This is a genomic window from Novosphingobium kalidii, assembly GCF_040534015.1.
GTDB lineage: Bacteria > Pseudomonadota > Alphaproteobacteria > Sphingomonadales > Sphingomonadaceae > Novosphingobium > Novosphingobium kalidii.
On record NZ_JBEWLY010000027.1, the window covers coordinates 1 to 56,123 of the forward strand.

The 56,123-nt window shown below is 63.1% G+C and carries 52 protein-coding genes and 1 tRNA gene (1 of these 53 running past the window's edge); 25 read left to right on the forward strand and 28 right to left on the reverse strand.

Translation table 11 applies throughout. The features are described 5' to 3' along the window. Positions 1-108 precede the first annotated feature (108 nt). Positions 109-444, reverse strand: a complete 336-nt coding sequence (locus tag ABVV53_RS16290) for a GNAT family N-acetyltransferase (protein ID WP_353984604.1) — start codon at positions 442-444, stop codon at positions 109-111. A gap of 96 nt (positions 445-540) precedes the next feature. Next, the gene (locus tag ABVV53_RS16295) at positions 541-1,371 is read right to left on the reverse strand and encodes a PhzF family phenazine biosynthesis protein (RefSeq protein ID WP_353984605.1); all 831 of its coding nucleotides are present in this window, start codon (positions 1,369-1,371) and stop codon (positions 541-543) included. 181 nt (positions 1,372-1,552) lie between these two features. On the opposite strand from ABVV53_RS16295, the gene ABVV53_RS16300 reads away from it, so the two are divergent. Beyond that, positions 1,553-2,380 (forward strand): NAD(P)-dependent oxidoreductase, encoded by an 828-nt coding sequence (locus ABVV53_RS16300; protein ID WP_353984606.1) that lies wholly within the window; start codon positions 1,553-1,555, stop codon positions 2,378-2,380. A 97-nt stretch (positions 2,381-2,477) separates the two neighbouring features. On the opposite strand, the gene ABVV53_RS16305 is transcribed toward ABVV53_RS16300, so the two are convergent. Next, the gene (locus ABVV53_RS16305; RefSeq protein ID WP_353985491.1) at positions 2,478-3,908 is read right to left on the reverse strand and encodes an IS1182 family transposase; all 1,431 of its coding nucleotides are present in this window, start codon (positions 3,906-3,908) and stop codon (positions 2,478-2,480) included. Positions 3,909-4,105: 197 nt separating this feature from the next. Continuing rightward, positions 4,106-4,219: a CPCC family cysteine-rich protein gene (locus ABVV53_RS16310; protein WP_353985667.1), complete on the reverse strand. Its 114-nt coding sequence runs from the start codon at positions 4,217-4,219 to the stop codon at positions 4,106-4,108. A gap of 102 nt (positions 4,220-4,321) precedes the next feature. Between ABVV53_RS16310 and ABVV53_RS16315 the strand changes: the two genes are divergently transcribed. The 4 genes from ABVV53_RS16315 (at position 4,322) to ABVV53_RS16330 (ending at position 8,412) form a co-directional block, all read left to right on the forward strand. Next, complete coding sequence (locus tag ABVV53_RS16315; RefSeq protein WP_353985492.1) at positions 4,322-4,924, forward strand: hypothetical protein; 603 nt, start codon at positions 4,322-4,324, stop codon at positions 4,922-4,924. Further along, positions 4,921-5,958, forward strand: a complete 1,038-nt coding sequence (locus ABVV53_RS16320; protein ID WP_353985493.1) for an OmpA family protein — start codon at positions 4,921-4,923, stop codon at positions 5,956-5,958. The genes ABVV53_RS16315 and ABVV53_RS16320 overlap by 4 nt, the downstream gene beginning before the upstream one ends. 1,196 nt (positions 5,959-7,154) lie before the next feature. Continuing rightward, a complete protein-coding gene (locus ABVV53_RS16325) occupies positions 7,155-7,385 on the forward strand; it encodes a hypothetical protein (protein ID WP_353985494.1) in 231 nt (76 codons plus the stop codon). Beyond that, positions 7,378-8,412 carry a GGDEF domain-containing protein gene (locus tag ABVV53_RS16330; RefSeq protein ID WP_353985495.1) on the forward strand — a complete coding sequence of 345 codons (1,035 nt, stop codon included), beginning with the start codon at positions 7,378-7,380 and terminating at the stop codon, positions 8,410-8,412. The genes ABVV53_RS16325 and ABVV53_RS16330 overlap by 8 nt, the downstream gene beginning before the upstream one ends. A gap of 107 nt (positions 8,413-8,519) precedes the next feature. Here ABVV53_RS16330 and ABVV53_RS16335 read toward each other — a convergent pair whose 3' ends face one another. From ABVV53_RS16335 to ABVV53_RS16360, 6 genes are all read right to left on the reverse strand, one after another. Further along, positions 8,520-9,305 (reverse strand): sulfite exporter TauE/SafE family protein, encoded by a 786-nt coding sequence (locus ABVV53_RS16335; protein WP_353985496.1) that lies wholly within the window; start codon positions 9,303-9,305, stop codon positions 8,520-8,522. 625 nt (positions 9,306-9,930) lie between these two features. Then, positions 9,931-10,986 (reverse strand): DUF2889 domain-containing protein, encoded by a 1,056-nt coding sequence (locus ABVV53_RS16340; RefSeq protein ID WP_353985497.1) that lies wholly within the window; start codon positions 10,984-10,986, stop codon positions 9,931-9,933. Positions 10,987-11,018: 32 nt separating this feature from the next. Beyond that, positions 11,019-12,044 (reverse strand): NADP-dependent oxidoreductase, encoded by a 1,026-nt coding sequence (locus tag ABVV53_RS16345; RefSeq protein WP_353985498.1) that lies wholly within the window; start codon positions 12,042-12,044, stop codon positions 11,019-11,021. Between the two features lie 8 nt (positions 12,045-12,052). Continuing rightward, a complete protein-coding gene (locus tag ABVV53_RS16350) occupies positions 12,053-13,363 on the reverse strand; it encodes a cytochrome P450 (protein WP_353985499.1) in 1,311 nt (436 codons plus the stop codon). Between the two features lie 19 nt (positions 13,364-13,382). Next, positions 13,383-14,159, reverse strand: coding sequence for an SDR family NAD(P)-dependent oxidoreductase (locus tag ABVV53_RS16355; RefSeq protein ID WP_353985500.1), 777 nt, complete (start codon positions 14,157-14,159; stop codon positions 13,383-13,385). Between the two features lie 50 nt (positions 14,160-14,209). After that, the gene (locus ABVV53_RS16360; protein ID WP_353985501.1) at positions 14,210-15,634 is read right to left on the reverse strand and encodes an aldehyde dehydrogenase family protein; all 1,425 of its coding nucleotides are present in this window, start codon (positions 15,632-15,634) and stop codon (positions 14,210-14,212) included. 226 nt (positions 15,635-15,860) lie between these two features. Here ABVV53_RS16360 and ABVV53_RS16365 point away from each other — a divergent pair, with 226 nt between their 5' ends. Beyond that, positions 15,861-17,372 (forward strand): NAD-dependent succinate-semialdehyde dehydrogenase, encoded by a 1,512-nt coding sequence (locus ABVV53_RS16365; RefSeq protein ID WP_353985502.1) that lies wholly within the window; start codon positions 15,861-15,863, stop codon positions 17,370-17,372. A 16-nt stretch (positions 17,373-17,388) separates the two neighbouring features. After that, on the forward strand, positions 17,389-17,904 hold the full coding sequence (locus ABVV53_RS16370) for a GNAT family N-acetyltransferase (RefSeq protein ID WP_353985503.1): 516 nt from the start codon (positions 17,389-17,391) through the stop codon (positions 17,902-17,904). A gap of 22 nt (positions 17,905-17,926) precedes the next feature. Here ABVV53_RS16370 and ABVV53_RS16375 read toward each other — a convergent pair whose 3' ends face one another. Next, positions 17,927-18,946, reverse strand: coding sequence for a zinc transporter ZntB (locus ABVV53_RS16375; RefSeq protein WP_353985504.1), 1,020 nt, complete (start codon positions 18,944-18,946; stop codon positions 17,927-17,929). A gap of 112 nt (positions 18,947-19,058) precedes the next feature. Between ABVV53_RS16375 and ispG the strand changes: the two genes are divergently transcribed. Then, positions 19,059-20,195, forward strand: coding sequence for a flavodoxin-dependent (E)-4-hydroxy-3-methylbut-2-enyl-diphosphate synthase (ispG, locus tag ABVV53_RS16380; protein WP_353985668.1), 1,137 nt, complete (start codon positions 19,059-19,061; stop codon positions 20,193-20,195). 19 nt (positions 20,196-20,214) lie between these two features. Continuing rightward, positions 20,215-21,351 (forward strand): glycosyltransferase, encoded by a 1,137-nt coding sequence (locus tag ABVV53_RS16385; RefSeq protein WP_353985505.1) that lies wholly within the window; start codon positions 20,215-20,217, stop codon positions 21,349-21,351. 171 nt (positions 21,352-21,522) lie between these two features. Here the strand turns inward: ABVV53_RS16385 and rpoC are convergent, their stop codons facing one another. Together rpoC and rpoB are read right to left on the reverse strand one after the other, a co-directional pair. Then, positions 21,523-25,809 carry a DNA-directed RNA polymerase subunit beta' gene (gene rpoC / locus ABVV53_RS16390; protein ID WP_353985506.1) on the reverse strand — a complete coding sequence of 1,429 codons (4,287 nt, stop codon included), beginning with the start codon at positions 25,807-25,809 and terminating at the stop codon, positions 21,523-21,525. Between the two features lie 73 nt (positions 25,810-25,882). Beyond that, positions 25,883-30,076 carry a DNA-directed RNA polymerase subunit beta gene (gene rpoB, locus ABVV53_RS16395; RefSeq protein ID WP_353985507.1) on the reverse strand — a complete coding sequence of 1,398 codons (4,194 nt, stop codon included), beginning with the start codon at positions 30,074-30,076 and terminating at the stop codon, positions 25,883-25,885. A gap of 698 nt (positions 30,077-30,774) precedes the next feature. Between rpoB and ABVV53_RS16400 the strand changes: the two genes are divergently transcribed. From ABVV53_RS16400 to rplL, 6 genes are all read left to right on the forward strand, one after another. After that, positions 30,775-31,605, forward strand: coding sequence for a hypothetical protein (locus ABVV53_RS16400; protein ID WP_353985508.1), 831 nt, complete (start codon positions 30,775-30,777; stop codon positions 31,603-31,605). Between the two features lie 338 nt (positions 31,606-31,943). Beyond that, positions 31,944-32,495, forward strand: coding sequence for a DUF2975 domain-containing protein (locus tag ABVV53_RS16405; RefSeq protein ID WP_353985509.1), 552 nt, complete (start codon positions 31,944-31,946; stop codon positions 32,493-32,495). A 20-nt stretch (positions 32,496-32,515) separates the two neighbouring features. Further along, a complete protein-coding gene (locus ABVV53_RS16410; protein WP_353985510.1) occupies positions 32,516-32,761 on the forward strand; it encodes a helix-turn-helix domain-containing protein in 246 nt (81 codons plus the stop codon). A gap of 105 nt (positions 32,762-32,866) precedes the next feature. Then, positions 32,867-33,433 carry a DUF1993 domain-containing protein gene (locus ABVV53_RS16415; RefSeq protein WP_353985511.1) on the forward strand — a complete coding sequence of 189 codons (567 nt, stop codon included), beginning with the start codon at positions 32,867-32,869 and terminating at the stop codon, positions 33,431-33,433. 297 nt (positions 33,434-33,730) lie between these two features. Next, positions 33,731-34,246 (forward strand): 50S ribosomal protein L10, encoded by a 516-nt coding sequence (rplJ, locus tag ABVV53_RS16420; protein WP_353985512.1) that lies wholly within the window; start codon positions 33,731-33,733, stop codon positions 34,244-34,246. Positions 34,247-34,327: 81 nt separating this feature from the next. Next, positions 34,328-34,705 (forward strand): 50S ribosomal protein L7/L12, encoded by a 378-nt coding sequence (gene rplL, locus ABVV53_RS16425; RefSeq protein ID WP_353985513.1) that lies wholly within the window; start codon positions 34,328-34,330, stop codon positions 34,703-34,705. 176 nt (positions 34,706-34,881) lie between these two features. On the opposite strand, the gene ABVV53_RS16430 is transcribed toward rplL, so the two are convergent. Together ABVV53_RS16430 and ABVV53_RS16435 are read right to left on the reverse strand one after the other, a co-directional pair. After that, entirely contained in the window at positions 34,882-35,322 is a 441-nt protein-coding gene (locus ABVV53_RS16430) for a nuclear transport factor 2 family protein (protein WP_353985514.1), read from the reverse strand. Continuing rightward, on the reverse strand, positions 35,319-35,789 hold the full coding sequence (locus ABVV53_RS16435; RefSeq protein WP_353985515.1) for a c-type cytochrome: 471 nt from the start codon (positions 35,787-35,789) through the stop codon (positions 35,319-35,321). Before ABVV53_RS16435 ends, ABVV53_RS16430 begins: the two co-directional genes overlap by 4 nt. Positions 35,790-35,972: 183 nt before the next feature. Here ABVV53_RS16435 and ABVV53_RS16440 point away from each other — a divergent pair, with 183 nt between their 5' ends. From ABVV53_RS16440 to ABVV53_RS16465, 6 genes are all read left to right on the forward strand, one after another. Next, on the forward strand, positions 35,973-37,379 hold the full coding sequence (locus ABVV53_RS16440) for an MATE family efflux transporter (RefSeq protein ID WP_353985516.1): 1,407 nt from the start codon (positions 35,973-35,975) through the stop codon (positions 37,377-37,379). 140 nt (positions 37,380-37,519) lie between these two features. Then, positions 37,520-37,807, forward strand: a complete 288-nt coding sequence (gene groES, locus ABVV53_RS16445; RefSeq protein ID WP_353985517.1) for a co-chaperone GroES — start codon at positions 37,520-37,522, stop codon at positions 37,805-37,807. A 44-nt stretch (positions 37,808-37,851) separates the two neighbouring features. After that, a complete protein-coding gene (gene groL / locus ABVV53_RS16450) occupies positions 37,852-39,498 on the forward strand; it encodes a chaperonin GroEL (protein ID WP_353985518.1) in 1,647 nt (548 codons plus the stop codon). A 251-nt stretch (positions 39,499-39,749) separates the two neighbouring features. After that, complete coding sequence (locus ABVV53_RS16455) at positions 39,750-40,754, forward strand: serine hydrolase (protein ID WP_353985519.1); 1,005 nt, start codon at positions 39,750-39,752, stop codon at positions 40,752-40,754. A 75-nt stretch (positions 40,755-40,829) separates the two neighbouring features. Beyond that, positions 40,830-40,903: transfer RNA gene (locus tag ABVV53_RS16460), tRNA-Cys, on the forward strand. A gap of 225 nt (positions 40,904-41,128) precedes the next feature. Continuing rightward, complete coding sequence (locus tag ABVV53_RS16465; RefSeq protein ID WP_353985520.1) at positions 41,129-41,830, forward strand: hypothetical protein; 702 nt, start codon at positions 41,129-41,131, stop codon at positions 41,828-41,830. 37 nt (positions 41,831-41,867) lie between these two features. On the opposite strand, the gene ABVV53_RS16470 is transcribed toward ABVV53_RS16465, so the two are convergent. Genes ABVV53_RS16470 through ABVV53_RS16485 form a run of 4 tightly spaced genes read right to left on the reverse strand, consistent with a single transcriptional unit; the run spans position 41,868 to position 45,746 of the window. After that, complete coding sequence (locus tag ABVV53_RS16470; protein ID WP_353985521.1) at positions 41,868-42,182, reverse strand: cytochrome o ubiquinol oxidase subunit IV; 315 nt, start codon at positions 42,180-42,182, stop codon at positions 41,868-41,870. After that, a complete protein-coding gene (locus ABVV53_RS16475; protein ID WP_353985522.1) occupies positions 42,179-42,805 on the reverse strand; it encodes a cytochrome c oxidase subunit 3 in 627 nt (208 codons plus the stop codon). Before ABVV53_RS16475 ends, ABVV53_RS16470 begins: the two co-directional genes overlap by 4 nt. After that, positions 42,802-44,886 (reverse strand): cbb3-type cytochrome c oxidase subunit I, encoded by a 2,085-nt coding sequence (locus ABVV53_RS16480; RefSeq protein ID WP_353985523.1) that lies wholly within the window; start codon positions 44,884-44,886, stop codon positions 42,802-42,804. The genes ABVV53_RS16475 and ABVV53_RS16480 overlap by 4 nt, the downstream gene beginning before the upstream one ends. Next, positions 44,883-45,746, reverse strand: coding sequence for a cytochrome ubiquinol oxidase subunit II family protein (locus ABVV53_RS16485; protein WP_353985524.1), 864 nt, complete (start codon positions 45,744-45,746; stop codon positions 44,883-44,885). Before ABVV53_RS16485 ends, ABVV53_RS16480 begins: the two co-directional genes overlap by 4 nt. A 520-nt stretch (positions 45,747-46,266) precedes the next feature. On the opposite strand from ABVV53_RS16485, the gene ABVV53_RS16490 reads away from it, so the two are divergent. After that, positions 46,267-47,673 carry a DUF2254 domain-containing protein gene (locus ABVV53_RS16490; RefSeq protein WP_353985525.1) on the forward strand — a complete coding sequence of 469 codons (1,407 nt, stop codon included), beginning with the start codon at positions 46,267-46,269 and terminating at the stop codon, positions 47,671-47,673. A 70-nt stretch (positions 47,674-47,743) separates the two neighbouring features. On the opposite strand, the gene ABVV53_RS16495 is transcribed toward ABVV53_RS16490, so the two are convergent. The 4 genes from ABVV53_RS16495 to ABVV53_RS16510 all read right to left on the reverse strand — a co-directional run bounded on the left by ABVV53_RS16495 (position 47,744) and on the right by ABVV53_RS16510 (position 50,116). Continuing rightward, positions 47,744-48,220, reverse strand: a complete 477-nt coding sequence (locus tag ABVV53_RS16495; protein WP_353985526.1) for a nuclear transport factor 2 family protein — start codon at positions 48,218-48,220, stop codon at positions 47,744-47,746. Next, a complete protein-coding gene (locus ABVV53_RS16500) occupies positions 48,217-49,008 on the reverse strand; it encodes an SDR family NAD(P)-dependent oxidoreductase (RefSeq protein WP_353985527.1) in 792 nt (263 codons plus the stop codon). The genes ABVV53_RS16495 and ABVV53_RS16500 overlap by 4 nt, the downstream gene beginning before the upstream one ends. Beyond that, positions 49,005-49,508 carry a nuclear transport factor 2 family protein gene (locus ABVV53_RS16505; RefSeq protein ID WP_353985528.1) on the reverse strand — a complete coding sequence of 168 codons (504 nt, stop codon included), beginning with the start codon at positions 49,506-49,508 and terminating at the stop codon, positions 49,005-49,007. The genes ABVV53_RS16500 and ABVV53_RS16505 overlap by 4 nt, the downstream gene beginning before the upstream one ends. 173 nt (positions 49,509-49,681) lie before the next feature. Continuing rightward, positions 49,682-50,116: an RrF2 family transcriptional regulator gene (locus ABVV53_RS16510; protein ID WP_353985529.1), complete on the reverse strand. Its 435-nt coding sequence runs from the start codon at positions 50,114-50,116 to the stop codon at positions 49,682-49,684. A 74-nt stretch (positions 50,117-50,190) separates the two neighbouring features. Between ABVV53_RS16510 and ABVV53_RS16515 the strand changes: the two genes are divergently transcribed. Beyond that, on the forward strand, positions 50,191-50,637 hold the full coding sequence (locus ABVV53_RS16515) for a globin domain-containing protein (RefSeq protein ID WP_353985530.1): 447 nt from the start codon (positions 50,191-50,193) through the stop codon (positions 50,635-50,637). A 44-nt stretch (positions 50,638-50,681) separates the two neighbouring features. Here ABVV53_RS16515 and dcd read toward each other — a convergent pair whose 3' ends face one another. After that, positions 50,682-51,236: a dCTP deaminase gene (gene dcd, locus ABVV53_RS16520; protein ID WP_353985531.1), complete on the reverse strand. Its 555-nt coding sequence runs from the start codon at positions 51,234-51,236 to the stop codon at positions 50,682-50,684. A gap of 154 nt (positions 51,237-51,390) precedes the next feature. Between dcd and wecB the strand changes: the two genes are divergently transcribed. Further along, positions 51,391-52,524 (forward strand): non-hydrolyzing UDP-N-acetylglucosamine 2-epimerase, encoded by a 1,134-nt coding sequence (gene wecB, locus ABVV53_RS16525; protein ID WP_353985532.1) that lies wholly within the window; start codon positions 51,391-51,393, stop codon positions 52,522-52,524. Continuing rightward, positions 52,508-53,809, forward strand: coding sequence for a UDP-N-acetyl-D-mannosamine dehydrogenase (wecC, locus tag ABVV53_RS16530; RefSeq protein WP_353985533.1), 1,302 nt, complete (start codon positions 52,508-52,510; stop codon positions 53,807-53,809). The genes wecB and wecC overlap by 17 nt, the downstream gene beginning before the upstream one ends. Positions 53,810-53,816: 7 nt before the next feature. Here wecC and ABVV53_RS16535 read toward each other — a convergent pair whose 3' ends face one another. The 4 genes in view from ABVV53_RS16535 to ABVV53_RS16550 are tightly spaced (at most 8 nt apart) and all read right to left on the reverse strand, a layout consistent with a single transcriptional unit that may run on beyond the window. After that, a complete protein-coding gene (locus ABVV53_RS16535) occupies positions 53,817-54,578 on the reverse strand; it encodes a molybdopterin-dependent oxidoreductase (RefSeq protein ID WP_353985534.1) in 762 nt (253 codons plus the stop codon). After that, on the reverse strand, positions 54,575-55,423 hold the full coding sequence (locus ABVV53_RS16540; protein ID WP_353985535.1) for a cytochrome b/b6 domain-containing protein: 849 nt from the start codon (positions 55,421-55,423) through the stop codon (positions 54,575-54,577). Before ABVV53_RS16540 ends, ABVV53_RS16535 begins: the two co-directional genes overlap by 4 nt. Then, on the reverse strand, positions 55,420-56,031 hold the full coding sequence (locus ABVV53_RS16545) for a carboxymuconolactone decarboxylase family protein (RefSeq protein ID WP_353985536.1): 612 nt from the start codon (positions 56,029-56,031) through the stop codon (positions 55,420-55,422). Before ABVV53_RS16545 ends, ABVV53_RS16540 begins: the two co-directional genes overlap by 4 nt. 8 nt (positions 56,032-56,039) lie before the next feature. Continuing rightward, positions 56,040-56,123 carry the final stretch of a secondary thiamine-phosphate synthase enzyme YjbQ gene (locus ABVV53_RS16550; RefSeq protein ID WP_353985537.1) on the reverse strand. It continues 333 nt past the right edge of the window, so 84 of the gene's 417 nt are visible here — the last part of the coding sequence; its start codon lies off the right edge, out of view; the stop codon is at positions 56,040-56,042.

Sequence of the window (56,123 nt, forward strand, 5' to 3'; positions counted from 1 at the left end):
CACCTTCACCATGTGGATAGCGACGCCTCCATTGAGAGCTTCTTCTCGCTCGATCTTATATCCGAGCGAGGCGTAGAGGCGTAAGTTCTCTTCAAACTTCTGGTTCGTCTAGAGGCGAACCGTGGTCAGGCCGGCCTCACGCGCCAGTTGCTCGGCATATGCGACCATCTTTCGACCGTAGCCGCGTTTTTGAAAGTTCGGACCGACGGCCACGTTCTCTATCAGCACGTCCTCGTCGCGTTCGGTGGTTTCGACAAGCGCGGCCAGGTCTTTTCCAACAAACAGGAGGTCTGCGCGATGATCCCGGATATGGGCGGCATGATCCGCCCTCATCGGTAGCGGTTCGCGACCGATGAGCGGAATCAATTTGGAATAGGCCGACCTGGTGAGGGCAGTAACAGTCGCAGCATCATCGGGGGTGGCTAACCGGATTGTCTCGCTCATACGCAGCCTATGATGGGTTGCGGCCAGGATCGGAAGGGCAACGGCTTTCCCGATTGGGAAGGTGTTTTGGGAACGCCTGGTAACGAAGGCTTATGCCTACCCCTCGATGCGCCGCACCGTTCCTTGAACGCGGGCACCGCCTCCCGGGATTGTCGGCGCGGCTGCGTGTAGCAGACAGGGCACGCCCATATCTTCGCCTTGCACGATCTCGAGGTCCCCGGCTTCGATGCCGAGAGCCTGTAGGTAGCCCGCCAATGCTGCGGCAGCGGCTCCGGTCGCCGGGTCTTCGTACACACCACCGGCAGCGAAAGGGTTGCGTGCATGGAAGCGGCCAAGGGTTTCTGCATGGACAAGGCTGATTGTCGCTAAGCTCCACTCTCGCATGAGCTCGGCGCCGGCCTGCATATCATACCGCATGGCCGCTAGTGCAGCCCGGTTGTTCATCGCCAACAAGAGATGACGCGCTCCCGCGTCAATGATTGCCGGCGGAATCCGAGGATCAAGGTCGGCGTCGGTCAGGCCGAACAGCGCTAAGGCGGTTTCCAGCAGGTGTGAAGGTGCTGGACAGTTCCGCGTGGGCGGCGATACGAGCGCCGCGCTAAGACCATCCACGCCGCATCGGCCTTCGACGGTGACCTCGCCTTCATTTAATTTGAGCTTGAAAGCACCATCGCCTTCTCGGGTCGCGAGCGCCGCTCCCAACGCTATCGTTGCATGGCCGCAAAAAGGAATCTCGGCTTCTGGGGCGAAGTACCGCACCCGGTAGCCTTCGGGTGTGCGTGCGGCAAAGACGGTTTCGGAATAGCCCACTTCCGCCGCAACGGCCTGCATACGGGTAGGATCGGGGAGCGCATCGCAGAGGACAACGCCGGCCGGATTACCGCCACGATTATCATAGGTAAAAGCCGCCAGTCGCTGAACGTCCATCCAAACCCTCCCTAGTCTCGTTCATGCTTTAGACGGTTGGGAAAATTCCCAAAAGAGAACGACGTTTGGGAATGCGCAGGGCTTCTCAAACTCGTTGCACGGGCGGAGATGGAAAGCGATAGGCATGATCGCGGATGAGAAAGTCGGACCAGAGAGTCGCCGTATTAGGGCTGGAGATCGGATGAATGATCATCGGCCGCAGCGACTATCGCTCGGAGGAGGAGAGACAATGCGGGTGGCGTGGATCGGTCTTGGCTCAATGGGGGCGCCCATGGCGCTCAGCATAGTGCAGGCAGGACATACGTTGACCGGCTACGCGCGTCGTCCGGCGGAACATGATGCCATTCGCGCGGCAGGCGGCACCGTGATTGACGACGTTTCGCAGGCGGTGCGCGGTGCGGAGGTTGTCTGCGTCAACCTGTTCTCGGCCGAGCAGATTTGCGAGGTTCTGGTCGAGCGGCAGGGTCTGGCGGCGATGTCTGCAGGGGCGATCCTGGTCGTCCACAGCACGGTGAGCGCCGCCTTCGTGCGTGAACTCGCCACGATGCGTCCCGATATTGACGTGGTCGACGCAGGCTTCAGTGGAGGGCCGCAGGAAGCGGCGGAGGGCCGACTTACCTTGCTGGTGGGCGGCACCGAAGAGCAGGTCGCACGGGTCCGGCCCGTGTTTGACGCTCATTCTGCGTACATCGCGCATGTCGGCCCGCTGGGCAGTGGCATGACGCTTAAGGTCATCAACAATCTTACCTTTGGGGCGCATGTCGCCATCGCACGTGATGCGCTGCGTCTCGTTGAGGAGGAGGGGCTCGATGCCGGGACCGCAGCCGAGGCGCTGCTGCGCGGCAGCGCGGCTAGCTTCGCGCTGACGGTTCTCAGCCGCAACGGGGATGCTGAGGCTTCGGTCGCGCGGATCCGGCCTTATCTGGACAAGGACGTCGCGATCGCACGCGCAGGCGCGACTGGAATGGAGCTGGGAACGCTCGACGCTGCGACCCGCGACTTCGGGTGAGTATCGAGCTGCGCTGGAGAATGGCCGAAGGTGGTGGAGGCTGTGTGAAAACGCGTTGTCTGTTTTGAGGTAACAGGCGCACGTTGGCTCCTTCGGCTCAGCCTTGGATTGCGGCGATCATCTTCGAGGCGCCGAGCATGTTGATCGCGCGCTTCATATTGTAGGCGAGGACGTGGAGGCTCATTTCGGTGCCGACCTTCTCCAGGGTGCGGGTCTTGAAGTGACTTCTTCCCATCCAGTCCTTGATCGTGCCGAACACGTGTTCGACGGTTCGTCGTCGGACGCGCATGGCATCGGGCATGCGCTCAAGCCTTGCCTGCGTGGTCTCGATTACGTGCTCGTGCTCCCACCGCTTGATCCGCCGCTCCTTACCGGTCGTGCATTGCTGCTTGATGGAGCAAGCGCCGCAATGGCTGGACCAGTAGGCGTGGAGCCGCAGGCCCTGTTCGACCGTGGTAAAGCGGCGGGGGAGCGTCTCACCTGCAGGGCAGCGATAGCTGTCTGCGACCTGCTCGTAGCGGAAGTCCTGCTTGCCGAACCGTCCGTCCGCCTTGGCTCCGGAGGTAAGTGGCTTAGGACAGATCGCGGTAATGCCTTCTTCCTCGCAGGCCAGCACCTCGACGCCTGAGAAGTAGCCGCGATCGGCGAGCACGGTCAGCGCGTTCAATCCGATCGCCTCGCGTGCCTTGCGGCTCATGTTCGCCAGTTGCGAGCGGTCATGACCGACATTTGTCACCTCGTGCGCCACGATTATGTGACTGTCGGCATCGACCGCTGCCTGGAGGTTGTAGCCGACCAGCCCCGTTCCCTTCCCGGCACTTGCCATCGCTCGTGCATCCGGGTCGGTCAGCGAGATCTGCCGGTCAGGTGCGTCCGCCACAACGCGCTCCATCTCCTGGAGCTCGCGCATTTGGCGGCGTAGCGCCTCGAGCCGTTCGCCAAGTCGCTTGGTGCGGACCTGCGCCACCACCTCCTCCTGCCGGTCAGCAGTGTCGAGCAGGCCCAGATAACGCGCGATGCTCGCCTCGATCTGCTCCATCCGCCGTCGGATTGCTCCAGGCGTGAAGTTCCTGTCGCGCGTGTTCACCGCCTTGAACCGGCTACCGTCCACCGCCACGGTGCCTCCAGCGATTAGCCCCAGCTCGCGGCACAACACCACAAACTGGTGGCAACTCGCCCGGATCGCCTCACCGCTATCGCGCCGGAAGTCGGCAATCGTCTTGAAGTCGGGCGCCAGTTTGCCTGTCAGCCACATCAGCTCCAGATTGCGTCCGGCCTCCCGTTCAAGCCGGCGGCTCGACTGCACTTGGTTGAGATAGCCATAGAGGTAGAGCTTGAGCATCGTTGCTGGATGGTACCCCGGACGGCCTGTCACCGCCGCATCGCCGAAGCCTAGCGCTGACAAATCCAGCTCATCGACGAACACGTCGATCACCCGAACCTGGCTGTCCTCGGCAACGTAATCGTCAATGCAGTCCGGCAGAAGCTGAACCTCCCGCCGATCACAACCCTCGATGAAACGCCCCATCTCACGCCTCCCAAGCAGGCCTAAAACATAGCAGATCACCGCGTTTTCACACAGCCTCGGTGGAGAGCTGACAACGCATACGCTCACCAATCTTCGCCTGTCGCCGGTCGAACGTGCGGCAGATCGACGGGATCAGCTGCTCCAAGCGCTAAGTAATTCCGGCGAGCGATTTCGAGTGAAAGGGCGCCGTCTGGTCCTCAACGAACGACCTCCGCATCGTGGTCGTCTTGACCATCATCCTCCCAAGAGCAAACCGGGCATATCTCAAACATGCCGCGGCCCTTCAGCGTGAGGTAGCTACAACACGACACCGACAGCTTGCGACTGCCATGTAGTCCTTGACGATGCTGTGCCAAGCCATTCGGACCCTCGTCTGCGAATATGAGAGCATAGCAGAAGTGCCGACGGCTGCTATGGACCGTTATGAGCGCCTGAGCAGGCTGATCGACGCTGCCGCAAGCACGAGGATGATGATGAACGTATTCGCCAAAGCTGTTGTTATCACTGCCATGGGACTGTGCGGCTGCACGCAGCCTTCCGGAGAGGCGCCGCAGGGTCAGGGCGAGCAGACCGCCGCACCGCAATCAGCACCATCACCATCGGCCAAGCAGTGGAACAACGGCGCGGTTAAGCCGCTCGACATACAGGTCGCTCATCCCAACGGGGCGGTATTGCAGCTGACTTCCCTCCAGTCCCGGCCGACCGACACGGTAGTGGGGCTGCGGGTCATCAACGGTCGAACTCGCGACGTCGAACTGAACCGTTCTCCTTCTAACCGCACCAGCTATCTGCTGCTGGAAACAGGTGAGCGGTTGTACCTCTCTCCGCCACCCAGCAATCCGCGCCTGTCGATCCCCACCGGGCAGACCTTTGAAGGCCAGCTAGTGTTCCTGGGCCGGCTGGAGCCGGTGAATGCCGCCGTGTTGGTGCTGAACGAAAATCATCAGACCGATAATGAGCATACCACCACGCCTGGCTTCCGCATCGACCTGCCGGTCGCCGGCGGTGGGCAGTGACCGCCGGGCGTGCAGGCGCAACCGCCATCGCAGCGCTGATGCTGGTGGTGGCCGGCTGCGATGGCGGGATCGGCGGTGGTGGTGGTGGCGCCATGGTGGATACGCAGGCCGTGCACCCGAATGGCGCGGTGTTGCAGGTATTGTCAGTTCAGTCTACCGGGGAGCGGACACTGGTATCCGTGCGCGTCATCAACGGACGTGACCGGGAGATACGCCTCGATGCCGGGCGCGAGAACAGCTATATCCTGACCGACAGTGGCGAGAAGCTGCTGCTGGTGCCATCCCCCACGAACGCCAATCTGGCGGTGCCGCCGAGCAAGATGATGGACGGTGCGCTGCTCTTCGCCGGAACGCTGCCGTCATCCGGCTCCGCCACGCTGATGCTCAACGGCAATGACAGCCGGAACAACCGCTACAGCAGTTCCCCCCGGTTCGAGGTCGCGCTGCCGCTGGCGGGGTCGCACGGCGGTTCGGTGCCGGAAGTGTCGGCCCTGTCCAACATGCAGAACCTGCCCGCCTCCACCCTGGGTTCGGCGACAGGGGGCGGCTCCAATTTCGGCCAAGCGGGGCGTTCGACCAGCAATCTGACTGCGGTGGACAAATTGAAGTCCGAGCTGGGTGCGGTCGATTCCGAGCGCGGCACTGTGGTCTCACTGCCGGGCGACGTTACCTTCGATTTCGACAAGGCCACCATCCAGGCCGGCGCTCGCACTACGCTGGACCGGTTGGCGGAGCTGATCCAGGCGGGGCAGGCCGGGCAGATCACCATCGAAGGGCACACCGATGCTAAGGGCGACGATGCCTACAACAAGCGCCTGTCCGAACAGCGGGCCGCGGCGGTCAAGACCTACCTGATCGACAAGGGCGTGGCAGCCGACAGGCTGCAGACCATCGGCCTGGGCGAACTGCGCCCGGTGGCGCCGAATGCCAATGCCGATGGAAGTGATGACGAGGCTGGGCGCCGGCGCAACCGCCGGGTTGAGGTCATCCTACCACAGGCCGGCAGCACCGGCACCGGCAACGGCGGCACCTAGCCCCGGCGCGTCGGCGGCGTTGCTAGTCGACGCTGACCGAAAAAGATCAGGCCGCTCCGGTAGCGGGCTGCTCGTAAGCGTGCCTCCGCCACCGGCCAGCGGGACGTCCCATCAAGTGACCGAGCTTGGGTCGCTTAGAGCCTGCCTAGTGGCGATGTGTGGGTGAGGAGCAGACCCTTATTTGATGCGGGTGATCGGCGAGCAGTATACTTCGAAACACAGGTTGTGGAGGTCCAATGCCGCAATGTCGGGCCCAAACGCGTAGCCTTCTAAAAGCTCCAGCCTGCCCCCATTCATAAACAGAACACATCCTTGGACCATGTTCCACACCCGCCACATGGGCATGTATCGAATGTCCGTGGACATTCGGCGCCGCAACAGGGGATCACAGCACGAAAGTGCGGTTTACGTACGCTACACGCGAACGAATAGCGAACGGCAGCAAGTGGGTCGGAAGTGTGACTGTGTAACCGACGTCCGCACCAGGGGGCGCTTGCGGACGGCAGCTTCCGGCGGCGGCTTTGCCTGCGGCTTCCGTCTCGAAGTGGTGGAGAGCAGTCAATGGCCGATGGCGGCCGCTATGGCCGCGAACGGGGATGTGACCCAGAGGTCGTCCTCGACGTATAGCTTTGTCTCACAGATCCGTTTTGCACCGACCCAAGTGCTTCGTGAGGTCATTCGAGCAAAAGCAGCGGCGCGAGCTGCCTCATCGGGCCACAGGGCTATAGCAATGAAATCGCCGCTTTCGTCTCGGGTCAGGCAAGAGCCTAATGAGCCAAGAGCGCGTCCCTCGTTTGTGACTTGGCGCCATGACGCCCGGAATGCATCCTCGAAAGCTTGCTCAACTTGCCAGCGGTAGATGACAATAAACGGGCGGAGAGAGCTCTCGGAGTTCGCGGTCATGGCTTCACCATGTAGCTGGTGAGTCTTGTGTCAATGTCGGAGATTGGGCGCGTGCCGCCGAACCGGTACCGACGCAAAGCGGTGGTAAGTGGATAGGCAGCTTCGCCGCCGCTGTGTGCGCAAGCCGACGAGGTTTGAAAGTGACCATTACCTCGGTAGGGCTGCATCAGCTCGCCCTAGGGGTACAATCAACGCGCATCGCTCTTGGTTACACTATCTTCGAAAGCTCAGTCGATCCCTACCGGCGAATCCTATAAAGGGTTATGGCACACGTACGAATCACGACCGGAGAGATGTCCTTGGCTTCCGCATCACCTGATGGGGAGCAGGCGGCGATTCCGCCCGAGCTGATAGAGAGCGTTCAAAGGCATCAGCGACATCTAGCCGCTCTTGTCGACAGCCTGCGTGCTGCCGGCGTCGGCGAAGACGTGATTGAGGACAGCGTCGGTCAACTTCTGGACAGCTATCGGGCCGAGCTCACAATTGCCATGCGCGCTATGGTATCGGAAAAAGCTCGTGATTGATCCAAAGCTGATGGACGACGAAGCTCGCCTGTCTGCGCTTGGCCGGATGGAGATCCTCGAGACGGCGCCGGAAGAACCGTTCGAAAAGATCGTGAACCTGGTTCGTACCGTTCTCGCGGTGCCGATCTCCACCGTTTCCCTCGTCGATAGAGATCGCCAATGGTTCAAGGCATATCGTGGGTTGGACGTTCAGGAAACGCCGCGCTCGATCTCGTTCTGCACCTATGCCATTCAACAGGCTGAGCCACTGATCGTCGAGGACTCACTCCTAGATGAACGGTTCGTCCGAAACCCGTTGGTGCTGGGTGGGCCGAGGATCCGGAGCTATGCCGGTGTTCAGGTTCGGTCTCCAGATGGGTACAATGTAGGCTCGCTTTGCGCGATGGATACGCAGCCCCGCAGGTTCAGCCCAGCGGACATCGCCATCCTCAGCAACTTTGCGAATATCGTAAGCGACGAATTAGAGTTGCGGCTGATCGCAAGTACGGATCACCTCACGGGCGCACTGAGCCGCCGTGGCTTCGAAGAGCAAGTGAGCCGTGAGGTTGCGCGCCACGCACGCTACCATCGGCCGAGTTCAATGATTTCGTTCGACATCGATCATTTCAAAAAAATCAACGACAGTTTCGGTCATCCCGCCGGCGACGAGGTGCTTCGTCACGTGGGTCGATTGGCGATGCAAACCCTTCGTCCGACGGACTGCTTTGGGCGAATGGGTGGAGAGGAGTTCGCTGTCCTCCTGCCCGAGACCAGTGCGGCTGACGCCTTCATCGCAGCAGAGCGCTTGCGGCTTGAAATCCAGAACCACGCATTTGTGCTCGCCCGAGACCACGTCAAGGTCACGGCCAGCTTCGGCGTTTCCGTAGTCGAGAACTTCGCCGACGTAGGTGAATGGTTCGCGAGTGCCGACAAGATGTTGTACGAAGCTAAGGCGCGCGGTCGAAATTGCACCCGCATGGCCGGCTTGGACGCCGCCGAATGCGCGAGGGCAGCGCCAGCCACGTCCGAGACCTTGCCGCTGAGATGAACAGTTAGCCGCTCTCAGAGAGCGGAAAATAGTTCTGAACGGCCACTTGTGGGCGGCTCCTGCCGGGCAGCTTTTGTCTCAATGTGGTGGGAAACGGACATCGGTAATTAACCGAGAACGCCGGTAGCCATTGCAGCACCTATGATCAACATCAGTGCGGCCACGCTGTAGCGCACGGCTCCAAGTGTGATCTTGTCGAGGTGACGGGTGGCGAAGTAGGCACCTGCGAATGCCGAGACGGTGCCGACAAGGACAAGTATGCCTTCGCGACCCACTGGATTGAGACCCGTCGTCGCGAATGACGCCGCGTACGTCGTAAGCCGGGATAAGTCGACGAGGATTGCAATCATCACACCTGTCGCAATGAAACGCTCGGCAGGCAAGCCGGACCTCAACAGGAAAATGGAACGAAATGCCCCCTGCTGCCCGGTGAGGCCGCCGAAGAAACCGGTGATCAGTCCTCCAACGGGCATTAGCCGAGGCGGTGCCTTCAGCGTGTGGAACCACTTTTGAAGCTCTAGCGTAGCGAAGAGCATCATCAACAAGCCAATCGTGAGACCTGCTCCGGTCGGGCCGAAGGTGCGGTTGAGGGCGGACCACTCGAAAAAGCGCGGAGTATCACCCAGCACAGCGAGCAGCCACGCTCCCGCTATCGCCGCAGGAATAGCTGGCAGCCCGAACTTCAGGACGGTGGGCCAGTCGGCGCGCTTCCGAAGCAACGTGCCCTTGAAAAGATTATTGAGAAGATGAACGACGCCAGTCGCCGCCACGGCCACGGGAGCGGGAAAAAACAAGGCGAAGGCGGGGAGCAGGATAGTCCCCAAGCCAAAACCCGAATAGAGCGTCAGCGCAGAAGCGAACGCCGCCACGATGGCGATAATGATTATGTCCATTGGGTCCCTATGACGACCCTTCCCGAGTGACCGCAAGTGGGGCGTCACCGGCCGTTACAGAAAGCCCGGATGGATTTTGCCCTGATTTGGTATATGACTGTTACCCGCGTACTACAGAACCTATGACATGCGCGCCAATGTCCGCCAATGCGTGTACGGAAAAGCGGCTTTCGCATTGCCACCTACAAAGCGGACTTGAATGCCTACAGCAGGAGTGGTCCTCGCGCTTCTTGGCGCGCAGGACACGGCTGATCGCCCGCTGGCGAGTGCGGGATAACGCCGGGGGGAGAGAACGACGGCGGACGGGCGGCCGGCGCGGCCTGGCGCGACAGGCTTGGCTCACGTTCCATCTTGCGAACGGCTGACAGGGGAAGCGCGAAAGCGGACCGCCAACTCGACCTCTGTTGTGCGAAGCGCCGGCGGGAGAGGCTCGCAATTGGCGCCGGCCCGATCCGGCAAGCCAAGGAGAATGCCGGTAGGACAAGAATGGCTTCGCATCGGGTGCAGGCGCCCGTCTGGAGCGCCGGCCGAATGGTGCGGGATCGTTGAACGAGGCCTTCGCTCACCCGCACCCGCCGTGTGCCGGAGTTCCCTCCGACGGCTGCGGCATATAACCTATATGGTTCTATATGTCAAGCTTTCGCGATGTTCCGGCTGAAGCCGGCACCTTCAGGCTCTCCGCCAGCTTCGGCACATCCGCAAGGGCACGCAGCGCGTCGTTGAGGTGGGTGCATCCTTCGGGACCGCGCAAAAGCGCCAGCACTTCGTCGCGAATGGCGTCCAGCCGCTTGCCGACAAGGCGCTGGGCCGTGCCGATGGCGCCGGGGCATTCGGAGAACGGCAGGATCAGCGGCTCCGCTTCCAGGGCGAGGATCTCCAGTGTTCCGGCATCGCATGTGGCGCGCAAGGCGTATTCGTGGATCGCCACGCGCCCGCCTTCCCTTTGCCTGGCACTGTCCTGAAACGCCGAATCGATCCGCAAAGTGCCGGCGATCGGATCACGGACCACGTCGATCCGGCGCGCGCGGCGAAAGCCGGGGCCTTCCTGGTCATAGAGCGCGTGCCAGCCTTGCGGGTCGGACGGATTCACCAGATCGCCCGCATCGGCATCCGCCACGTTGTGCGGGGGGCCTTCCGGGCGCAGACCGCTGTTGCCTTCCTTCAGGCCCCAGCACACGTTCGTGCGCTGCTGCATCATGCCGGCCATCTGCTCCTCGCCCAGCCGCTCGCGCAGCTTTTCGGCCCAATCGGGATACCACTGCGACCACGCGAAAGCGGAGACCAGCGCCGTGCCCGAGATGTCGTCAAGAACAAGGTAAAGCGGATCGCCTTGCGCGATCAGTTCGGGCAGGCGTTCGCGCAAGGCCATGCGCAAGTGATTGCCGCCGCGTTCGCCTACCAGCGCATCGACGCCGGGGTGCGGCGGTTCGGCGCTGATCGCGGTGATCGTCTTGTCCTCTGCCATCCGGAGGCGGAAACCACCCTCGGCCAGCAGGTGCCCCTCGCCACCGTCAGCTGGCGTGAGCATGTCGCGGGCGCGACCGACCATCACCCTTGGCGCTTCCGGCCCATCCGGCCACGCGACGTCGATGCTGGAGGTGCGCCGGACCGAGTTCGACGGGCGCGGCGGTGCCGGATTGGCAGTGCTGCGTGGAGGCGGAGGAAGCGTCTGGGTTGCCATGCGATCCACAGTGTATCGCCCGCCCCTTCCGATCAACCCTCCGCTGCGACGCGGACCAGCAACTTGCCGAGGTGGCTGTGCCCGGAAAACACGCTGGCGAAGGCCTCCGGCGCGGCTTCGATGCCATCGACAAACGATTCCGCGAAGGTGATCTTGCCCTCTTTCATCCACCCGGCGATGTCGTCGAGGCCCTTCTGCCCTGCGAAGATGCCGGCAAAGCCTTTGATCTCCAGCCCCTTGGCCATGATCTGGCGGTAGAAGCCGGGTAGATGGTCCGGGCCCGGCCCTTCCATGCCGACGCCGTAGTACGCGATGAAGCCGCACATCGGCATGCGGGCGCCACGCTTCAGCAGCGGCAGGACTTGCAGCGTGACCTCACCGCCTACGTTCTCGAAATAGACTTCCGCGCCTTCAGGCAGGGCCGCCTTGAGCTGGTCGGCGAAGTCAGGCGCCTTGTAATCGGCCACCGCATCGAAGCCGAGGTCGAGCAGGCCCTGGCACTTTGCCGCGCCTCCCGCGATACCGACGGCGCGAGCTCCAAGCTCCTTGGCGATCTGCCCCGCCATCGAGCCGACGGCGCCGGCAGCGGCGGAGATCACGATGGTCTCGCCCGCCTTAAGCCGCCCGACGTTGACCACGCCTTCGTAGGCTGTCTGGCCCGGACCGCCGAGCGCGCCCAGTGCCGTCGAGACCGGCGCCAGCGCCGGATCGAGCTTGCGCGGCGGCCCGCGATAGTCGCTCTTGTCGGGCGCGACGACGGTGTACTCGGCCCAGCCGGTGCGCCCCTCGACGAAGTCTCCCGCCGCGTATCCGGCGTGGTTGGAAGCGACGACCTGCGACACCGTGGGGCCGATCAACGGCGCGCCCAGCTCCATCCGCGCGGTGCCGGAAAGCACCGTCTCGTCGAGCGAAAAGCGGATCAGCGGATCGACAGCGATGTAGATCGTCTTCAGCAGCAGCTCGCCCTCGCCCACTACCGGCACCGGCACATCCTCGATGCGGAAGTCGGACGCCTTCGGGTGGCCCTTGGCATAGCTGGCAAGGACAACCTGCTTCATCGTTGCGCTCATTTCAGTTTGACCGGCACCGCCGTCATGCCGCGATGCTCAAGGCCGCGATATTCGGGCTTCGGCTTGGTCGCATCGAGCTTCATCTTCGGGAAGCGGTCGAGCAGCCCGTTGATGGCCACGATCATCTCCTGGCGCGCCACTTCGATGCCAAGGCACCGATGCGGGCCGAAGCCAAAGCCCATGTTCGCCTGCTTCTTGCGGAAGATGTCGTATTCCAGCGGACGCTCGAACACGGAGGGGTCGTGGTTGGCCGCGCCGAAACAGAGGTAGACGCGGGTGCCTTCTGGCACGTGCACCCCTTCGACTTCGGCATCGGCCGTGCTGAGGCGCGGCATCATCGGATCGGTACAGCGCCAGCGCAGCGATTCCTCCACCGCCTGGTCGATCAGCGAACGATCATCGCGGCAGGCTTCCCAGAAATGATAGTGGTTCATCAGCGCGTCGATGGTGATGCCCAGTTGCCGCCAGGTGGTGCCGCCGCCCGCGAAGATGGCGAGCTTGCAATAGCCGAAGATCTCGTCCTCGGTCAGCTTGCGCTTGAAGCCGTCCTCCTCGTCGACGATCTCGGCGTTGAGCAGTCCGGTGATAAGGTTGTCGCCGGGATCGCGCGTGTTCTCCGCGATCAGGTTGCGCAGCGTCGTGTCGATCCAGGCACGCGAAGCCGCGGACTCTTCGGGGGGCAGGCTGGCGGCGCCGAACGTGGCGCGGTTGAGCTGGTAGCGGAACTCGATCACGTCCTCACCCTCGAGCCCGATCGCGCGGGTGACGGTCGCCATCGGCAGGCGGGCGCAGAGCTGGGAGTTGAGGTCGGTCGCCTCTTCGTCGAGCAGGCGGTCGAGCAGGGCGTCCACCGTCTCTTCGATCCAGCGCTTGTTCCACCAGTCGATGACCTTGGGCCGCTTGAATAACGGCTGCGCGGCCGAACGCAGGCGCTTGTGCGGCTTGCCCACCATCGACAGGATGGTGGTTCCGATCGTGCGCACGCCCGCGCTTTCGTTATAGCCCTCGGACGAGAACAGCAGATTCTCGCGGAAGCCGATCTCGCAGGCGCGGTACGAGAAGAAGGTCATCTCATTGCGCGGCGGGCCCATCATGTGCGACATCTCGGGCACGCCGAGCAGGCCGCGCAGGGAGCCCTGGTGCACCGGCGCCTGCTCGCGCAGGGCGTTCATATCATCGGTATAGTCGCGGTTGTTGTCGACGCCCGCGTTTGCGCTTTCCTTGTTCACGTCGAACATTTCGGCGTAGCGCGGATTATCGGACATCAGCGAGGCGAGAGCGGCGGAATTGCCGCCCCGTCCTGTCATGGGGCACGTCGCCATAGCATCAGGCTCCTGTCTTGCGGCCGGCATAAAGCCCACCGTCGACCGGCAAGTTCACGCCGGTAATGTTCGATGCGAGATCCGAGCAGAGGAACAGCGCTGCTGAGGCAGTGTCGCGCGGGTCGATCGCGCGGCCCAGCGGATGCGCCTTGCCCATGCTGTCAAGGATGCGGTCCTTGTGCTCGCTGTCTGGGTTCATGCCAGCGTAGTTTGTCAGCATGCCCGCCGGGCAGACTGCATTCACGCGAATGCCCTTCTCCGCCACCTCGATCGCCAGCGCGCGGGTGAACTGGACCACCGCGCCCTTGGTGGTGCCGTAGAGCACGCCGCCGTAGCCCATCAGCCCCGCGACGGATGCGGTGGAGACGATGCATCCGCCCGTCCCCTGTTTCTCGAACTGACGGATCGCCGCCTGCGAGCCATAGATGACGCCGTTGATGTTCACGTCCTCGACGCGCTTCATCTCTTCGGGTTCGCAGTCGACAAGGCTCTTGAGGCCCTTGCCCGGCACCGGGTTCACGGTGATGCCGGCGTTGTTGTAGATGATATCGAGCCTGCCGAACGCCTCGACCGCCTTTGCCACCGCCGCGTCGACGGAGGCAGGATCGGCCACGTCGCAGCCGACCGCCACGGCCTCACCGCCCGCTTCCTTGACGAGCCGCACCGTCTCCTCGGCATTGCCTGAGTTGATGTCGGCCGCGACCACCTTGGCGCCGTGTTCGACGAAAAGCAGCACCGCCGCGCGCCCCACGCCGGAACCGGCGCCGGTGATCAGCGCCACCTTGCCTTGTACCAGTCCGTCCATAGCATCCTCTCCCGTGTTCTTTTTGTTCAGCCCCCGATGTTGAGGGTCGTCATCATCTGGAATTCGCGCAGGCCTTCGATGCCGCGCTCGCGGCCAAGGCCGCTCATCTTGATGCCGCCGCCGCTGGCGTAGCTCGACATGACAGCGCCGTTGATGTTCACTGCGCCGCTGCGGATTCTCAGGCCGACTTCCAATGCCTTGACCTTGTCGGCACCGTGCACCCAGCCGGACAGGCCGAACTTGGAATCGTTCGCCATCTCGACGGCGTGGTCGAGATCGCGGTAGCCGATGACGCCAATCACGGGCCCGAAGATCTCGTCCTGAGCAGCGGGGTTCTTGTTGTCGGGCAAGTCGAGCACGGTCGGCTCGAAATAGAAGCCCTTGTCGAGCGCTTCCGGTCGCTTGCCGCCGGTGACGACCCTGCCGCCTGCCGCCACCGCGGCTTCAGTGAAATGCTCGCACCGGGCGCGCTGGCCAGCGCTGATGACGGGGCCGAGCGTCGTCTCGGGATCGCTGGCCGATCCGATCTTCACGTTCTCGAGGGCCTTGGCCATGCCTTCGAGAACCTGGCCCTTGCTCTCCTGCGGCACGAAGACGCGGGTGCCGAGCACGCAGCCTTGCCCGGCGTGCGAAAGGCACACGCTTGAGGCCGCCGAGGCCGCACGGCCGACCGCATCGGGCAAGTAGATCTGCGCCGATTTTCCGCCGAGCTCCAGCACGAGACGCTTGAGCGTGGGCGCGGCCTGCTCGGCCACTTTGGCGCCCACCGTGCACGATCCGGTGAACGAGACCATGTCGACGTCGGGGTGCGTGGTCATGGCATAGCCGCCTTCCAGGCCCTGCTCCATGATGACATTCATCACGCCCTTGGGCAGCCCCGCCTCATCCGCCGCCTCAGCGAACACCATGGCGGACAGCGGCGTCAGCGGATTGGGCCGCAAGATTACCGTGTCCCCCGCCATCAGCGCGGGCACGACTTTCCAGAACGCGGTGTAGAACGGCACGTTGTAGGCGGATATCGCCGAGACCACGCCCAGCGGCGTCCAGCGCTTGAGGCTCTGCACCACGAAGTAGGGGTTCACCCGCTCATGCAGGGGAAGCGGGTTCTCCTCATGCTCGGGCAAGCGGAGGAACAGGTCGATGATCTCGTCCGTCATGCGCAGCGGCGCGTGGACCTGCGCGCCCATCACGTTCGACGACACCGGGCAGCCCGCTTCCAGTATTGCGCATTCCCTGAGCCTGTCGGCGCGCTTGCGCAGCGCAGCGCCGTAGCGCGTCATGTACGCGGCGCGCTCCTTCATCGTCAGCCCCGACCAGCCGCCATCGTCGAAGGCACGGCGCGCTGCAGCAATCGCTGCGAGCGCCTGTGCCTCAGACGCGCCGGTGACCGTATCCACGACGGTCTCATCAGAAGGGTTCTCAACGTCGAAGATCGTCCCCTCGCCTCTCACGAACGCGCCGTCGATGTAGCCTGCGTAGTCCAGAGCGCCTCTCCGTTATTCGTTATATCGAATTATTGTTCGGTTTTGAGACTAGCTTACACGCGCGGACGCGTCAATCTGTCTCACCCGTTGCATCGTGCTGGAGCCATGCCTATTCCACATTCCGCCTGCCTGACGGCTGCGGTCCCTGCCGCGAACCGCCTCGGCCCCGACAATGACGCGAAGGATGCCCGCGATGGCCTACACCGACTTCCTCAAGCAGCAGTGCTACATCGACGGCGAGTGGTGCGATGCCGATTCGGGCGCGACCTTCGAAGTGACCGATCCCGGCTCGGGCAAAGTGCTGGGCACCGCGCCGAAGATGGGCGCAGCCGAAACGGCGCGCGCGATCGATGCCGCCGAAGCCGCTCTGCCGGGCTGGCGCGCCAAGACAGCGGGTGAGCGCACCAAGCTGATGCGCAAGCTGTTCGACTTGATGATGGAGCATCAGGACGATCTGGGCGAACTGCTCAGCCGCGAGCAAGGCAAGCCGTTTGCCGAAGGCAAGGGCGAGATCGGCTATGGTGCCGGGTTCATCGAGTGGTTCGCCGAAGAGGGCAAGCGCGCCTATGGCGACGTGATCCCCGGCCATGCCGCGGACCGCCGGCTCGTCGTCCTCAAGCAGGGCATCGGCGTCGTCGGCGCGATCACTCCCTGGAATTTCCCGAACGCGATGATCACCCGCAAGCTCGGTCCAGCGCTCGCAGCAGGCTGCACCATGGTGATCAAGCCGGCTTCCGCGACGCCGTACTCGGCGCTGGCGATCGCGCGGCTGTGCGAGATGGCGGGCATTCCCAAGGGCGTGGTGAACGTCGTCACCGGCAGCGCCGGCCAGATCGGCTCGGAACTGACGCGCAATCCCAAGGTCGCCAAGATCACCTTCACCGGCTCGACCGAAATCGGCCGCCAGTTGCTCAAGGAATCAGCGGACACGATCAAGAAGTGCTCGATGGAGCTAGGCGGCAACGCGCCGTTCCTGGTGTTCGACGATGCCGATGTCGACGCCGCCATCGAAGGCGCGATGATCTCCAAGTTCCGCAACGGCGGCCAGACCTGCGTGTGCACCAACCGCTTCTATGTGCAGGACGGCGTCTACGACGAGTTCGTCAGCAAGCTGGCGGACCGCGTCAAGGCGATGAAGATCGGCTACGCCATGGACGAAGGCACCCAAGTCGGCCCGCTGATCGACGAGAAGGCGGTCGAAAAGGTCGAGGAGCACCTGCAGGATGCTCTGGCCGGGGGCGCCAAGGTCCTGGCAGGCGGCAAGCGCAGTTCGCTTGGCCACAGCTACTTCGAGCCGACCGTGATCGCAGGCGTGAAGGCCGACATGAAGCTGGCCAGGGAAGAGACCTTCGGCCCTCTCGCCGGCGTCATCCGCTTCACCGAGGAAGCCGATGCCATCCGCATGGCGAACGATACCGAGTTCGGCCTCGCCAGCTACTTCTACTCGCGTGACATCAGCCGCGTCTGGCGAGTCGCCGAGGCACTGGAAGCAGGCATGGTGGGCATCAACACCGGCCTCATCTCCACCGAAGTCGCGCCGTTCGGCGGCGTCAAGCAGTCCGGCCTTGGTCGCGAAGGCTCCAAGTACGGGCTCGAGGACTTTATGGAGCTGAAGTACTTGTGCATGGGTATCGAAACGAGTGCGCCTCCCGCCAAGAAGCAGGGCCAGCCGCAGCCGGGCTCGCAGGATGGCGGCGGCGAGTAAGGCGCTCCGCCGCCCCATGATCCTGCGCGACGCCACGCCTGCTGACGCGCCTGCCGCAGCGGCGCTCGGCAGCGAGGCGTTCTGCGCTGCCTTTGCCTATCTCTACCGTCCCGAGGACCTGAACACCTTCCTCGCGGCCAACCACTCGCCGGAGAAAGCGGCGGCCGAGATCGCTGATCCCGCGATGCGGGTACATCTGGCGGTGGACGAGGCGGGCAAGTTGCTTGGCTTCTGCAAGCTCGTCCTCTCCTGCGGCTGGCCCGAGCATGCACGGGCGGATAGGGTGATCGAACTCAAACAGCTCTATACCGATCCCGCCGCGACCGGGCGCGGCATTGGCGCCACGTTGATGGACTGGGCGTTAGCTGAAGCGGCTGTGCGAGGCGCCGGCGAAATGCAGCTGTCGGTCTGGAGCGGCAATGACGGCGCACAGCGATTCTACGCCCGCTACGGCTTTGCCAAGATGGCGGACATCCACTTCATCGTCGGTGAGCAGCGGGACGAGGAATTCCTTTACGCCAAGCTGTTTTAACCGCGCTGATGGCCTAGCTCTTTCAGAACCACTTCAGGCGGCGGAAGAGCAGAACCTGGGCCACGATGATGGCGCCGCAAATGGCAACGACCGTCCAGAAAGCCTGCGGGTCTTCCGCATCGGGGATGCCCGCGACGTTGATCCCGAGCAGCCCTGTCAGGAACGTCAGCGGCAGGAAGATCGAGGCGACGATCGTAAGCCGGTACTGCGTGCGCGCATTGCGCTCGAGCAGCCGCGCGCGAGCGTCGTCCTGTAGCACCAGCGCGCTTTCCTTGCTGATATCGAGATCATCCAGATAGCGCCGCAGCCGGTCGATCGATTCAGCGATTTCGCGCCGGTCGTGCTTTTCGAACCAGGACGGTGCGTTCTCGGACATGTTTTGCAGCGCCTCGTGTTCGGGCGACATATAGCGCTTCAGGGCAAGGCAATTGCGCCGGATCGTCGAGATCTTGGTCAGCATCTCCTGATTTGCGCAGCCCGCCTCCTGTTCCTCCAGCTCGTCGATGGCGGCGTTCATGTCGAGGATGGAGTGGCTCATGCGGTCGATCATGTGCTCGACGATCGAAGTGATCAGCGCGCCTGCATCAGTAGGGCCCCTCCCTCGGTCGAGTTCGGCGCGCGTGTCATTGGGGGTCTGCAACGGCACGCGTCGTAGGGTGACGAGGCGCGCCCCGTCGCACCAGAGCTGGAGCGACACCATATCCTCCGGCTCCGCGCCCGGATTGAAGTTGATGCCGCGCAGTGTCGCGACGAGCGCCTCGCCCTCGCGGAAGGCTCGAGGCCGGGTGGCATCGCTGGTCAGCAGTTCGGCCGTGGGCTCGGGGATGCCCAGGTCGTCCATCAGCCACTCGTAAACGCCCTCGACTGTGCGGCACAGATGTATCCAGAGCACCTCGCCAGGGGCTGACGGGCGCCATCCTTGCACCTGCCCCCACCCGATTTCGCGCGCGCCGCCCTGCCCGTTGAGCACACGGCCGAAAAGGAGCGGCCCATCCAGGCACTGGTCACCACCGGGGTCATCGTTGATCGTGGGGTCGTGCATGGGTTGCTCTTGGAAACACAGAAGATGGACAATGGTGCGCGGAGTAGATCATTTGGACACCTTGCGCGCTGCCGCCTTTAACCTGTCGCAGGATGTGCCTATAAGGCACTCCATGTCCTCCATCCGTCCATGGCGCAATATCGAGCGCCGCAAGAGCCGCCAGATCATGGTCGGCAAGGTCCCCGTCGGCGGCGATGCGCCCATCACCGTGCAGACGATGACCAACACCCCCACTTCGGACGCGAAGGCCACGATCGACCAGATCCGTCGCTGCGAAGATGCCGGCGCCGACCTCATCCGCGTTTCCTGCCCGGATGTGGAGAGCACTGCCGCCTTCCGCGAGATCGCCCGCGCCGCCACGGTGCCCCTGATCGCGGACATCCACTTCCACTACAAGCGCGCCCTCGAAGCCGCCGACGCGGGCGCCGCCTGCCTGCGCATCAACCCCGGCAACATCGGCTCTGACGATCGCGTGGCCGAAGTGGTGCGCGCCGCTAAAGCCAACGGCTGCGCCATCCGCATCGGCGTCAACGCCGGCAGCCTGGAGCGGGACTTGCTCGAGAAGTACGGCGAGCCCTGCCCCGAGGCACTGGTGGAAAGCGCGCTCGACCACATCAAGCTGCTGCAGGACCACGATTTCCACGAGTACAAGGTGGCGGTGAAGGCCTCCGACGTGTTCCTCGCCGTCGCCGCCTATCAGGGGCTGGCAGACGCGGTGGACTGTCCGCTGCACCTCGGCATCACCGAAGCGGGCGGGCTCATCGGCGGCACCGTCAAGTCCGCACTCGGCATCGGCAACATGCTGTGGGCCGGGATCGGCGACACCCTGCGCGTCTCGCTTTCGGCTGAGCCGGAAGAGGAAGTACGCGTCGGATTCGAGATTCTGAAGGCGCTCGGCCTGCGCACGCGCGGTGTGCGCGTCGTCTCCTGCCCCTCCTGCGCCCGGCAGGGCTTTGACGTGATCCGCACCGTGGAAGCCCTGGAGAAGCGGCTTCAGCACATCAAGACACCGATCTCGCTCTCGGTCCTGGGCTGCGTCGTAAATGGCCCCGGTGAAGCGCGCGAGACCGACATCGGCCTGACCGGTGGCGGCAACGGTAAGCACATGGTCTATCTCTCCGGAGTGACAGACCACCACGTCCAGTCCGATCAGATGCTGGACCACATCGTCTCGCTGGTCGAAGCCAAGGCTTCCGAGATCGAGTCGCAGATGACCGATGCCAGCCCGCTGACCCAAGCGGCGGAGTGACCCAGGCAGCCTGACTACAATGCGTGACCGGGACTCGACGCCGGACGTTGCCATACTGCTCGATCACTTCGGTGCGGGCGGTGTGGAACGCGTCGCCTGTCTCCTTGCCAATGGACTTCAACAGCGCGGCTTTCGCGTGGAGATGGTCGTAGTGCGCGACGCCGGCCCCGTTCGCCATCTGCTCGATCCCGGCGTTTCCATTCACGTGCTGAAGAGCGTCCGAAGGCTGGGAAGAGGCGGGCGGCTTCTGGCGGCGGCCCCTGACTTGGCAGGTTATCTGCGCCGTCGCAGCCCGGCCCTGCTGCACTCGCCCGGTAACCACACGCACAAGGCCGCCGGCCTCGCCGTGCGCATCGCCGGTTTTGACGGGGCGTTCGTGCCGAAGATCACCAACCCCATCGTGAAAAGCGGAATGAGCCCGCTCAAACGGTGGTTGCGCACCACTACATTCAGGATGGCACTGGCTCGTGCGGCGAAGATCGTGGTCCTCTCGCCTTGCGGAGTGGAGAGATTGAGCGGCATCTGCCCGGACCCGCACTCCAGAGCAGTTGTCCTTCCCAACCCCTATGTCAGCGATGCGATGGCAACGCGCCACCCCACGCGCCGCACAGGCGAAACGCCGCTGATCCTGGCTGTCGGCCGCTTGTCTAAGCAAAAGGATTTCGCGACGTTGCTGCGTGCTGTCGCGCGTCTTGAGCAGCGGGACTGGCGCCTGCGGATCTGCGGCACCGGCCCGGAGGCGGATGCGCTGCAGGCACTGGCAGCCGAACTCGGCATCTCCGATCGCGTGGACATGCCGGGCTTCGTCAACGATGTCGCCGCGCTCTATTCCGAAGCGGATGTGATGGTGCTCTCGTCCCGGTGGGAGGATCTTCCGGCCGCCCTCGTCGAAGCCATAGCCTGTGGTTGCCCGGTGGTAGCTACCGCCTGCTCCACAGCCGTCGTCGAACTGCTCGAAACCGTCGGCGCCGCTTCGCCCGTTCCCGTCCGCGATGTTGCCGCGTTGAGTGCGGCGATCGCCCGGGCTCTGGATGGCAATCTTCCCACGGTAGCTCCGCATGCCGTGGCCGCGTATGGAATCGACGCCGCGTGTGATGCCCATGCCGCGCTGTTTTCGCACTTGCTCGCTCGGTCAGATTGTAGACTTTCAGCCTAGTACTGCCGCGTTGTTGCCCAGGCGTCGGCGCGTGGTCCCGGTCAGCAGAGCGAATTCTGCCTCCCCTGCTCCCGCTTTTGCACTACCTCCAGCGAGGCGACGCCAACAAGAAACCCCGCTGGATCGCTCCAGCGGGGTTTCTTGTTGGCTCAAAGTTCAGAACGAGTGAGCTTACGCCTGATCGTCATCACCTTTGATGAGGTAGTCGCCGGCATCGGCATCCGTGCCGTGGGCTTCGCCTTCCATCGCGGCCAGCGGATCGTTGCCGAGATCATCGGCGGGATCACGCTGCAATTCGGCGGCGTGCTCCTCCGCAGCTGTACGAGGCGCGACCAGCGACTCCTGCAGCTTGCGGTACGAGGCTCGCAGCGCGGCGTCGCGGCTGGATGCTGCCACACGGACCCGGTTCATGCCGGCACCCGTGCCCGCGGGGATCAGACGCCCGACGATCACGTTCTCCTTGAGGCCGATCAGCGAGTCTCGCTTGCCCTCGACCGCAGCCTGAGTGAGCACGCGCGTTGTCTCCTGGAACGACGCCGCCGAGATGAACGAACGCGTCTGCAGCGAGGCCTTGGTGATGCCGAGCAGCACCGGCTTACCTTCGGCGGGGCGCTGCCCGCTCTCCAGCTTCGCGTTGTACTCGTTCATCTCCTCGTAGTCGACTTGCTCGCCGGCCAGCAGGGTGGTGTCGCCACCGTGCGTGATCTCGACCTTCTGCAGCATCTGGCGAACGATCACCTCGATGTGCTTGTCGTTGATCTTCACGCCCTGCAGACGATAGACCTCCTGGATTTCCGCGCACAGGTACTCGGCCAGCGCTTCCACGCCCAGCACTTCGAGGATGTCGTGCGGGTCGGGCGAACCGGAGATCAGGTTGTCGCCCTTCTTGACGAAGTCGCCTTCCTGAACGTCGATCACCTTGCTCTTGGGGATCAGGTACTCGACCGGATCACCCTCTTCCGGGATAATCGCGATCTTGCGCTTGGCCTTGTAGTCCCGCACGAACTCGATGCGGCCCGAGGTCTTGGCGATGATCGCGTTGTCCTTGGGCTTGCGTGCCTCGAACAGCTCCGCGACACGCGGCAGGCCGCCGGTGATGTCGCGGGTCTTGGCAGCTTCGCGGCTGGCACGGGCGATGATGTCGCCCGCTTCGACCGCTTGGCCGTCCTCGACCGAGAGCGTGGCACCAGGAGCCAGCATGTACCGCGCCGCCTCGCCCGACTGCTCGTCGAGAAGGGTGATGCGCGGACGCAAGTCCTCCTTCTTCTTCGAGCGGGTGGAACGGTCTTCCGTCACCACGCGGCTGGTCATGCCGGTGGCTTCGTCAGCCTGTTCGCTCAGGGTGCGACCGTCGATCAGGTCCTGATAGCGGACCACACCGGAGGTTTCGGTGATGATCGGCAATGAGAACGGATCCCACTCTGCCAGGCGTTCGCCTTCCTTCACGCTCGCGCCGTTCTCGTGGATCAGCACGGTACCGTAGGGCACGCGGTGCATCGCGCGCTCACGGCCTTCGGTATCGAGCACCACGATCTCGCCGTTGCGCGCCAAGCTGAGGCGACGGCCACGCTTATCGGTGATGGTCGGAACGTCGCGGTATTCGACAGTACCGTCGCAGATCGATTCCAGGTGGCTGGTTTCGTTGAGCTGCGCCGCACCGCCGATGTGGAAGGTACGCATGGTGAGCTGGGTACCCGGCTCGCCGATCGACTGCGCCGCGATGACGCCCACGGCTTCGCCGATGTTCACCGGCGTACCGCGAGCGAGGTCACGCCCGTAGCACTTGCCGCAAACGCCCATCGTGGCTTCGCAGACCAGCGGCGACCGAATACGCGCGGCCTGCAAGCCGGTCGCCTCGATCTTCGTCACCGCCGCTTCGTCGAGCAACTGCCCGTGCGACGCGACCACGTTGCCGGCCTTGTCGACTATATCCTCGGCCAGAGTACGCCCCAGGATACGCTCGCCCAGCGAAGCGATCGTGGAACCGCCCTGCACGATCGAGCGCATTTCCAACGCGCGCTCGGTCTTACAGTCGTCAACGACGACAACGCAGTCCTGCGACACGTCGACCAGACGGCGAGTCAGGTAGCCCGAGTTCGCAGTCTTGAGAGCAGTATCGGCCAGACCCTTACGAGCGCCGTGAGTCGAGTTGAAGTATTCGAGGACGGTTAGCCCTTCCTTGAAGTTCGAGATGATCGGCGTCTCGATGATCTCGCCCGAAGGCTTGGCCATCAGGCCGCGCATACCCGCAAGCTGCTTCATCTGCGCTGGCGAACCACGCGCACCGGAGTGGCTCATCATGTAGATCGAGTTGATCTGCTTTTGACGGCCGGTTTCCGGATCGATCGGCATCGCGCGGATCTCGTCCATCATGGCGTTCGCCACCTGGTCACCGCAACGGCTCCAGGCGTCGATCACCTTGTTATACTTCTCCTGCTGGGTGATCAGGCCGTCCTGGTACTGCTGTTCGTAGTCCGCGACCAATTCCTTGGTCTCGGCGACCAGTGCCACCTTGCTGTCCGGGATGATCATGTCGTCCTTGCCGAACGAGATGCCCGCCTTGAACGCGTTCCGGAAGCCGAGGCTCATGATCGCGTCGGCGAACAGCACCGTGTCCTTTTGGCCGGTGTGACGATAGACCTGGTCGATGACGTCACCCAGTTCCTTCTTGGTGAGAAGGCGGTTGACGACTTCGAACGGCACCGTGTGGCTCTTGGGCAGGCACTCACCGATCAGCATTCGCCCAGGCGTGGTCTCAACCCGGAGCATGTACTCCTTGCCCTTCTCGTCGGTCTGCGGGATCCGGGTGTGGATCTTGGAGTGCAGCGTCACCGCGCCGACATGCAGCGCCTGGTGCACTTCGGCGATGTCGGACAGCATCATGCCCTCGCCCGGCTCGCCTTCGCGGTCCATCGAGAGGTAGTACAGACCCAGCACCATGTCCTGCGACGGCACGATGATCGGCTTGCCGTTCGCAGGGGACAGGATGTTGTTGGTCGACATCATCAGCACGCGCGCTTCGAGCTGGGCTTCCAGCGAAAGCGGTACGTGGACGGCCATCTGGTCACCGTCGAAGTCGGCGTTGAAGGCCGAGCAGACGAGCGGGTGCAGCTGGATCGCCTTGCCCTCGATCAGGACGGGCTCGAACGCCTGGATGCCCAGCCGGTGAAGCGTGGGCGCGCGGTTCAGCATGACCGGGTGCTCGCGGATCACTTCGTCCAGGATGTCCCAGACTTCCTTGCGCTCCTTCTCGACCCACTTCTTCGCCTGCTTGAGGGTCATCGACAGACCCTTGGCGTCGAGGCGGGCGTAGATGAACGGCTTGAACAGCTCGAGCGCCATCTTCTTGGGCAGGCCGCACTGGTGCAGCTTCAATTCCGGCCCGGTCACGATGACCGAACGGCCGGAGTAGTCGACGCGCTTACCGAGAAGGTTCTGGCGGAAGCGGCCCTGCTTGCCCTTGAGCATGTCAGACAGCGACTTGAGCGGACGCTTGTTCGCACCGGTAATGATGCGGCCACGGCGGCCGTTGTCGAACAGGGCGTCGACCGCTTCCTGCAGCATGCGCTTTTCGTTGCGCACGATGATGTCCGGCGCGCGCAGTTCGATCAGGCGCTTCAGGCGGTTGTTGCGGTTGATGACGCGGCGATACAGATCGTTGAGGTCCGATGTCGCGAAGCGGCCACCGTCCAGCGGCACCAGAGGGCGCAGCTCTGGCGGGATGACCGGCACGACGTCGAGGATCATCCACTCAGGGCGGTTGCCCGAATCGATGAAGGATTCCACGACCTTGAGGCGCTTGATGATCTTCTTGGGCTTGAGCTCGGACTTGGTGGTCCGCAGCTCTTCCATCAGGTCATCGCGCTCCTGCTCGAGGTCGAGCGACATCAGCATGTGCTTGACCGCCTCAGCGCCGATGCCGGCCGAGAACGCGTCCTCGCCATACTCGTCCTGCGCGTCGAGCATCTCGTCTTCGGTGAGCAGCTGGTACTTCTCGAGCGGGGTGAGGCCCGGCTCGATGACGATGTAGCTTTCGAAGTACAGCACGCGCTCAAGCTGCTTGAGCTGCATGTCCAGAAGCAGGCCGATGCGAGAAGGCAGCGACTTCAGGAACCAGATGTGTGCGACCGGCGCGGCCAGCTCGATGTGGCCCATGCGCTCGCGGCGCACTTTGGTCACGGTCACTTCGACGCCGCACTTCTCGCAGACAACGCCCTTGTACTTCATGCGCTTGTACTTGCCGCACAGGCACTCGTAGTCCTTCACCGGACCGAAGATGCGGGCGCAGAACAGCCCATCACGCTCGGGCTTGAACGTGCGGTAGTTGATGGTTTCCGGCTTCTTGATCTCGCCGAAAGACCAGGAGCGGATACGCTCAGGCGAGGCGAGACCGATCTGGATCTGATCGAAGGTCTCGGGCTTCGCCATCTGGTTGGTGAACTTGCTCAGGTCGTTCATAGTTCTGTCCCTCTTGGGGTATTTCGTAAGCGGAGCGGTAAGGCGCTGTCTTTGGGAGACAGCGCCCGAAGGTTCACTCCGCCGCCAACCGGCCGTTGTTGATCGCGTCGTCGTCGGCATCGTCGTGGTCGATGACCGAGTTCAGCTCCACGTTCAGGCCCAGCGAGCGCATTTCCTTGACGAGCACGTTGAAGCTCTCGGGAATGCCGGCCTCGAAGGTATCGTCACCCTTGACGATCGCTTCGTAGACCTTGGTGCGGCCGACCACGTCGTCGGACTTCACCGTCAGCATCTCCTGCAAGGTGTAGGCGGCACCGTAAGCCTGCAAGGCCCAGACCTCCATTTCACCGAAGCGCTGGCCGCCGAACTGCGCCTTACCACCCAGCGGCTGCTGGGTGACGAGGGAGTACGGCCCGATCGAACGCGCGTGGATCTTGTCGTCCACAAGGTGGTGCAGCTTGAGCATGTAGATGATGCCCACTGTCACCTTGCGGTCGAACTTGTCGCCGGTGCGTCCGTCGAACAAGTCCGACTGACCCGAACGGTCGAGGCCCGCACGGTCCAGCATCTCGGCGACGTCGGCTTCCACCGCGCCGTCGAACACCGGAGTGCCCATGGGGACGCCGCCGGTGAGATTGCCGGCCAGCTCCAGCAGCGACGTGGTGTCACGGCTGTCGATGTCCTCGTGGTACTTCTCGCCGTAAATCGTCTTGAGGCGATCGCGCACTGCTTCAGGCGGAGCGCCGGCTTCCGGATCAGGATTGGCGTGGCGCCAATCCTCGAGCGCGGCCTTGACCTGCTGGCCCAGACCGCGCGCGGCCCAGCCCAGGTGAGTCTCGAAGATCTGCCCGACGTTCATGCGCGACGGCACACCCAGCGGATTGAGCACGAGGTCGACCGGCGTACCGTCGGCGAGGAACGGCATGTCCTCCACCGGCAGGATGCGGCTGATGACGCCCTTGTTGCCGTGACGGCCGGCCATCTTGTCACCCGGCTGCAGCTTGCGCTTCACCGCGACGAAGACCTTGACCATCTTGAGCACGCCCGGAGCCAGCTCGTCGCCGCGTTCCAGCTTCTCCTTGCGATCCTCGAACTTCTCCTGGATCGCCTTCACGGTCACGTCGTACTGCGACTTCACCGCTTCGAGCTGCGACTGCACATGATCGTCCGCAACCGCGAACTTCCACCACTCGTGCCGCTCGGCCTCGCCAAGCAGCTCGTCGTCGATCACGCCGCCCTTCTTCACACCCTTGGGCGCAGCCGTGGCGGTCTGGCCCAGAAGCATGTCGCGCAGGCGATTGTACGTCGCACGATTGAGAATGGCGCGCTCGTCCTCGCGGTCCTTGGCGAGGCGTTCGATTTCCTCGTTCTGGATCGCGCGGGTACGGTCGTCGATCTCGATGCCGTGACGGTTGAACACGCGCACTTCGACGATCGTGCCCGAGACGCCCGGGGGCAGGCGAAGCGAGGTGTCGCGCACATCGCTGGCCTTTTCGCCGAAGATCGCGCGCAGCAGCTTCTCTTCCGGAGTCATCGGCGATTCACCCTTGGGGGTGATCTTGCCGACCAGGATATCGCCCGGGTGCACTTCGGCGCCGATGTAGACGATGCCCGCCTCGTCGAGGTTGCGCAGGGCTTCCTCGCCGACGTTGGGGATGTCGCGCGTGATATCCTCAGGCCCGAGCTTGGTGTCGCGAGCCATAACCTCGAACTCCTCGATATGGATCGAGGTGAAGACGTCGTCCTTCACGATCCGCTCGGAGATGAGAATGGAGTCTTCGTAGTTGTAGCCATTCCAGGGCATGAACGCGACGAGGCTGTTGCGGCCCAGCGCCAGCTCGCCCAGTTCGGTGGAGGGGCCGTCGGCGATGATGTCGCGAGCCTCGACCACGTCACCCACCTTCACCAGCGGGCGCTGGTTGATGCAGGTGTTCTGGTTCGAACGCTGGAACTTCTGCAGCGTGTAGATGTCCACGCCCGACTTGCCCGGCTCGATATCGCCCGACACCCGGATGACGATACGGGTCGCGTCGACCTGGTCGACCACGCCGCCGCGCAGAGCCGAAATCGCAGCACCCGAGTCGCGCGCCACGGTCTCTTCCATGCCAGTGCCCACGAACGGTGCGTCGGCCTTGACCAACGGCACTGCCTGGCGCTGCATGTTCGAGCCCATCAATGCGCGGTTGGCGTCATCGTTTTCCAGGAACGGAATCAGCGAAGCCGCGACCGAGACGAGCTGCTTGGGCGAAACGTCCATCAGCGTGACCTGGTCGGACGGCGACATTACGAATTCGCCGTTCTGCCGGGCCGAGATCAGATCCTCGGCAAAGCTGCCGTCGTCGTTGAGCTCAGCCGAAGCCTGCGCGACAGTGTGCTTCTGCTCTTCCATGGCGGAGAGGTACACGACCTCGCCGGTGACCTTCCCGTCGATAACCTTGCGGTACGGCGTCTCGATGAAGCCGTACTTGTTGACGCGTGCGAAGGTCGAGAGCGAGTTGATCAGACCGATGTTCGGGCCTTCCGGCGTTTCGATCGGGCAGATGCGGCCATAGTGGGTCGGGTGAACGTCGCGGACTTCGAAGCCGGCGCGCTCACGCGTCAGACCACCCGGCCCCAAGGCCGAAACACGGCGCTTGTGCGTCACTTCGGACAGCGGGTTGGTCTGGTCCATGAACTGCGAGAGCTGCGAGGAACCGAAGAACTCACGCACTGCGGCCACAGCGGGCTTGGCGTTGATGAGGTCGTTCGGCATCACGGTCGACACGTCGACCGAGCTCATGCGCTCCTTCACGGCGCGTTCCATGCGCAGCAGGCCGACACGGTACTGGTTCTCCAGCAGCTCGCCCACCGAACGCACACGGCGATTGCCGAGGTTATCGATGTCGTCGATCTCGCCCTTGCCGTCCTTGAGGTTCACCAGCTCCTTGACCACCGCGAGGATATCGTCGGTGCGCAGCGTGGTGATCGTATCCTCGACTTCGAGGCCCAGGCGCATGTTCAGCTTCACGCGGCCCACGGCGGAGAGGTCGTAGCGGTCGGCGTCGAAGAACAGCCCGTCGAACAGAGCCTCGGCAGTCTCCTTCGTCGGCGGCTCGCCGGGACGCATGACCTTGTAGATCGCTTCCAGGCCCATTTCACGGTTCTCGGCCTTATCGGCCTTGAGCGTGTTGCGGATCCAGGGCCCGGTGTTGACGTCGTCGATATCGAGCAGATCGATGGCATCGAAGCCGGCAGCGTCGAGCGCCTCGAGGTTCTCCGGCGACACTTCGTCACCTGCCTCGATGTATATGCGGCCGGTTTCCTCATTGATGAGGTCCTTCGCCGAGAAGCGGCCGAAGATTTCCTCAGTCGGGATCAGCAGCTCTTCGAGGCCGTCCTTCTGCGCCTTGTTGGCGGCACGAGGGCTGATCTTCTGACCAGCGGGGAACACGACCTCGCCCGACTTGGCATCGACGATGTCGAACGTCGGCTTCGAACCGCGCCATGCCTCGGGCGCGAAGGGCAAGCGCCAGCCGCCATCACCGCGCTTCCAGGTGACGGTCTCGTAGAAGTGATCGAGGATCTGCTCGTCATCGAGACCGAGAGCATAGAGCAGCGCCGTAACCGGCAGCTTGCGCTTGCGATCGATGCGGACGTTCACGATGTCCTTGGCGTCGAACTCGAAGTCCAGCCACGAACCGCGATACGGAATAACGCGCGCAGCAAACAGGAACTTGCCCGAGGAGTGGGTCTTGCCGCGATCGTGGTCAAACAGGACGCCCGGCGAACGGTGCATCTGCGAAACGATAACGCGCTCGGTGCCATTAACGATGAAGGTGCCGTTCCCGGTCATGAGCGGCATGTCGCCCATGTAGACGTCCTGCTCCTTGATATCGAGCACGGAGCGGGTCTCGGTCTCGGCATCGACCTCGAACACGATCAGACGCAGCGTCACCTTCATGGGAGCCGCATACGTGATGCCGCGCTGGCGGCACTCGGTCTGGTCGTATTTGGGGTCTTCGAGTTCGTAGTGAACGAAGTCCAGCTCGCTGGTGCCCGCGAAGTCGCGAATCGGGAAGACCGAGCGCAGCGTCTTCTCCAGACCCGAGACATAGCCGGTCGACGGATCGGAGCGCAGGAACTGCTCGTAGCTTTCGCGCTGAACCTCGATCAGGTTCGGCATCTGCACCACTTCGTGCGCATCGCCGAAGATCTTGCGGATGCGCTTCTTGGCCGAACGCAGCCCTTGCTTGGGCTGGACGTCGGAGTGGACGGGCTTGGTCGCCATGGAAAGGGTTCGCCTCTTCGCTACTTGGAGCAGCCGGAACAGACCGGCTCGCCATCGATATTTCTCGCGATTTTCGCCGCACAGGCGGCGAGGCCATCTCCAGACGCAATAAGGGCCGCGTGCACACGCCACCCGTTCGGATGACCTGCGGCTCGCAGCCTGTTGCGTCAGATGGTACTCGGTTCCGCTTCCTTCCCTGACAAATCCCCGCGCTGGATCCGTCTTGCTCGAAGCGCCGAGCGGACCCATCATATAAGCGGGGGGTACCGAAGTGTAAACCCCCGGGCCGGAATGAGCCTAGGCATCTCAATTGCACAGCGCAGGCATGGCTGTGGCGATGAACGTCAAGTTAACACGCCGGCACGAAAGCATACCGCAGCATGAACGGGCGTTCAGAATTCCGGTGGATAAATTACTAACCTATCACAGCAACTTCAATTCACCGCATCCTAGTATTCGTCTCACCCTTTATTTGCAAAGACGCAGTGTAACCTGACGCGAGAGACGGCGTTCTTACAGCCATGACACACGCTCTCTCTCGATCAGCTAGTGCTGTGGCGGCGATTTCAGCCGCTCTGGCGCTCGGAAACAATCCAGCGGTGGCTCAGGAGGCTGCACCTACCATACAGCTGCCCCAGCCTACAGTTACTTCGACGGAATCAACGAGTACTTTATCCTCCCCCGTATCGGCACCTTCCGTGATCCTCCCTGAAGCAGCCCTCCCTGAAGCAGCAGCGCCGGCGATCGCCCTGCCGGAAGCGCTTCCGACCAGTGCCGTACCGCAGTCGAACGCGCCGATGACCACCGAGAGTGCGCCTGCACCGATGGAAGCTCAGCCCCGCAGCACCCCGGCCCGCACCGCTCGCACCGCACCTGTCGCGGCTCCGCCTGTGCCCAGTTCGCTCGAACAGCCGCGCAGCGCGGCGACGGAAGCACGCTCGGCGCCTGGCGCCGCAACTGCTCCCACGCGCAATTCCGAGAGGCCGATGCCTGCGGTCCAGACCGGTGCCGTCCAGGGACGTGACGCCAGCGAAGCGACACCCACCACAAACGAGCGCAGCGGAATTCCCGACGAGGCGATGGCCGGCTTGCTGGCGGCCCTTGGCCTCGGCGCCGCTGGATACGCGGCCATGCGCTCGCGCCGCCGCCGCAATGGTGCTGAGGTCGATCGCGCGGACAATGGAGTGGCTGCCGCCGCCGCCGAGACGCGCAGCACGGCTCCACTCCTCGCGCCTGCACCCGCAGTGGTAGCGCCGGCCACCCGCTCGCAGCCTCACTGGGGTTCAGCGCCTCCGCAAGCCGTTGCCGCCACGTCCGACGAGCGAAGCCGGGTGCTGGAACACATGGTCGCCGCCGAGCCGGACGCCGCCAACCCGTTCACCTCCCGCAAGGCACGCCGCCGCCGCGCACGGCTCCTGCTGCAGGCGCGTGAAGCAGAAGCCCACCAGAACGCTGCCCGCTTCGACTGGAGAACCTACCGTTCCGCCAGCACCTCCACCTCCGCGGTTCCTCCACTGGTCACGGCATAGTCCATTTGCCATGATCGGCCCTGGGGCGGTTCCTTCGGGAGCCGCCCCCTTTGTTTGGGCGCCAGGCATCGCACGCATTGTTTTTCGATATTATCGATTGACGATGTGCTGATTCCGAATTATTGAATTTCGATATGAAGCATATCGGAGATCGAACAATGCCCCTGCAAGCACAACGTCCACTCGCTACCTTTCTGGCCCTCACCCTCACCGCGCCACTTTGGGCACCCACCTTATTCGGCACCCCCGCAGCGCAGGCGAAACCGAGTGCGTCGGTCGTGCTCGCGCCGGCCGCTCCGCTGGTCCTGATGTAAGAAGAGCCAGCCCGGAGACCCGCCATGACCTCGATCACTCGCGACCCCTTGCTCGCCGCCGCCAAAGGCATCCTCTGGTTCCTGATGGGAGCAATGCTGGTCGGCGCCGTCGCCTGCCTCGTGGCCATTCCAGCCTTGCACCTGTTTCAGGGCAACATCACCATCGAACTCGGCAGGACGGCGCCCACAGTTCCGATTCCAACAATGCTATGGGTACTTTCGGGCGTGCTTGCGTGCGTGATTGCGCTGCTGCTAGTGCTCTTCCGCATCTTCCAGCTACTGAAGCACATCGTTGGCACGGTGGGTGACGGCGATCCTTTCGTACCCGAGAACGCGCGACGACTGACCCAGATGGCTTGGTTAACTCTGGCAGTTCAACTCGTCACACTGCCGATCATCGGCTTCGCCGACTGGATCGACCAAGCCTTTGCCGCGTCTCCTGAGGTCCACACCGACATCGCTATCAATGGGGGCCTGTCGGGCAACGGCCTGCTGCTGATGCTGATCCTGTTCATCCTGGCCCGCGTGTTCCGCCAGGGCGCCGCGATGCGCGATGAACTGGAAGGCACCGTGTGATGGCACCCAAGGCGAAGCCTATGCCTGACGGCGAAGAAACGGAAGGAACCCGCATCGTGGTCAAGCTCGATGACGTGCTCTATCAACGCCGCATGACGCTGACCGAGCTGGCAGAGCGGATCGGTATCACGCTCGCCAATCTGTCGATACTCAAGACCGGCAAGGCCAAAGCCATTCGCTTCTCCACGCTGGAAGCGATCTGCCGCGAACTGGACTGCCAACCCGGCGACTTGCTCGGGTATGACGGGAACGAGGGTAGCGACTAACCCGCAGAGCGAAGCGTCTTCTCCGCTATCGGCCAACGGCCTGCTTTCAGTGCCTCGACACAAAAGCTAGAAGGCAGGCAGTCCTCACTTAAGAGAAAGAACCTGATGTCGTTCACAACTCTCCTCATCCCTACGCATACACACATGCTGAAGGCGCTTTCAGGGTGGCTGGAGAAGGCAGAGGTGCAAAGAGGAGAAGCAGGTGCAGGCGCGATTCTGTCGGCACGCCTGGCACCGGACATGTTCCCCCTGGCCACTCAGGTGCGCTTTGCCTGCGTTCAGGCCTATGAGGCGGCGCATCGGCTGAGGGGGCTCGCCTTTCCCGCGCTCATCGGTGAACTCCTGGACGAGGGCCGCAACGCGGCGGACCAGCCCGGCTCACTTGCCAGTGCCCGAGCGCGCATCGCCGAAACCGTTGCTTTCCTCGAAACTCTGGAGCCGGGCGCTCTCGACGTTTCCGCCGACAGTCCGATCGCCCATGAGCTTGCTAACGGCATGATCTTTGACCTGACCGCCGAGCAATATGTCCGCGACTGGGCGCTCGGGCAGTTCTACTTCCACATCATGGCGGCCTACGCCATTCTGCGCAGCGAATTCATCGAAGTCGGCAAAGCGGACTACATCCCGCACCTGCTTCCGCATCTTCGCTCTGGCACGGGACCACGCGGCTGAAGCGACAATCCTTGACTCTTTCCCGCCATTGGGCCAAAGGCCCGCCCCGACCGGAGGCTTAGGCCGCCGAGTCATCCGTCCGAGACAGTTGGTGAGGGTCCCCCTCTTAATTTCCAGCCTAGACGGGGACAGAGATATTCCACGGCCCTTCGCTTCCAGGCGCGGTGCCGCCTTCGCGTTTCGGCGCGAGCTCCTTCCCCATCGAACGGACTTCCCCGCACCGCAATCGCGGCGTGGGAAAACGTAGCCGGCCGCAGGTGCCCTCAAGCGCTCGCGGCCATTGTGAAGGAGTAAGGCATGGATCGTTCGCAGAAAGCCGAATCGGTCGCCCAGCTCAGCGCGGTCTTCAACGAGGTCGGCGTGGTGGTGATCACCCGCAACCTCGGCATGTCGGTGGCTCAGTCCTCCGCCTTGCGCACGAAGATCCGTGAAGCCGGCGCGACTTACAAGGTTGCGAAGAACCGTCTTGCCAAGCTTGCCATCCAGGACACCGACTACGCGGGCATCGACGAGATGTTCACGGGTCCGACGGCGATCGCCACTTCGGTCGATCCCGTCGCTGCCGCCAAGGCAGTGGTGGACTTCGCCAAGACGACCGACAAGATCGAGATCGTCGGCGGATCGATGGGCACGCACGTTCTGAACGCGGACGGGGTCAAGGCGCTCGCCTCGATGCCCTCGCTCGACGAAATGCGTGGCACGCTTATCGGCCTCATCCAGGCACCGGCGACCAAGATCGCCCAGCTCACGGTCGCTCCGGCGTCCAAGCTGGCGCGCGTCTTCAACGCCTATGCCGAGAAGGATGCCGCGTAAGCACCTGCTTACCAGACGTTTCAAAGCGATTTGCCCGGCGGCCGTTTGGCCTAGGGACCACGAAACCAGGAGTGAATTATCATGGCCGATATCGCCAATCTCGTTGAAGAACTTTCGAAGCTGACCGTTCTCGAGGCCGCTGACCTCGCCAAGGCTCTCGAAGAAGCATGGGGCGTTTCCGCCGCTGCAGCCGTTGCCGTTGCTGGCCCGGCCGCTGGTGGTGGCGCTGCTGAAGCCGCTGAAGAGAAGACCGAATTCGACGTCATCCTGACCGGCGACGGCGGCAAGAAGATCCAGGTCATCAAGGAAGTCCGCGCCATCACCGGTCTGGGCCTCGCTGAAGCCAAGGCTCTCGTCGAAGGCGCTCCGAAGCCCGTCAAGGAAGGCGCTTCGAAGGCTGAAGCCGAAGAAATCAAGAAGAAGATCGAGGAAGCCGGCGGCACCGTCGAGCTCAAGTAATCTTCTTCCGGTTCTTGCCGGACGGAAAAAAGAAAGGGCGGCTCTTCGGGGCCGCCCTTTTTCGTTGAAACGAGCCACCAAAATCGAAGACACTTTCCGCTACGGCAAGAGGCTGTCAGCTATGAAGTCTAAGGCCGCTCGAAGAGCTACCGATCAAGTATGGGCAATCTCTCCCCTCAGGAGCGCAGCACGCTTGTTGGTGCGAACCACAAGGTGCGCGGCCGGCGATGGGCGATAAGCCAATCCTCCCCTTCGCGACGCAAGGTATCGACATAGAAGCCATTGTGGTCGAGTCCGGTCGCAGTCGTGACCAGCCAGTAAGTACGCACGGTGGCCGCGTTCTGGCCGGAAAAGGCAATGTGCGAGGTCGTCAGGTGGTGGCTCACAAAGCCGGGAGTAGTGCTTGCGTTTTGCTGGAAAACCGATGGCTGTTTCATCCAATCCAGGATTTCTGCCCGCCCGGCGAGTGTCCCGTTCTCCAGCTCCAGAACGCCGTCCTCTGTGAAGCAGGCCGCATAGGCTTCGGCCTTGCGCGCGTCTCCGGCCTGAGTACACGCGCTGAGGCGCTGCCGTATGGCCTCGGACCAGCGTACCTGATCGTCAGTGAGCCCGGTCATTTGAGCGCCTCCAGGTATTCGATCACGGCCTTGCGAGCCTCTGCGTTGGGGATGCCGATGATCATACGGGTGCCTGGGACCATTTTTGTGGGCGCCTGCAACCATGTGTCGAGCGTCTCAGCGTCCCAGACGATGCCCGACGACTTAAGCGCCTCGGAATAGGCATAGCCGGGCAAGCTCCCGGCCTTTGCCCCCCACACACCCGCAAGGCTCGGACCCGCGCCATGACGCCCCGGCGTGACAGTGTGGCAGGAGCGGCAGACCGCGAAGGCAGCGGGTGGGTCAGGAGCTTCGCCCCGGCCCTCGCCAGGCGACAGCCCGGCGGTGACCGGTGCCGTTCCGGCCATAGCAGGAACGCTGTCACCTTTATCCGTGGCGCCTTGGCCACAAGCGGCAAGCAGAGTACAGCCAAACACGAGGAACCGGCGGAAAGTCATAAGCGGCAAGTTCCCCCAGGTGTGCAACATCTGCAGGCCCGTCCTATGGCAGAACAAGCATCAAGGAAAGCGCAAGACGGTCGGAAGTGCAGATTCGCCGGGCGCTCACGACTGTTTTTCGCTTCCACGGGTGCACAGATATGCGTATCCGCTCGGCAGCCACGAGTGCATCGGACATCTTGGCAGATTGTGCCCTCTCTGCTTGACGGAACGATGACCGCTCTCGCCCCCTTCACTGAGCCTGCACCGCGGCTGTTCCGCGATGAGTTGATCGCGACCTGGCGGCTCTCGGTCCCGTTGGCGACAGCCAACATTCTGCAGATGGCCGTATTCGCGACGGATGTGATGTTCGTATCCCGACTGGGGCAGGAGGCGCTCGCCGCATCAAGTCTGGCGGTCGCAATCTTCGGCCTCATGCTGATGGGCTTTTTCGGGCTGACCGGCGCGGTCGCCCCGCTGATTGCAGCAGAGCTCGGGAGGCGGCGTCACGCGGTACGCGAGGTGCGGCGCTCCGTTCGCATGGCGCTGTGGCTTTGCGGGCTGCTGGGGCTGATCGGCATCACCGTCTGCCTGTTCGGGGAGCGCATCGTGCTTGCGACTGGGCAGCAACCGGTCCTCGCTCGCCGCGCTGGCGAGTTTCTGGAAGTCTGTGCGCTGAGCGTCGTGCCGATGCTGGTGATCAACGTCCTGCGCACGTTCGTATCGGCTATGGGCCGCCCGGTCTTCGCCACAGTAATCACCGGCTTGTCGATAGCCGTCAACGCGTTCGGTAACTGGGTGCTTGTGTTCGGTCACCTGGGCGTGCCGCCACTGGGCCTGCTCGGCTCGCCACTTGCCAGCTTCATCACCGCCTGCGTAACGGTGCTGGCATACTGCCTGGCCATCCGCTCCGACCGGCACTTGCGGCGCATGCGTATTTTCGGCCGCTGGTGGCGGCCGGAATGGTCACGGCTGGGGCAGATCATCGCTCTCGGAGTTCCGATCGCTGCAACGCTATTCGCCGAGGGCGGGCTGTTCAGCAGCGCTGCGTTCCTGATGGGCCTCATTGGCGAGGCACAACTCGCCGGGCATACGGTGGCGCTGCAGATCGCATCGATCTTCTTCCAGATCCCGTTCGGTATCGGGCAAGCCGCCACGATCCGGGTCGGTTATCACTATGGCGCCAAAAACCCCGAGGCGATTGGCCGCGCAGGCTGGGCAGCCCTGGTCATCGGCCTGGCTTTCGTCAGTGTCTCTGCCGCTGCGATGATGCTATTTCCGGAGCTGATCGTATCCGCCTACGTCGACATCAAGGCACCTGCCAATGCCGCCATGCTGGGGTTTGCCGTGCAGTACGTCCTGGTGGCGGCTGCTTTCCAATTGGTGGACGGGGCGCAGACGGTCGCTGCAGGCGTCCTGCGCGGAATGCAGGACACCCGTGTGCCGATGGTCATCGCGGTCGTGAGCTACTGGGCGGCGGGTTTTGTCGTAGCGTACTGGCTCGGTTTCCACACGTCCCTCAGCGGCCTTGGTGTCTGGATCGGCCTTGCCACCGGCCTGACGGTCGCGGCTATTCTGCTGCTACTGCGCTGGATTCGGCGCGAGCGGATCGGACTTGTCCGCGCCGCTGCACTCGCCTGAACCGACGCTACAACCCGACTGGCATTTTTTGCGGCGACTCGCTTGACGCACCACGACGGCAGAACCATATGCGCTGCGTTGGCACTCTACACCTGAGAGTGCCAAAACCCCTTTTGGTTCATTGGATGAGGGAGAACCCTATGAGTTTTCGTCCGCTGCACGATCGTGTTCTCGTGCGCCGCGTCGAGGCCGAAGAAAAGACGGCCGGCGGCATCATCATCCCTGACAGCGCCAAGGAAAAGCCCGCGGAGGGCGAGATCGTCGCCGCTGGCAACGGCGCTCGCGCTGAAGATGGCAAAGTGACGCCGCTCGACGTCAAGGTGGGTGACCGCGTGCTGTTCGGCAAGTGGTCGGGCACCGAGGTCAAGGTCGATGGCGAAGACCTGCTGATCATGAAGGAATCGGACATTCTCGGCGTAATCGGCTGAGCTTCCGGTTCCCACTAAACCAGTTTTCGAGAAGGAATTAGACAATGGCAGCTAAGGACGTACGCTTTTCGCGCGACGCTCGTGAGCGCATTCTCGCCGGTGTGGACACGCTGGCCAACGCCGTGAAGGTCACGCTGGGCCCCAAGGGCCGCAACGTCGTGATCGACAAGAGCTTCGGCGCCCCCCGCATCACCAAGGACGGCGTTACCGTCGCCAAGGAAATCGAACTTAAGGACAAGTTCGAGAACATGGGCGCGCAGATGCTGCGCGAAGTGGCTTCGAAGGCCAACGACAAGGCCGGCGATGGCACCACCACCGCCACCGTTCTGGCCCAGGCGATCGTTCGTGAAGGCATGACCTCGGTCGCCGCCGGCATGAACCCGATGGATCTCAAGCGCGGCATCGACCTCGCTGTGACCAAGGTCGTCGAGAACCTCAAGAACCGTTCGAAGGACGTTTCCGGCTCGTCGGAAATCGCCCAGGTCGGCATCATCTCGGCCAATGGCGACGTGGAAGTTGGCGAGAAAATCGCCGAAGCCATGGAGAAGGTCGGCAAGGAAGGCGTCATCACCGTCGAAGAGGCCAAGGGTCTCGAGTTTGAACTCGACGTCGTCGAGGGCATGCAGTTCGACCGCGGTTATCTTTCGCCCTACTTCGTGACGAACCCCGACAAGATGACTGTCGAGCTCGACAACCCCTACATCCTCATCCACGAGAAGAAGCTGTCGTCGCTCCAGGCGCTGCTTCCGATCCTTGAGGCCGTGGTGCAGTCGGGCCGCCCGCTCCTCATCATCGCCGAGGACATCGAGGGTGAGGCTCTGGCCACGCTCGTCGTCAACAAGCTGCGTGGCGGCCTGAAGATCGCAGCCGTCAAGGCTCCGGGCTTCGGCGATCGTCGCAAGGCCATGCTGGGCGACATCGCCACGCTGACCGCCGGCGAGATGATCTCGGAAGACCTCGGCATCAAGCTCGAGAACGTGACCCTGGGCATGCTTGGCCAGGCCAAGAAGGTCACGATCGACAAGGACAACACCACGATTGTCGACGGTTCGGGTTCGGCTGACGAAATCAAGGGTCGCGTCGAGCAGATCCGTTCGCAGATCGAAACCACCACCAGCGACTATGACCGTGAGAAGCTCCAGGAGCGTCTCGCTAAGCTGGCTGGCGGCGTCGCCGTGATCAAGGTCGGCGGCGCGTCCGAGGTTGAGGTGAAGGAGCGCAAGGATCGCGTCGACGACGCTCTCCACGCGACCCGCGCCGCAGTCGAAGAAGGCATCGTCCCCGGTGGCGGTACAGCTCTGCTCTATGCGACCAAGGCTCTCGAGGGCCTCAAGGGTGCCAACGATGACCAGACCAAGGGCATCGACATCATTCGCAAGGCGATCACCGCCCCGCTCAAGCAGATTGCGACCAACGCCGGCCATGACGGCGCCGTGGTCTCGGGCAACCTGCTGCGCGAGAATGACGAGAACCAGGGCTTCAACGCCGCGACCGACACTTACGAGAACCTGGTCCAGGCCGGCGTGATCGACCCGACCAAGGTCGTTCGTACCGCGCTGCAGGACGCAGCCTCGGTCGCTGGTCTGCTGATCACCACCGAAGCGGCGATCAGCGAGAAGCCGGAAGACAAGCCCGCAATGCCGGCAATGCCCGGCGGCGGCATGGGCGGCATGGGCGACATGGGCTTCTAAGGCCCACGCTCAGTCCAGGCATACCGGAAGGCCGGGGGAGAAATCCCCCGGCCTTTTGCATTGGCGGCAAGACACTTTGACGAAATATGCGCCTGAACGGCCTGTGACGCTTTCGTCCGAGTTCCCGCAGTGATCGCAAAACGGCTGCAACTCGTCGCTCGCCTGTGGCCTTTCACCGGCTCGCGGTTAACTCTTTGCAAACGTGGACCGATCTAGATTGACCCTGCGTTTCCGGGGCAGGCAGGACTGATATGAAACGAATCTTCCGAGCAATGCTCGCCACCGCCGCGATGCTCGCGCCGCTCGCGACTGCACATGCTGGCAGCGTCGAGCATACGGCGATCAATGACGTGCAGAGTGCTTTCGACAGCGTGCTGGGCACCGAAATGCGCGCTCCGCGGCGTTATGCCCCAGGATTTGAACAGCATCTTGCCAGCCTTGCTGAAGCCTCGCAGGGCCGCATCGGCGTCGCTGCGCTTGATCTTGCCTCGGGACGTGTCATCGATGTCCTCGGCGAGCAACGCTTCCCCATGGCCAGCACCAGCAAGATTGCAATTGCCGCTACCTTCCTCGAAGGCGTCGACAAGGGCCGCTGGAGCTTGACCAGTGAATACCCACTGCTGATCCCGGTTAAATCGGCACCTTTTTCCAGCAAAGTCGCACCCGTGCGCCCCGGCACTTACATGACGGCCCGGGACTTGCTCGAGGTCATGATCACCCGCTCCAACAACTACGCCACGGACGCGCTGCTTAAAGTTGTCGGCGGTCCCAAGGCGGTAAACGAATGGGTGCGCCGGGCGGGCATCGAAGACTGGCACATCGACCGCGACATCGCGACGCTCGTGCGTGACGACGGTGCAGTCAATCCTGCCGAGGTGATCGAGACGCGTGACAGTGCCACCCCGCTGGCAATGGTGCAGCTGCTTGCCGAAATCTACAACGGCAACCGCCTGAGCGCTTCCAGCCGCTCGCTGCTGCTCGGCGCAATGGGCCGTTGCATCACAGGCAAGCGCCGCATCCCCGCCCTCCTGCCTTCGGAAGCGACGGTGCTGCACAAGACGGGATCGCTGAACAACACATCGAGCGACGTCGGCATCATCCAGGCGCCCGACGGCCGGGCCTATGCCGTGGCGATTTATGTGACCGGGCAAGGCACCCGCCTCAACCGCGAGGGCCGCATCGCCAACATAGCCCGCGCGGTATACGAGGGCTATTCGCGCGAACCCGCGACCTACCCTCGTACCGCCTCGCGCTAAAAAAGCGCGAATCCGATTGCGCGCCGGCGGCAGGGTTGCTAGGCGCGCCATTCCCTTCGGGGACACGCCCCGGATGGCCCGATGGCGGAGTGGTTACGCAGAGGACTGCAAATCCTTGCACGCCGGTTCGATTCCGGCTCGGGCCTCCATCCGGATTTCTCTCGCAGTCCGAGAACGTCTTGGAAGCGGATGCTTCCCGCGGCTTTGCTGTCGCCATGGCACTTCGGTTGAGAGCCGCTTCCTCGCGAAGTAGAACCGCCGCCGGCCTTGTCTGTCGCGATGCTCGAGATAGAGCCTTCACCAATTCTTGAGAGGCGCTCTGCCACTGGTGGTGCATACTTCTGCCCGCCGATCCGCCCGACGGAATTGCCTCCATGTCTATCCGCCCCACGCCAGCCGTTCCACTCTCCGCTTCCGTCATGCTCCCCATTGGCTCTGGTCGAACTGCGGAAGGGGACGGGAGCGACCCAGCTGCGCTCCTTGCCGCAGGCGCGAAGGCTCTGCCGCTCGCGCCAGAAGCTTCCAGAACCGGCTCTGCTCCAGGCAAATTGCTAACACCAGACAACTTGGCCCAACTCCTCAACGGGAATGACGGACCGGTCGAGCTTGGAGGGTTGAATACCGCGCTCGCGCGCAGGCAGGTGCTACCACACGCGATCATGCGGCCTGAAGCAGGCTACGGCGCTGAGGGTGCGAGGCTGACCCGAAGCGAGCACCCGGCTGGGCCCACGGACGGCGATCTTAATCGCGCCACCACCGGCCATGCCGTCACTCCACTTCCAGACAGCGCATCGGGTGGGGGTGGAGCGAACACCGCTCCTGACTTACCCATCTCCAGCCATTTCCAGTTCTTGCCGGGACAGGTGGGCATGAACCGAGACGACAGCGGACATACCGATGAGATAATGCCGGAAGCGATGAAGAGCCCGTCGCAACGCTCTGCCGACGAGACGGAGCCGCTTTCCCTCAAGGCTTATCCTCTCGCTCTCGCTCTCGTCGGTGAAAGATGGCGGATCAAGCGGGCAGGCTTCGCGCTGGTCGGCATCGCCCTGTTTGGCTTGTGGTACTTCCGGTAATCCGGCAGCGGCCAGAACGCCGCACCCGGCGAGGCTTTCACATCATGCGCTCTCGCAGATTGAACAGGATGACGAGCGTACCCCCGACCATCAGCGCTATAATCAGCAGCGAGAAAAGGATCAGCTGGAGATCGTCCCGTGCTGACCGCGCCAGGGTGATGTGCAGAAAGCAGCGGAACTGCACGACTATCTGGATCAGCCCGAGCGCAAGTATCATCGCGAACGTCGCACCCGATCCGAAGACTGGCCAGCGCACCAAGGCGAATGCCGCACAAGTGAGCGCAAGCGCGGCGCCATAGCCGGTCAGATAGGTGCGGATCTCCCGGCGCCGACTGTCGGAGGGCCCGCTCATCGGATCAGTCCCGGTAGATAGACAGTGGAGAAGATCGCGATCCACACGACATCGAGGAAGTGCCAGAATAGTCCGAGGCGCAGCACGTTGATCTTCACGCGGGAATCCGCCCCGAATACGCACAACTGCACCATCATTACGACGATCCACAAGCTGCCCGTAAGAACGTGCAGGCCGTGGAGGGGGACCAGCCCGAAGAAGGCTGACAGATAGCCGCTGCGGGTCGGATAGGCGCCGTGTGCGAACATCTGGGCGAAGTCGTGCAACTCTAGCCCGAGGAACAGCAGCCCTAGTGCCAGCGTCACCCCCATCCAGCTCAACACCTGCCGCAGATGCCCTCCGTGCTTCATCGCCACGGATGCCATTCCGAACGTCAGGCTGCTGGTAAGCAGCACCAGCGTCTCTACAAAGGTCGGGCCGATCTTGTACTCGCTTGCTGGCGTCGGCCCTCCCGCGGTCGCTGGCAGCATCACGCCATAAGTAGCGAACAGCAACGCGAATATCACCGCATCGCTCATCAGGAACATCCAGAAGCCGAACACGTCTCCGCCGGCCGCCTCATGCGTCTCGGCGTCGGTGGAGCCGAGATTGAGCCCAGGATGCTGTACTTCTCCTGTGCTCATACGGAAGCCTCGGCGAGACCCTGGTTGGCCTGCGTCATCTCAAGCTCGCGCGGGATCGGCCGTGCTCTGTGCACTGCGGACAACCAGATCTCTTCCGTATGCTGAACCTCTTCAGCGGGGATGATCCGCTCCGAATCCCGCACAAAACTACGTGCGACGACGGTTGCGACGGTCACCAGCGTGCCGAGGATCGCGAGCCACCACATGTACCACACGAGCCCGAAGCCGGTCGCAGCGCCGGCAATGCCGATGATCGGCGCAACGGCGCTGTTCTTCGGCATCTCTATGTCGTTGTAATGCGGCGGCCGCGCATAGGGCGCGTTCTTCCGCTTATCATCATAGAAGGCGAAGCGCTGTTCCACATGCGGCAGATTCGCGAAGTTGTACTCCGGCGGCGGAGCCGACGTGGCCCATTCGAGGCCGCGTCCATCCCATGGGTCGCCCGCAAGCACGCGGGTGACATCGCGCTGGCGAATGCTCACCCACAGCTGGATCAAGAGCGCTGCCAACCCGCAAAACAGGATCACCGCGCCCAGTTCCGCGGCATAGAGCCACGACCGATAGGCGGGCTCGAACACTGCCAGTGTACGCCGAGCCATGCCGGCGGCGCCCAGCACGTAGAGCGGCATGAACGCGAGATAGAAGCCGATCACCCAGCAGGCGCAGGCGATGCGTCCCCATGTCTCGTTCAGGCGGAACCCGAACGCTTTGGGGAACCAGAAGGTATAGGCCGCGATCATGCCGTAAAGCGTGCCGGGGATCAGCATGTTGTGGAAGTGCGCAACCAGGAACAGCGTGTTATGGACGACATAGTCCAGCGGCGGAAACGCCAGGATGATGCCGGTCAGTCCGCCCAGCACGAAGGTCATCATGAACGCCAGCGAGTAGAGCATCGGCGTAGAGAAGCGCACCTCGCCGCGAAACATGGTCCAGATCCAGTTGTAGATCTTCACTCCGGTCGGCACGCCGATCGTCATCGTGGCGATGCCGAAGGCCGCGTTGATCGTGGGGCTCTGACCCATGGTAAAGAAGTGATGCAGCCACACTGTGAACGAGAGCGCCGCGATCGCCATCGTCGCGATCACTAGCGAGATGTAGCCGTAGAGCTCCTTGGAGGAGAAGGTCGACACCACCTCGGAGTAGATACCGAATGCGGGCAGGATGACGATGTAGACCTCGGGATGCCCGAACATCCAGAACAGGTTGGCATAGTGCATCATGTTGCCGCCAAGGGCATTGGTGAAGAAGTGGAAGCCCAAGTAGCGGTCCAGCGCCAGCAACACCGTCGCCACCGTCAACGGCGGCATGGCGAATACCATCAGAATCGCGGTGCACAGGCTGGTCCAGCAGAACATCTGCATTCGCATCAGCTTCATGCCTGGGGCACGCATCTTGTAGATGGTGACGGCTATGTTGATGCCGGTCAGAGTCGAGGCGATCGAGCCAAGCGTCACAGCCCAGATCCAGTAATCCGGCCCGACACCGGGATTGAACTCGATCTCGGTAAAGGGCGGATAACCGCTCCACCCGCCGGTCGAAAAGCGGCCGATGACCAGGCTCACCATCATCAGTGCCGCACCTGCTCCCGTCAGCCACAGCCCGATCGCGTTGAGCAGGGGAAAAGCAACATCACGCGCGCCGATCTGAAGCGGCACGATATAGTTGATGATGCCGGTCAGAAACGGCATCGCCATAAAGAAGATCATGATCGAGCCATGAGTGCTGAACAGCTGCGCGAGGTGCTCGGGCCCGATGAAGCCAGGATCGTTGATCGCGGTGGCCTGTTGCAGCCGCATCAGGTTTGCCTCAACCAGCGCGCGCGCCAGCATCACGAAGGCGATCACCACATACATGATGCCGATCTTCTTGTGATCGAGGCTGGTCAGCCACTCCCTCCACAGCCAGCCCCAGCGTCCCAGCACGGTGAGCAGCACAACGACGAACAAAGCGCTGAGCACCACCACAGCGCCTGCGCCCGCTGCGATAATCTCGTTGGCGGTCGGGTTTTCCCATGCCCGGACGAAGGGCAGCGCATGCCAGTCAAAACGGCCGAGCACTGCTGGCCATACGGGCGCGCTCACTGAGGGCCTCTATGGGTATCGAGGCGCGTGGGGGCGATCATCATCTGGCGGAACAACCCTGGTGGCACGGTTGAGAAGAAGACAGGCTGCGGCGCAACCGAGCGCGCAGTTATCCTGGCGAGCGCCTGGCTGTCGAGCGGCCGGGCAGATGCGCGCACGCGCGCCAGCCAGCGAGTGTAATCCGCCGGGCTCATCGCGATTACCTCGAACTTCTGCCTATGGAAGCCCTTGCCGTTGAACTGGGTGTTTTCGCCTCGAAACACCCCGGTGCGGCTGGCGGCAAGATTGAGCTCGGTGCGCATCCCCGCCATCGCATAGATCTGGCCGGCAAGCTGCGGGATCAGCATCGACTGCATCACTGTGCCGCTGGTCAGGCTAACATGGACAGGACGACCGACCGGAATCGCAAGCTGGTTGACGGTGGCGACGCGCTCGTCCGGATAGATGAACAGCCATTTCCAGTCGAGCGCGACTGCCTGCACCTCCACCGGCGGAGCGGGCGAGGTAAGGCGGTGGTATGGGTCCAGCCGGTGGGTATATCCCCAGAGCAGGAAGCTCAGGCCGATCACGATGCCGATCGGCGGCACCCAGACGAGAATCTCGAGAGGCCAGGAGAATCCCCAGTCCGGTCGGTAGGAATAATGTTTGTTCGACAGTCGGTAATGCCATGCAACCAGCGGCACGAGGATCAGCACCGGGCCGGCAACGAAGGCAAGCACCGCCGCAACGATCAGGTACAGCTCCCATTGCTCGGCCGCCACGGGGCCAGCATGGTTCGCAACGCCGAGTTCTAGCGCGCTGCAACCACCGAGCAATGGCAGCAACAGGACGAGCGCCCGGATGGAATGAGAGGGGGGCATAGACACCGTCCTATGTCCGCCCCCCCCAGGCGGCAACCACCTACGCCACAATCCGCCACGACAGCTGACCGAAAGGAACCGACAGGCAGGCGGCGGCTTTCCTGCAAGTGCCGCGATGCGGAGCTATTAACAGGAGGTCGGATGCGAACGGGAGGCAGACATATTCTTTCTCTTCTCTAACAGGATGGGCTGCCTGGGGTCGCTTGTAGCCTCCGCTCTTGGCACGATCTTGCTTCTCATGCTCTTCGGCTTCTTGTGATTGCCGATGCCTGACGCTCTCCTGGTGCCCGTGCCTGCGCGAGTCCTGTTCAACATCGAGGATCTACGTGGAACCTATGCGGATGATCTTTGTTCTGGCAAGCAGTCCGGGTCAGAATGGCTGGTACTCGCCGTTCCACATCCCCCATGTTGACCCGCCCGAGGCTGGCTCATTCTGGCTCGGGCACTCCTGAGATGAGTGCCGAGCGGCTGCGACGGCGCGAGCTCGTGGCACAAGAGCCGACTTAAGGGGTAACGTCTGATGCGATCACGGCTCTTCAACGTCATCGAAGTGGTGCGGGCGAGCTACTGGTTTATCCCCAGCGTCATGGCCATTGTCGCCATCCTGCTGGGTGGCCTCGCCGTGTGGCTGGACTCTTTAGGGCCGGCGGACGACTGGTTGAGCGGGCTCAGCTGGTATCAAAGCGCCAAACCGGACGGCGCCCACGAAGTCCTCTCGACCATAGCGGGATCGATGATCACCGTCGCCGGCGTGGTCTTTTCGATCACGATCGTGGCACTGGCCTATGCCTCAAGCCAGTATGGCCCGCGTCTCCTCACCAACTTCATGACCAATCGGGGCAACCAGGTCACGCTCGGCACGTTCATCGCTACCTTCGTGTACTGCCTGGTCGTACTGCGCACAATCCGAGGCGGAGACGAGGAGTTCGTGCCGCAGCTTGCAGTCATGATCGGCATGGTGCTCGGGCTCGCCTCCATCGGCGTACTCATTTACTTCATCCACCACGTGCCGCAGTCCATTCACATCAACAAGGTGGTGGCGAACATCGGCCGGCAACTGATCGCCTCGGTCGGCAACAGATTTCCCGACTTCATTGGCGAAGAAGCCGCTCCTCACGAACGCGCGTTTCGCCGCGTGCCGGAAGCGGCGGCTGCCTTGTCAGGCAAGGGCGACGACCCGCGCCTCGTCAGCATTGTCGGCAACGCGACCGGCTATATCGAGGCAATTGACGAAGCCCGCCTCATGGAGAATGCACAACGGCATGACCTCGTGGTGCGGCTACGCTACCGCCCTGGAGACTACCTTCACGCAGGCCGTACGTTGCTTCAGGCTTGGCCTTCCGAGCGAGTGAGCCGCGAGGCCGCCGAAGGGCTGCGAGGAAGCTATGCTGTAGGAGACAAGCGCACTCCCTATGGAGATCTCGACTTCCTGATCGAGGAACTGGTCGAGATTGCCGCACGGGCGTTGTCACCGGGTGTCAACGATCCAGCCACCGCTCGCACTTGCTTCGATTGGCTTGGAGCCGGCGCCTCCGAACTCGCACGCCGGAAACTGCCCGTTCCCGAACGGACCGACAAGGAAGGTTGTGTGCGCGTCATCGCTCAGCCCGAGCGCTTCGAGGACTTCATCGGCCGCTCCTTCGGAGCTTTACGGCAATATGCAGCGACAGACATGACGGCTGCCTTGCATGTGCTTCGCACGCTCGGCGAAGTTGCTGTCGCCTGCGTTCAGCACACTCAATTGGCAGCCCTACGCGCCGAAGCGCAGTGGCTCATGGAAATGGCGGACTGCGCCCTTGAGGGCCAAGCCAACGAGGAAGTGCGCCGCCGTGGCGAAACGCTGAAACGGCTGATCGACGTCGGCTTGGAAGGGGGCCGCGATGCCATGGACGCCATGCAGCCGGCATGGTTGGGCGGCACCGCCTGAGCCGCCATCCTCTCGCTAGAGGTTCGGAAAGCTGGACGCGCAGGTCTTCCAGCTTTCGGCTCAGCTCACGTCAGCTTGCTGCGTCCTGCGAATTGGAAATCGCGCTTCTGAAGAGGCTGTTCGGCGCCTCCCAGTCCATCCGCACGCGGCGATGGGCCAGCAGCCACTCGCCTTCGACCTTGCGGAACCTGTCGAGATAATAGCCCGCATGATCGGGGCCGATATTTGTCCAGGCGACCCAATAGGTCCGCGCTTCGGCGCTGTCGGTTGCCGTGAGGTCGATCCGTGATGTCGAGAGATGATGCCGCACGAAAGTGGCACCATGGGTGTCACCTTCGCCAGCGAGCCACCGCTCCTGCCAGGCGCGGATTTGAGCACGTCCTTCGTAGCGGAAGGCGCGATCCTCCGGCACATGTTCGCTTTCCATCACCGCATCCTCGGTGAAACAAGAAACGAAGTCCTCGACCCGCAGGCGATCGCCCGAGGTCGTGTACTTCGCCATCACGTGCCGTATCGCCTCGCGGGCGAGTAAGTCGTCCACTGTCATGACATTACCAATCCTGCATCGACATTGATCGACTGGCCGGTGATCGTACGAGCTTCGTCCGAGGCGAGGAACAGCGCCGTGCGGGCGACATCCTCTGGCGTGGAGAAAGTCTTGAGCGGCAAGGGCGCGACAATCCCGGCCTCGATCTCTTCAACGCTCTTGCCCTGCTCGGTGGCGACCCGCTTTATGTAGTTGACCATCAGATCGGTGCCGATCGCGCCCGGCACCACGCAGTTGCAGCGGATCCCGTATTCGCCCACTTCACGTGCGACCGTCTTGGTAAGGATGCGCAGCGCGCCTTTGGCGGCGGAATAATGGCTCTTGCGGACCATGCCGTCCCAGCCGGCGCTGGACGAGAAATTGACGATCGAACCGGCACGACGCTCCAGCATAGAGCGGTTGAGGACCTCGCGCGTGCACAACATGGCCGCCATGCAATCGACCTTGTACGTGTCGAGGAAGTTATCGACCGTCTGTTCCCAGATGAACTTGTCGGTGCCGGGCACGGCGGCGTTGTTCATCATGACATCGACCTGCCCCCACCGGCTCATCGCCGCCTCCACCATGGCTGCGACGTCCTCTTCGTTGGTCACGTCGGCCCGCACTGCCAAAACGTCCGCTCCGATCGCCGATGCCGCCTGCTCGACCAGCTCCAGCCGTCGCGCGGCGAGGACCAGCTTGGCTCCTTCCTGCGCCATCATCTGCGCCATGACCGGCCCAAGCCCGGTGCTCGCGCCCGTGATGATCGCCACTTTTCCTTCGAAGCGCCTGTTGGTTGTAGAGCTCATATTGCGGCCACCTTTTGCATGGTCTCATGGCTTTCCGGGCTGCCGTCGAGCGCACGGTTGAACCGCTCGACAATGCGCCAGCCCTGTTCGGTGCGCCTGAACGTCCAGTGATTGACCGCAGCCCGCCAGAGGAACCAGCGGTCGCCCTCCTTCAGGATCACCACCGAATACCCGATGGCCTCTGCGTTATCGCCATCAACGCTGATCTTGGGCGTGGCCGTAAGGTGCGCGCAGCCGGTCTTCACGAGATCGAGGTGCCCCTCCCAACCGTACATACCGGCGATCTCGTCAGGCGCCGACAGCCGCTTGGTGCCGCCGTCGGGCAAAGTGAAGTTATAGCCTCCGCCTTCCACCCACAAAGCGCCCGCAGGCTCAGCCGTCGCGCTGTCCACCAGCGGGCCATAAGTGTTGAGAATGTTGAGGATTTCGAGATGATCCTCCGCCTTTCGACAACGCGCCTCCAGCAGGGCAAGCCGCTCCTCCACCGATCCTTGCGCCATGTTCTCTCCCGTTTTTGCTTATGTCCTGAACACCAGTTCAGCCCATGGTACGGGTGGGGGCAAGTTCCCGCTTGGGGGCAGAGCCTGCCAGTCAAACCAGGGGTGACTATCTGCGCCTTCGAGCGAGACGTTATGGCTGAAGGTGTCACCATCCGATGGAAGCGGTAGACGAATCAGGTCGACGCGAAGGCCCACGGAGCATGGGTGATGCCGGTGCGCGCCGCATCCGCGAGCGTCGCTGCGTCGAGTACGGCCATGAATGCACCGAGTGCGCGCGCCAGAAGCGAACTGGTCCCGCAATCGCCGCGTAGAGCACAGCCGCTGCAGTCCGCGATGCGCATCCCTTTCTCGAGTGCCCGCACCACTTGCCCGACGGTAACGTCTTCGGCGGGGCGAGCAAGAGACACGCCGCCGCTGCGACCGCGGTGGCTGGCGACGAAGCCCTCACGGACAAGCTTTTGCGCCACCTTCGCCACGTGGTGGTACGACAGGCCCTGCTCGGCTGCGAAGTCGGTCAGAGCGACAGGCCCTCCGCCTGCGCGCGCCAGCACAATCAGCAGCCGCAAGCCGTAATCCGTGTGCTGGGTCAGTTGCATGCCCACGACCATGGATTTCCGGCTTGCGCAAATCAAGTAAGTTTAATACTGGTATTTCAATTACTATATTTAGGAGAGGCACCACCATGCGCACTTGCAGCCCGGAATCGATCGCCATCGTGAAAGCAACCGCGCCCGCGATCGAACAACACGGCGTAACAATCACCACGGCCATGTACCGTCGCTTGTTTCAGAATCAGGAAGTGGCAGCGATGTTCGATAAGGCCGCGCAAGAAAGCGGAGAGCAGCCGAAGCGGCTTGCTGCCGCCATCCTTGCGTACTCCAAGAACATCGACAAGCTGCAGAACCTCGGGCCGGCAGTGAACCGCATGGTCGCCCGTCACGTGGAGACCGGCGTGAAGGCCGAGCACTACCCGCTCGTGGCAGAAGCTCTGCTGCCCGCGGTTCGCGAAGTGCTTGGCGAGGATGTCGCCACTGACGAAGTGCTCGCCGCTTGGGGCGAGGCTTACTGGATGCTGGCAGACATCCTCATCGCCGCTGAGCAGGAAGAGTACGAGAAGCGCGCTGCCTGAGGCGCATCCAATCTGCGGGCCGCTCCCGCAAAGCCGGGAGTGACCTACAGCTTGGGCAGGGTGACGCCGAGTTGGCCCATGTACTTGCCGGCGCGGTCAGCATAACTGACTTCGCAAGGCTCGTTGCCCTGCAGAAACAGGAACTGGCACGCGCCCTCGTTCGCATAGACCTTCGCCGGCAGCGGCGTGGTGTTCGAGAATTCGAGTGTCACGTGCCCTTCCCAGCCGGGTTCGAGCGGTGTCACGTTCACGATGATGCCGCACCGTGCATACGTCGACTTGCCCAGGCAGATCACCAAAACATCGCGCGGCACGCGGAAATACTCGACCGTGCGAGCCAACGCGAACGAATTGGGCGGTATAACGCAAACATCTGTCTGGCGATCGACAAAGGAATTGGAGTCGAAGTCCTTGGGGTCGACCACCGCCGAATCGACGTTCGTGAAGATCTTGAACTCGTCCGCGACGCGCGCATCGTAGCCGTAGGACGACAGCCCGTACGAGATACAGCCGTCGCGACGCTGCGCCTCGACGAACGGCTCGATCATGCCGGTGCTGAGGGCCTGCTCGCGAATCCACTTGTCACTGAGAATTGCCATGAGCAGCGGAATTCCCGATGCCTCCCGCATGAGCAAGCGCGAAGCCGCAGTTGTCCACCGCTTGAGCTACGGTCTCAAGACTTGCAGGGCTCTCGCGACAGGCGCGCGGTGGCGGTGTTTTATACTTTAACACTGTGCTGATATCCTAGGCGGCATGAAGGCAACCACGCGCATCCTCGTCGTCCTTGGCACCCGTCCTGAGGCGATCAAGCTGTTCCCCGTCATCCACGCCCTTCGTGCAGACGACCGCTTCGACTGCGTCGTTTGCGTTTCGGCGCAGCACCGTCAGATGCTGGACCAGGTGCTCGCGATCGCCGGGATTGTGCCAGACCACGACCTGGACGTGATGCGACCCGACCAGACGCTCGATGCGCTTACCGCCAGCCTGCTGACCGGCCTGGGCAACGTCATGGATAAGGTGAAGCCGGACCGCGTCATCGTCCAGGGGGACACCGCGACGGCCATGTCAGGTGCCCTTGCTGCCTACTATCGCAAGTTGCCGGTCGACCATGTCGAGGCGGGCCTGCGCAGCTACAACATCCATCACCCCTGGCCCGAAGAAGTGAACCGCAAGATCATTGGTGCCATGGCCAGCCTCCACTTCGCCCCGACCGCCACGGCCGCCGCCGCTTTGCTGAAGGAAAACACGGATCCGGCACGCGTACACGTCACCGGCAACACCGTGATCGACGCGCTGCACTGGGTCTCCGCGCGAATCGAGGCCGATCCCTCGCTTGCGAGCGGCCTCGCCGAACTGGAGCAGCGATTCGCGGGTAAGCGCATAATCGGGGTAACCAGCCACAGGCGAGAGAACTTCGGCGACGGTATGGAGGGGATTGCCAGGGCCATTCGCGAGATCGCCGCCCGGCCCGACGTGGCAGTGATCTTTCCCGTTCATCTCAACCCCAACGTGCGCAAAGTGATGAACGAGGGCCTGGCGGGGCTCGACAACGTCGCGCTGATCGAGCCGCTCGATTACCCGCACTTTGCACGCCTGCTGAACATCGCGGAGATCATGCTGACGGACAGTGGCGGCGTGCAGGAAGAAGCGCCTGCGCTTGGCAAGCCCGTCCTCGTCATGCGCGAAACCACGGAGCGTCCGGAAGGCGTGCAAGCGGGAACTGCGAAACTGGTCGGCACCGACGCCGCCACCATCGTTACCGAAATTTCAACACTGCTAGACGATAGCGGAGCCTACGAGGCCATGGCGCGCGCCCATAACCCGTTTGGGGACGGTCGCAGCTCGGCCTGCATCGTGGAGCTGCTCGCCAATGAAATCGGACACTAAGCCTGACGTCTGCGTCGTAGGTCTTGGCTATATCGGACTTCCCACCGCCGCGGTGATTGCCCGCGCCGGGTGCAAGGTGCGAGGCCTTGATGTCTCGCAGCGCGTAGTCGACACGATCAATCGCGGTGAGATCCACATCGAGGAAGTCGACCTGGACGGCCTCGTCCAGGGCGTTGTCGCGCGCGGGCTGCTCTCGGCCTCAACCACCGTCGCTCCAGCCGATGTTTTCGTGATCGCGGTGCCCACGCCCTTCGACAAGGATCACGCACCGGACATCACGTACGTCCTGGCCGCTGGCGAGACGATCGCGCCGGTACTGAAGGCAGGCGACGTGGTGATCCTTGAATCGACTTCGCCTGTCGGCACTACCGAGCGCCTGCGCGATCTGATTGCCGCGCGCCGCCCCGACCTGAAGGTGCCCGGTCTCACGCGCGAGACCCCGGATATTGCCATCTCCTATTGCCCGGAGCGCGTCCTTCCGGGGCGCATCCTCGAAGAGCTGACAAACAACGACCGCTCTATCGGCGGCATCACTCCGCGCTGCGCGCGCAAGGCGCTGGCGTTCTACAAGCGCTTCGTTCGCGGCGAATGCGTCACCACCGACGCCCGCTCGGCCGAAATGACCAAGCTGGTGGAAAACGCCTATCGCGACGTCAATATCGCCTTCGCCAACGAGCTGTCGATCGTGTCCGACCGCATGGGCCTCAACGTGTGGGAGGTGATCCGCCTTGCCAACCGCCACCCGCGCGTGAACATTCTCTCGCCCGGGCCGGGTGTGGGCGGCCACTGCATCGCGGTTGACCCTTGGTTCATCGTCCACAGCGCGCCCGAGGAGACGCCGCTCATCCGCACAGCGCGCGGCGTGAACGACGGCAAGATGCACCACGTCATCCAGAAGGCCGATGAGCTGGTCACCGCGTATCCGGACGCACGCGTCGCGTGTCTAGGGCTGGCGTTCAAGGCCAATATTGATGACTTCCGCGAGAGTCCGGCTCGCTTCGTCGCTGCGCGCCTTGCACGCAAGTACGGCGATCGCGTTCACATCGTCGAACCGTACGCAGCCGAGCTGCCGATGGAATTCGCCGACACCGGCGCCGTCCAGATCGACGTCGACGAGGCTCTGGAGACATGCGACATTCTCATCGTGCTTGTCGATCACGATGTGTTTCGCGTGGTGCCGCTGGCCGAGCGCGCCAGCAAGCTTGTCTACGACACGCGTGGGATCTGGCCCGATCAGCCGCAAGCAGCTCGGAAAGCGCCGGAAGTGCTCCGGCTCGCGAGCTAAACCCGCTTCAGATCCCAGCGTACCAGGCGTATCCGCTGCGGTCTTCCCAATAGCCGCCGTTTCCGCCGTAAACCCCTTCCAGCGTCTCGCGCGCCTCGATGCGCATGACGAACTTGGCGTGCTTGTAGCCCAGCTGACGTTCCACTCTGAGGCGGAGCGGAGCGCCGTGCGCCTCGTCGAGCGGCCGGCCGTTCATCTCCCAGGCGAGGATGGTCTGGGGATGATACGCGTCAACCATGTCGATCGACTCGTAATAGGGCGCGCCACCGTAGATGTCGGCGCAGTGGAAGACGATGTACTTCGCCGCAGGGCTGACACCCGCCAGTTGCAGCAAGTCCGAAAGCCGCGGTCCTTGCCACTGACCGATCGCACTCCAGCCTTCAACGCAGTCGTGCCGCGTGATCTGCGAACGCTGCGGCATAGCCCTGAGCGCGTTGAGCGGCAGGTCGAGAGGCCGCGCGACGAGGCCGTCAACGCGCAGAGCCCAACTGTCGAACCCTTGCGCAAGGTGGCGTTTGTAGTCTTCGCCCGCACCCTCGCGGCTGCCGTTGGCGCGGAACACCGGCGAGATGTCCGATACCCGAAACTCGCGCGCGAGCGCGCCGTCCGCCAGCGCGCGCTGGGTCACGCGATGGAGATCCTGTCCACTTTCAAGCGCGCTGCGAAATGCCGGTTGCTGGTAAAGCTTGTCGCAGCCGGAAAGCAGCAAGCTGCCGCCCAGCACACCGGTCCGGATCAGGGCCCGTCGCGAAAGGATGAGTTGGCTCATACCCTGTCAGCCCTGTCGTGCGGGAGGCGATACTTGCCCGTGATGATGGAGCGCATCTCGTTCCATGGTCCTGCGAGCATAACCATGGCGATGTGAACGAGGACAAAACCCACCAGCGCCCAGGCGCACAGGAAGTGCACCGAACGCGCGGACTGCCGTCCCCCGAACAGCTGCGTCACCAGCGGTGCCCAGGCATCCGTCGCAGGTGACATGCCCAGTCCGGTGAGGATCATGAGCGGGATCAATACAAAGAGCACCAGGGCGTAGGATATCTTCTGCAGAAAACTGTAGCGCAGCGCTGCACTGCCGGCGGGAAAGCGGAGGCGCGCGTGATTCTTGATGTCACGCCAAATATCCGCCCGCCGCCACTCCCGACGCGGAATATGGATGTCGCGCCGCAAGTGGCCGTTTACGAGCGACCAGATGAGATAGACCGCCAATCCGACCGCCAGCACCCAGGCAAAGGCGAGGTGCCAGACCCGACCATCAACAAGGCTGTAACGCGAAGGGAGCGTCGCCCACCACGGAAAGGCCCGGTAGCGTTCCACGCCGCCCGGATCGATCCACGACCCGAGCACGCCGCCGGTAGGCACGCTCAGCGAGCCGATCCGCAAGTACCCCTCGCCACCCCGCTGTCCGATCTCAAACCAGGCGTAGTCGAAGTTCGCGCCGTACTCGCCCCAGTAGAGCCGCGGGTGCGCGTTGAAGATCATCAGTCCGCTCATCAGCAGGACCAGCAGGGTCACGGCGTTTACCCAGTGCCATATCCGCGTCGAGAGCCGATGCCGCCGAACGAGATCGCCGCCGCGCGCTTCGGTCCCGCTCTGGTTTTCCAAAGCGCTCACCTGCGAGAAAGCCCCTCGTTGCCGTCTTCCATACGAATACGGAGGGTGTTCTGGACAAAGGCTGTGGCAACGTACTGCCCCACCATCATGGGGAATTCGATCAGCTGTTGCTCGTCCCAGCTCCCGGCCAGCGTGTCCCAGGTCGCATCTGAAAGGACCTTGCTTTCTAGCAACTCTTCCACCCCGGCGAGGATCGCCCGCTCGTGCTCGCTCCAGCCCGGCGCCTGCGAGCCTTGCCTGGCCCGCTCCACCTCTTCGGCGCTGATGCCGACTCGCTTGGCAATGGAGACGTGCTGGCCCCACTCGTAAGGCGCGCCGCACAACCAACCCACTCGCAGGATCGCCAACTCACGCTCTCGCGCCGGAATCGCTCCCTGGAACAGCACCGTGCCAAGCTCCATCTGGCAGCGGAATACGCGCGGATGACGGATCATCGTGCGCATGTATTCAGGCACGATCGTGGCGGGGCCGGCTCCTGCCGCCGCGCGGATCTCGTTGATCAGGTCGATGGAGGCGGGGTCGAGCGCATCCTGCGCCACAGGTTCGATCCGCGGCGCTTCTCCGATCACGTGCCGCTGGCGCTCGGCGATGTCCCAATCAACCTGCATGCTCTCTCCTATTGGCCGATCATATGGACTGCCACTTCCCGGCGATGTGGCCTGCGGCGATGCTCGGCAAGGTAGATCCCCTGCCAGGTGCC

Bases quoted from the DNA above. Each gene is read 5' to 3' on its own strand.
- ABVV53_RS16325 (WP_353985494.1), top strand. From the start codon at position 7,155: ATGTCCTTGGCTTCCGCATCACCTGATGGGGAGCAGGCGGCGATTCCG.
- rpoB (WP_353985507.1), bottom strand. From the start codon at position 30,076: ATGGCGACCAAGCCCGTCCACTCCGACGTCCAGCCCAAGCAAGGGCTG.
- ABVV53_RS16385 (WP_353985505.1), top strand. From the start codon at position 20,215: ATGCGTGACCGGGACTCGACGCCGGACGTTGCCATACTGCTCGATCAC.
- ABVV53_RS16345 (WP_353985498.1), bottom strand. From the start codon at position 12,044: ATGAAGCAGGTTGTCCTTGCCAGCTATGCCAAGGGCCACCCGAAGGCG.
- ABVV53_RS16370 (WP_353985503.1), top strand. From the start codon at position 17,389: ATGATCCTGCGCGACGCCACGCCTGCTGACGCGCCTGCCGCAGCGGCG.
- ABVV53_RS16535 (WP_353985534.1), bottom strand. From the start codon at position 54,578: ATGAGCCAACTCATCCTTTCGCGACGGGCCCTGATCCGGACCGGTGTG.
- ABVV53_RS16490 (WP_353985525.1), top strand. From the start codon at position 46,267: ATGCGATCACGGCTCTTCAACGTCATCGAAGTGGTGCGGGCGAGCTAC.
- ABVV53_RS16315 (WP_353985492.1), top strand. From the start codon at position 4,322: ATGGACCGTTATGAGCGCCTGAGCAGGCTGATCGACGCTGCCGCAAGC.
- ABVV53_RS16455 (WP_353985519.1), top strand. From the start codon at position 39,750: ATGAAACGAATCTTCCGAGCAATGCTCGCCACCGCCGCGATGCTCGCG.
- ABVV53_RS16305 (WP_353985491.1), bottom strand. From the start codon at position 3,908: ATGGGGCGTTTCATCGAGGGTTGTGATCGGCGGGAGGTTCAGCTTCTG.
- ABVV53_RS16475 (WP_353985522.1), bottom strand. From the start codon at position 42,805: ATGAGCACAGGAGAAGTACAGCATCCTGGGCTCAATCTCGGCTCCACC.
- ABVV53_RS16465 (WP_353985520.1), top strand. From the start codon at position 41,129: ATGTCTATCCGCCCCACGCCAGCCGTTCCACTCTCCGCTTCCGTCATG.
- dcd (WP_353985531.1), bottom strand. From the start codon at position 51,236: ATGGCAATTCTCAGTGACAAGTGGATTCGCGAGCAGGCCCTCAGCACC.
- ABVV53_RS16510 (WP_353985529.1), bottom strand. From the start codon at position 50,116: ATGGTCGTGGGCATGCAACTGACCCAGCACACGGATTACGGCTTGCGG.
- wecB (WP_353985532.1), top strand. From the start codon at position 51,391: ATGAAGGCAACCACGCGCATCCTCGTCGTCCTTGGCACCCGTCCTGAG.
- ABVV53_RS16340 (WP_353985497.1), bottom strand. From the start codon at position 10,986: ATGGCAACCCAGACGCTTCCTCCGCCTCCACGCAGCACTGCCAATCCG.
- ABVV53_RS16295 (WP_353984605.1), bottom strand. From the start codon at position 1,371: ATGGACGTTCAGCGACTGGCGGCTTTTACCTATGATAATCGTGGCGGT.
- ABVV53_RS16405 (WP_353985509.1), top strand. From the start codon at position 31,944: ATGACCTCGATCACTCGCGACCCCTTGCTCGCCGCCGCCAAAGGCATC.
- ABVV53_RS16375 (WP_353985504.1), bottom strand. From the start codon at position 18,946: ATGCACGACCCCACGATCAACGATGACCCCGGTGGTGACCAGTGCCTG.
- ABVV53_RS16440 (WP_353985516.1), top strand. From the start codon at position 35,973: ATGACCGCTCTCGCCCCCTTCACTGAGCCTGCACCGCGGCTGTTCCGC.
- ABVV53_RS16290 (WP_353984604.1), bottom strand. From the start codon at position 444: ATGAGCGAGACAATCCGGTTAGCCACCCCCGATGATGCTGCGACTGTT.
- ABVV53_RS16470 (WP_353985521.1), bottom strand. From the start codon at position 42,182: ATGAGCGGGCCCTCCGACAGTCGGCGCCGGGAGATCCGCACCTATCTG.
- ABVV53_RS16515 (WP_353985530.1), top strand. From the start codon at position 50,191: ATGCGCACTTGCAGCCCGGAATCGATCGCCATCGTGAAAGCAACCGCG.
- ABVV53_RS16545 (WP_353985536.1), bottom strand. From the start codon at position 56,031: ATGCAGGTTGATTGGGACATCGCCGAGCGCCAGCGGCACGTGATCGGA.
- ABVV53_RS16430 (WP_353985514.1), bottom strand. From the start codon at position 35,322: ATGACCGGGCTCACTGACGATCAGGTACGCTGGTCCGAGGCCATACGG.
- groES (WP_353985517.1), top strand. From the start codon at position 37,520: ATGAGTTTTCGTCCGCTGCACGATCGTGTTCTCGTGCGCCGCGTCGAG.
- rpoC (WP_353985506.1), bottom strand. From the start codon at position 25,809: ATGAACGACCTGAGCAAGTTCACCAACCAGATGGCGAAGCCCGAGACC.
- ispG (WP_353985668.1), top strand. From the start codon at position 19,059: ATGTCCTCCATCCGTCCATGGCGCAATATCGAGCGCCGCAAGAGCCGC.
- wecC (WP_353985533.1), top strand. From the start codon at position 52,508: ATGAAATCGGACACTAAGCCTGACGTCTGCGTCGTAGGTCTTGGCTAT.
- ABVV53_RS16495 (WP_353985526.1), bottom strand. From the start codon at position 48,220: ATGACAGTGGACGACTTACTCGCCCGCGAGGCGATACGGCACGTGATG.
- ABVV53_RS16335 (WP_353985496.1), bottom strand. From the start codon at position 9,305: ATGGACATAATCATTATCGCCATCGTGGCGGCGTTCGCTTCTGCGCTG.
- ABVV53_RS16365 (WP_353985502.1), top strand. From the start codon at position 15,861: ATGGCCTACACCGACTTCCTCAAGCAGCAGTGCTACATCGACGGCGAG.
- ABVV53_RS16500 (WP_353985527.1), bottom strand. From the start codon at position 49,008: ATGAGCTCTACAACCAACAGGCGCTTCGAAGGAAAAGTGGCGATCATC.
- ABVV53_RS16415 (WP_353985511.1), top strand. From the start codon at position 32,867: ATGTCGTTCACAACTCTCCTCATCCCTACGCATACACACATGCTGAAG.
- rplL (WP_353985513.1), top strand. From the start codon at position 34,328: ATGGCCGATATCGCCAATCTCGTTGAAGAACTTTCGAAGCTGACCGTT.
- ABVV53_RS16300 (WP_353984606.1), top strand. From the start codon at position 1,553: ATGAATGATCATCGGCCGCAGCGACTATCGCTCGGAGGAGGAGAGACA.
- groL (WP_353985518.1), top strand. From the start codon at position 37,852: ATGGCAGCTAAGGACGTACGCTTTTCGCGCGACGCTCGTGAGCGCATT.
- ABVV53_RS16435 (WP_353985515.1), bottom strand. From the start codon at position 35,789: ATGTTGCACACCTGGGGGAACTTGCCGCTTATGACTTTCCGCCGGTTC.
- ABVV53_RS16350 (WP_353985499.1), bottom strand. From the start codon at position 13,363: ATGACAGGACGGGGCGGCAATTCCGCCGCTCTCGCCTCGCTGATGTCC.
- rplJ (WP_353985512.1), top strand. From the start codon at position 33,731: ATGGATCGTTCGCAGAAAGCCGAATCGGTCGCCCAGCTCAGCGCGGTC.
- ABVV53_RS16505 (WP_353985528.1), bottom strand. From the start codon at position 49,508: ATGGCGCAAGGATCGGTGGAGGAGCGGCTTGCCCTGCTGGAGGCGCGT.
- ABVV53_RS16485 (WP_353985524.1), bottom strand. From the start codon at position 45,746: ATGCCCCCCTCTCATTCCATCCGGGCGCTCGTCCTGTTGCTGCCATTG.
- ABVV53_RS16410 (WP_353985510.1), top strand. From the start codon at position 32,516: ATGCCTGACGGCGAAGAAACGGAAGGAACCCGCATCGTGGTCAAGCTC.